We start from the raw sequence: 57,671 nt of genomic DNA, 5'->3' as shown, positions 1-57,671 counted from the left end.
CCCAGCCTCTCGGCTGGGGCGAGGTGGACGACGACGAGTCGGTCCGTACCATCCACCGGGCGCTGGAGCTGGGCGCGACCCTCTTCGACACCTCCAGCAACTACGGGGCCGGGCACAGCGAGCGGGTGCTCGGCCGGGCCCTCGCCGGCCGCCGGGACCGGGCGGTGATCGCCACCAAGTTCGGTTACCCCACGGACGAGGCGACCCGACAGGCCACCGGCGAGGACGGCAGCCCGGGGTACGCGCGGCGCAGCCTGGAGGGCTCGCTGCGCCGGCTCGGCACCGACCACGTCGACCTCTACCAGCTGCACCTGGGCGGCCTGCCGGTGCCGCAGGCGCTGGATCTGGTCGAGACGCTGGAGGAGCTGGTCGGTGAGGGGAAGATCCGGGCGTACGGGTGGAGCACCGACGACCCCGCCTCGGCGCGCGCGTTCGCCGAGGCCGGCCGGCACTGCGCGGCGATCCAGCACGACCAGTCGGTGCTGCGGGACAACGCCGCGATGCTCGCGGTCTGCGCGGAGTTCGACCTGGCCAGCCTGAACCGCGGCCCGCTGGCGATGGGGCTGCTCACCGCCAAGTACCAGGACACGCCGACCGCCCGCGGTGGGGACGACGTGCGCGGGGTGGCGCCCGAGTGGCTGGACTGGTTCAGCGACGGCGTCCCGCGCGCCGAGTGGGCCGACCGGGTGGCCCGGGTCCGGGAGGCGCTCACCGCCGACGGTCGTACGCTCGCCCAGGGCGCGCTTGGCTGGCTGCTCGCCCGCAGCCCGCTGACGCTGCCGATCCCCGGCTGCCGGACCGTCGACCAGGCCGGGGAAAACCTCGGCGCACTGGCGCACGGGCCGCTGCCGGAGGCGACGTTCGCCGAGGTGGAGCGTCTTCTCGCCGACCTGCGCAGCACCCCGGCGACCGCGTGAGCGCGGCGGGGTGACGGGTACGCCCGGCACCCGGGCCAGGGCGACATCCTGCGGGCGGCCATCGACGGCCGCACCGGGAGTGCGCGCGGACCGCCTCGGGGCCGGGCGTGTCGCGGACGGGAGACATGTCTTGTCGAATGCGGTATGCCTCAGCGTCATGATTATGACGCTGAGGCATACACCGCGGGCCGAGGCGTCTCGGCTGCGGGCGCGACATGCCCGTGCGACACCGCGCCGCGCCGACTACCGCCTGCGCACCGTGTAGCACTTCGTAGCACATGTGGGATAGAATCTCGGCGTGGCTGAGCACGCCCATCGAGAGATCACTCAACGTGAGCTGCGAAACGACTCCGGCGCCATCATGCGCGGGGTGGAGCGCGGCGAATCCTTCACGATCACTCGCAACGGCACGCCGATCGGGCGGTTGATTCCGATCCGGCGGCGCATGTTCGTACCCAGAGCCGAGGTGCTCGCGACCTTTGCCAGCGCCCCCCGGCTCGACGAGGCACGGCTGCGGGCTGACCTCGATGCCGCGATCGACCAGGACCTCCTCAGTCGTGACTGGTGAGAACTCCGTCCGGGGCTTGATCGACACCAACATCGTCATCCATCTGAGCGCCCTGGTCGCATCGGAGCTACCCGACGAGATGGTGATCAGCGCGGTCACCCTTGCGGAACTCTCGGCCGGCCCGCATCACACCGACGACCCCGGTGAGCGGGCCCGCCGGATGAGCGTGTTGCAGCATGTCGAGGCCATTTTCGAGCCGCTTGTGTTCGACGCGGAGGCAGCACGGGCTTTCGGCCTGATCTCCGCAGCCGTGCGTGCTGCCGGGCGTGGGACCCGCCGCCGAGTGGCTGACCTGATGATCGCTTCCGTCGCGCATGCCAACGCCCTTCCTCTCTACACCACCAATCCCGCCGACTTCGTCGGGCTGGACGAGCTGGTAGCTGTTCGCCCAGTCAGTCGGCCGGCCGGCTGACGTTCCGGGTTCGATCAGGTGCGCGGCGGGCGTGACGCGTGAGTGATTTCGCTCCACGCATCCGGATCGCGTCGCGTACCCGAAGATGTGAGTATGCGGATCCTCATGGCCGGCGTGTCCGGCTTCCTCGGCACCCGACTGGTCGACCGGCTCACCGCCGACGGGCACCAGGTCACCCGCCTGGTCCGCCGCCCGCCGCGCACCGCTGACGAGCGGCAGTGGAATCCGTCCGCCGCGCAGCTCGACCCGCAACTGGTCGCGGACGCCGACGCGGTGGTGAACCTGGCCGGCGCGGGGGTGGGTGACAAGCGCTGGAACGACGACTACAAGAAGCTGATCCGGACCAGCCGGGTGGACAGCACCTCCACGCTCGCCATCACGATCGCCGGCCTGCCCGCCGCGGACCGGCCGGCGGCGCTGCTGAACTCCTCCGCGGTCGGCTGGTACGGCAACACCGGGGACCGCACGGTGGAGGAGGACGCGCCGGCCGGCGAGGGGTTCCTCGCCGACGTCTGCCGCGTCTGGGAGGCGGCGACCCGGCCGGCCGAGGACGCCGGCGTACGGGTGGTGCGGTTGCGGACCGGGCTGCCACTGCACCGCGACGGCGGCCTGCTCAAGCCGCAGCTCCTGCCGTTCCGGCTGGGCGTCGGCGGCAAGCTGGGCAACGGCCGGCAGTGGGTGCCGTGGATCTCGATGCCGGACTGGCTGGACGCGACCGCGTTCCTGCTGGCCCGCGACGACGTGGCCGGCCCGGTGAACGTGGTCGGTCCGGCGCCGGTCACCAACGCCGAGTTCACCCGGGAGCTGGCCCGTCAGTTGCACCGGCCGGCGATCATGCCGATCCCGGCGCTGGCGTTGAAGGTGGCCCTCGGCGGTTTCGCGCAGGAGGCGCTCACCAGCACCCGCGTGCTGCCCGGGGTGCTGGGGAAGGCCGGCTTCACCTGGACCCACCCGGACCTGCCGGGCGCGCTGCACGCCGCCCTCGCCGGCTGAGGGCGGCGCGAGCTGCTGGTAGGTGTTAAGCGGGGCCCCCGCCTCTACCGGAGGCGTTAAGCGGGGGCCCCTCCTTGCATCGGTCAGCAGCCGATGACCCAGTAAGCGGGGCCGGTCTGCTTCAGCGACGTCGTGTAGAAGGTGTTGTAGAGGCCCATTCGCTGGCCGCTGCCGAGCGCGTAGGCGTACCCGCCGGACTGGTAGGCGCGGCCGGCGGTGACGTGCGCGTAGTTGCTGGCGGTGACGCAGACCGGCGCGGTGGTCGGCGTCGGCGAGGGTGACGCGGTCGGGGTGGGCGAGGCGGTCGCGGTCGCCGTCGGGGTCGGGCTCGGCGTGCCGCCGCCGCCCAGCCCGAAGAAGAGCGCGTCACGGTACGTCGAGCAGATGGTGTCCAGGAAGTACGCCCCGGCGGTGCCGCACTGGTCCGCCGCCGAGCCCGGGTCGACCGGGGTGCCGTGGCCCATGCCGGAGACCCGGTAGACGCGGACCTGGTCGCTGCCGTAGACCTCCAGGCTGGTGCCGCCCGGCAGCGACGAGGTGCTGGTCGGGGTCGCCGACACGCCGAGCACGTTGGTCCACTGGTCCCGCGACTCGGTCGCGTTGGCCACGTTGACCGTGTAGTCGCTGGTGCCGTGCCAGACGGCCACCCGGGGCCGCTTGCCGGCGTAGCCGGGGTACGCGTTGCGGACCAGGTCGCCCCACTGCGCCGGGGTCTTGTCCACGCCCGGGTTCATGCAGCTGTACGCGCTCGTGGTGCTGGTGGCGCAGCGGTACGGGAGACCGGCGATGATCGACCCGGCGGCGAACACGTCCGGGTAGGTGGCGAGCATGACGGCGCTCATCGCGGCGCCGGCGGAGAGCCCGCTGACGTAGACGCGGCCGGCGTCGGTGCCGTAGGTGGTCCTCGCGTAGTCGACCATCTGCTTGACCGACAGCGCCTCGCCCTGGCCCCGGGCGGTGTCACCGGTCTCGAACCAGTTGAAGCAGGAGTTGGCGTTGTTGCCGCTCGGCTGCTGCGGCACGATCAGCGCGAACTTCCACTGGTCGGCGTACTTCTGCCAGCCGGAGTTGGTGAAGTAGGTCGAGGCGTTCTGGGTGCAGCCGTGCAGCAGCACCACGGCCGGCGCGTTGCCGGGCAGGCCGTCCGGCCGGTAGGCGTACATGGCCAGGTTGCCGGGGTTGGAGCCGAAGCCGGTGACCTGGGTCAGCGAAGCGGCCTGCGCGGGCAGCGCGGCGGTCAGGACGCCGGCCGCGGCCAGCACGACCCCGGTCGCCGCCCCGGCGAGGCGGGTGATGAGGGATGAGGAGCGGGACACGAGGACCTCCCGATCATGGAATGTGAACTGGGTCACTCTCCGAGTTGCCGGAACGTTACGTCCGTGTTTCATCGACGGGAATGGCTGTCGGTCACACATTCACCGTCCGGGCGGTGTGCCCGGGTCCGGTTGGTAACGTCCGCTGCGTGCCGTCCTCCCCGGTCGCCGACCCGCCGCCCGCCACCGCCGCCCGCGACCGGCGCGCCGACCTGCTGGTGACACTCGCCGCGGTCGCGCTGGCGCTCTGGGTCACCAGCGGCATGTGGCGGGACCCGAACACCCGCACGATCACCGTCAACTCCAGCGACCAGGCGCTGTTCGAGTGGCTGCTGGCCTTCGGCGGGCACGCGCTGACCCACGGCCAGAACCCGCTCTTCACCCACCTGATCAACGTCCCGGACGGGGTGAACCTCGCGGTCAACACCTCGATCACCGTGTACGCGGCGGTCTTCGCGCCGCTGACGTACCTCATCGGGCCGCCCGCGACGTTCCTGGTGATCCTCACGCTCAACCTGGCCGCCACGGCGGTGGCCTGGTACTGGCTGCTCAGCCGGCACCTGGTCGGCAGCCGGCTGGCCGCCGGGGTGGGGGCGTTGTTCATCGCCTACTGCCCGGCGATGGTGTCGCACGCCAACGCGCACCTGAACTGGACCGCCGGCTGGCTGGTGCCGCTGCTGATCTGGGGCGTGTTCCGGCTGCGCCGACCCGGCCGCGCGGTCACCGGTGGGATCGTGCTCGGGCTGCTGGTGGCCGTCGCGTTCTCGATCGCCGCCGAGGGGCTGTTCTTCACCGCGCTGGCGCTCGCCGTGTTCCTGCTGGTCTGGGCGCTGCACCCGGCCCGGCGCGTGGAGGCCCGGGCCGCGCTGCCCCGGATGGCGGCCGGGCTGGGGGTGACCGCGCTGGTGGCCGGCGTGCTGCTGGCGTACCCGCTCTGGCTGCACTTCGCCGGGCCGCAGCGCTTCCACGGCACCGGCTTCGACCCGCTGATCCACTCCGAGGACATCGCCGCGTACCTGTCGTACCCGCGCCGGTCGCTCGCCGGCTGGGCCGGGTTCGGCACGTCGCTGGCGCCCAACCCGACCGAGGAGAACTCGTTCTTCGGCGTGCCGCTGCTGCTGCTCGCGGTCGTCTGCTTCGCGTTGCTCTGGCGACGCGCCGACCGGGCGTTCCAGGCCACGCTGCTCGCGCTCGGCGTGACCGCGGTGGTCTTCGCGGTGCTCTCCTGGGGGCCGACGGCGAAGTGGAACGGCAGGCGCACCGACCAACTGCTGCCGTTCGGGGTGCTGGACAACCTGCCGGTGGTCAACGCGGCGCTGCCGTCCCGGCTGGCGCTCGTCGTCGCGCCGGTGATCGGGCTGCTGCTGGCGTACGCGATCGACACGCTGCGCGCCCGGCCGCCCCGGCGGCGGGTGACCGGCGCGGCCTGGGTCGTCGGATTCGTCGCCGCGCTGCTGCCGCTGCTGCCCACCCCGCTGCTCACCAGCGTCCGCGAGCCGGTCCCGGCGTTCATCACCACCGGGGCCTGGCAGCGCCACGTCCCGCCCGACGGGGTGCTCACGCCGCTGCCGCTGACCGTCGACGTCTACCCGGACGGGCAACGCTGGCAGGCGTACGCGCTGGCCCACCGGCAGGGCGAGTTCCGCATCCCGGCCGGCTTCTTCCTCGGCCCGGGCGGCCCGGACGGCCGGGGCCGGATCGGCCCGGTGCCGCGCACCTTCGACACGCTGATGGACCAGGCCGGGCGGACCGGGCTGGTGCCGATCATCACCGAGGGCAGCATCGAGGAGTCCCGGGCCGACCTGCGGTACTGGGGGGTGCGGGTGGTGGTGCTGGCCGACCGGGTGCACGGCGCCAAGTACGACGTCGACGAGGAGGCGTTGCGCCGCACCGCCACCGCGCTGCTCGGCCCGCCGGAACGGGTCGAGGACGTCTGGCTGTGGCGGGTGCCCGGCGCGTGACGCGACGAGCGTCACGGGTGGGCGGCCGGGCCGGCGGGACTAGGCTGGACGGGTGAGCGTGACGACTTCCGGGTTGACCACCGTCCGTGCCGGCCGGCTCGACTACCAGGCCGCCTGGGACGAGCAGCGCCGGCTGCACGAGGCCGTGGTGGCCGGCGAGCGGGGCGACACGGTGCTGCTGCTGGAGCACCCGAGCGTCTACACCGCCGGCAAGCGCACCGAGCCGTGGGACCGCCCGATGGACGGCACCCCGGTGGTGGACGTGGACCGCGGCGGCAAGATCACCTGGCACGGTCCGGGGCAGCTCGTCGGCTATCCGATCGTCCGTCTGCCCGACCCGGTCGACGTGGTGGCGTACGTCCGGCGCACCGAGCAGCTCCTGATCGACGTCTGCGCCGAGGTCGGGCTGGCCGCAAGCCGGGTCGAGGGGCGCAGCGGCGTGTGGGTGCCGGCGGACGACCGGGGCCCGGCCCGCAAGGTGGCCGCCATCGGCATCCGGGTGGCCCGCGGCGTGACGCTGCACGGCTTCTCCATCAACTGCGACTGCGACCTGGGTTTCTTCGACCGGATCGTGCCCTGCGGCATCCGCGACGCCGGGGTCACCTCGCTCACCGCCGAGCTGGGCCGACCGGTCACGGTCGCCGACGTGCTGCCGGTGGTGGAGCGGCACCTGCCCACGCTGACCCGGGTCTGACCGGGTGCGGCTCGACCTGGTCACCCTCGTCGTCGCGGAGTACGACCCGGCGATCGCGTTCTTCACCGAGATCCTCGGTTTCGAGCTGACCGAGGACTCGCCCTCGCTGACCAACGACGGCCGGCCGAAGCGGTGGGTGGTGGTGCGCCCGCCGGGCGGCGGCACCGGGCTGTTGCTGGCCCGCGCCGACGGTACGCACCAGGCCGCGGCCGTCGGCGACCAGACGCACGGCCGGGTCGGCTTCTTCCTCCGGGTCGACGACTTCGACGCCGTGCACCGCCGGATGGTCGACGCGGGCGTCGAGTTCGTCCGGCCGGCCCGCACCGAGCCGTACGGCCGGGTCGCGGTCTTCCGTGACATCGCCGGCAACGCCTGGGACCTGCTCGGTCCCGCCTGAACGAAAAGAATCAATAGACGATCATTGATATCTAGAGTCATAAATGCGACGCTGGGCATGGAAGCGCTCCCACTCCCATTCTATGCGCCGAAGGAGGACGTAACCGTGCGTTCCCACCACCAATCCGGACGACCGCGATCAACCGTCCGCGCGCTCGTCGTGGCGCTCGCCCTGATCGCCGGCGTGCTGGCCGTGCCCGGTGCCGCCCAGGCCCACGGCACGATCGTCAGCCCGGCCACCCGCGCCTACAAGTGCTGGCAGACCTGGGGCAGCCACCACACCGACCCGGCCATGCAGCAGCAGGACCCGATGTGCTGGCAGGCGTTCCAGGCCAACGCCGACACCATGTGGAACTGGATGAGCGCGCTGCGCGACGGCCTCGGCGGGCAGTTCCAGGCCCGCACGCCCGACGGGCAGCTCTGCAGCAACGCGCTGTCCCGCAACGACAGCCTGAACCGGCCCGGGGCGTGGAAGACCACGAACATCGGCCGCAACTTCACCGTGCAGCTCTACGACCAGGCCAGCCACGGCGCCGACTACTTCAAGGTCTACGTCAGCAAGCAGGGGTTCAACCCGACCACCCAGACGCTCGGTTGGGGCAACCTCGACTACATCACGCAGACCGGCCGGTACGCGCCGTCGCAGAACATCAGCTTCAACGTCTCGACCTCCGGCTACACCGGACACCACATCCTGTTCGTCATCTGGCAGGCATCCCACCTCGACCAGGCGTACATGTGGTGCAGTGACGTCAACTTCACCTGATCGCGTACCGCACGCCGCTCCGGCCCAGGACCCCGTGTTCCTGGGCCGGAGCCGTGCCTCACGGGGTGAGGCGGTGCAGGTCGCGCGGGAAGGCGGTCACCTCCCGGACGTTCGCCGCGCCGGTGAGCCGGGCGACGAACCGCTCCAGACCGATCGCGAACCCGCCGTGCGGCGGCATGCCGTGCCGGAACGCGTCCAGATAACCGGCGTACGGCTCGACCGGCTCGCCGCGGGCCGCCAGCGCGGCCCGGTAGTCGGCGTACCGGTGCAGCCGCTGCCCGCCGGTGACCAGCTCGATCCCCCGGAACAGCAGGTCGAAGCCGTTCGAGTACGCCGGCCGGGCCGGGTCCGGGTGGGTGTAGAAGGGGCGCTTCGCCATCGGGTAGCCGGTGACGAACAAAAAGTCGCTGCCGTGCTCGGCCCGGGCCCACTCCCCCAGCGCCCGCTCGTGGGCGGGGGCCAGGTCCGGCTCGTCGGCCGGCGCCCCGGCGATCGTCAGCGCGTCGGTGAAGTGCACCGCGGGGATCTCGGCGGGCACCTGAGGCACCGCCACACCGAGCGTGTCGAGCGCGCCGCCGGCCCGGTCCGCGACGCCCGCCAGCATCCCGGCGAGGGTGTCCCGCAGCACGGCCATCACGTCCCGGTGGTCGGTCACGAAGCCCAGCTCCACGTCGAGCGAGGTGTACTGGGCCAGGTGGCGCACCGTGTCGTGCGGCTCGGCGCGGAACACCGGCCCCACCTCGTACACCCGCTCGAAGACACCCACCATGAGCTGCTTGTAGAACTGCGGCGACTGGGCCAGGTAGGCGGGCCGGCCGAACCAGTCCAGGGCGAAGACGTTCGCCCCGCTCTCGGTGGCCGAGCCGACCACCTTGGGCGTGTGCACCTCGACGAAACGCCGCCGGTCGAGCGTGGCCCGGAAGCCGGCCACCGCCGCCGCCGAGATCCGCAGCGCGGCGGACCGGGTCGGATGGCGCAACGCGGTCGACGCGTGGTCGAGCTGGGTGGGCAGGCTCGCGGTCAGCACCGGCCGGTACAGGTCGAACGGGGGCGGCACGGCGGGCGGGCCGAGCGGACGTACCGTCGGCTCGACGACCTCGACCCCGGCGGGCGCGGCGGGGTTCGCGACCACCGTGCCGACCACCTCGACGACGGTCTCCTCGGTGAGCGCTTCGACCTGCGCGCGCACGGCCGGCGCGGCGACCACCACCTGGGCGAACCCGGCGGCGTCGCGGACGATCAGAAAGGCCACCGACTTGAGCAGCCGGCGGCGGTGGACCCAGCCGGCGAGCCGGACGGTCGCGCCGACCTGGGCGGAAAGTTCGGTGGACAGGATGCGTTGCACGGCGGTTACCTCCTCGATCAATCGCAACGCGATCCCCGGGAGGTGTGGGCGAGCGGGAGCCTCGCGGTGCCACCACACCTTCGCCCCCGCCGGAGCGGGAGCCTCGTTCGTCGCCTTTTCACCGGGGCCAGCCGGGCGGGTTCTACTGGGCGCGGGTGTTAAGCGGGGGCCCCGCCTCTACCGGAGGCGTTAATAGGGGGCCCCGCCTTACACACAGCCGTTCTTCCCGCAGCTCGGGAGGGTCTTCGCGGGCCGGCGCCAGACCGCCTCGCAGCAGGTGGCGGCTCTCTGGGCTGGCGAGTCGGCCCGCTACTCGGCTCCGTCGCAGCTCTGCCGGCACGCTAGCACCGCGACCACCCCGATGTGACGGGGATTTTTTCGGCAGCCGTGTCCGGCGTCACAACGTTTCCGGCGTGACGGCCGTCGCCTGACGTTCATCGACCGTCGCCGACCAGCGTAGGCTCGGTTTTGTGACGATCGAGCATTCTGCGCCGACGACTCAGCAGCCCGCGTCCACCGCGACCGTCGCCCCCGAGGGGCGTCGCATGCTGCGGATCGAGGCGCGCAACGCCGAGACGCCGATCGAGCGCAAACCGCCGTGGATCAAGGTCAAGGCCAAGATGGGCCCGGAGTACACCGAGCTGCGCGGCCTCGTCTCCCGCGAGGGGCTGCACACGGTGTGCCAGGAGGCCGGCTGCCCCAACATCTACGAGTGCTGGGAGGACCGGGAGGCCACCTTCCTCATCGGTGGCGACCAGTGCACCCGGCGCTGCGACTTCTGCCAGATCGACACCGGCAAGCCGGCCGAGTTCGACGCCGACGAGCCGCGCCGGGTCGCCGAGTCGGTAGCCGCGATGGGTCTGCGCTACGCGACCATCACCGGCGTGGCCCGCGACGACCTGCCCGACGGCGGCGCCTGGCTCTACGCCGAGACGGTCCGGCAGATCCACGCCCTGCGGTCCGGCTGCGGCGTCGAGCTGCTGATCCCCGACTTCAACGCGGTGCCCGAGCAGCTCGCCGAGGTCTTCGGCGCGCGCCCCGAGGTGCTCGCGCACAACGTGGAGACCGTGCCGCGCATCTTCAAGCGGATCCGTCCGGCGTTCCGCTACGAGCGCTCGCTCGACGTGATCCGGCAGGCCCGGGCCGACGGCCTGGTCACCAAGAGCAACCTCATCCTCGGCATGGGCGAGGAGCGCGCCGAGGTCTCCCAGGCGCTGCGCGACCTGCACGAGGCCGGCTGCGAGCTGATCACGATCACGCAGTACCTGCGTCCCACGCCCCGGCACCACCCGGTCACCCGCTGGGTCAAGCCGGAGGAGTTCGTCGAGCTGCGCGAGGAGGCCGAGGAGATCGGCTTCGCCGGCGTGATGAGCGGCCCGCTGGTCCGCTCGTCGTACCGGGCCGGCCGCCTCTACCAGCAGGCGCTCGCCGCCCGCGAGGGGATCGCCGTCGCCGGCTGAGGCCGGCCGTCGACCGCGTCACCCGTCGCCGGCCGCCCGCCGGATGCCATGATCGCAGGCATGACCGCCGGGGTACGCCAGGAGCCACGCGAGGCCGACCCGGCGCGTACGCCCCGGCGGCTCCGACTGCCGACGCTGCTCGCCCTGCTGGTCGGCGGCGTCGGCGTCGGCTACCGGTTGGCGCTGCTGCTCGCCGACGCGCCGCCCACCAACAGCGACGAGGCGACCATGGGGCTGGCCGCCCTGCACATCGCGCGGGGCGACGCGTTCCCGGTCTGGTTCTACGGCCAGGCGTACATGGGCACGCTGGAGGCGTACCTGGCCGCGCCGCTGGTCGCGGTCGCCGGGCCGTCCGTGCTGGTGCTGCGGCTGCCCACGCTGGCGCTGTACGCCCTGTTCCTGCTGCTGTCCTGGCGGCTGACCCACCGGCTCGGCGGCGACCGTTGGTACGCCCTGCTGGTCGTCGCCGTGCTCGCGCTCGGCGCGGACCGGGTGGTGAAGAACCAGCTCATCGCCGGTGGCGGCTACCCGGAGCTGAATCCGGCCGGGGCGGCGCTGGCGCTGCTCACGGTCGGGCTGTGCGCCGGCGGGCCGGGCGCGCGACTGCCCCGCTGGGCGGCCTGGGGGCTGGTCGCCGGCGTGCTGCTCTGGGTCGACCCGCTGATCCTGCCGTACGTGGTGGCGCTCGGCGTGCTGCTGTTGGCCTGGCGACGGCGGGAACTGGCCGGCCGCGCCGGGGCGGTGCTCGCCGGCGCGCTGCTGCTGGGCGCCGCGCCGATGGTGCTGGACAGCCTGCGCCACGGTCGCAATCCGCTCACCGCGGTGCTGCGGGCCAGCGGCTCGGACGTGGCGGCGGGCTGGGCCGAGCGGCGGCACGGCGGGCTGGTCCTCGGCCCGTCGCTGGCGATGGGCTTCTGCTCCCCCGGTCACTGCGCGCCGTGGCAGCTCTGGTGGGCGGCGGTCTTCCCGATCCTGCTGCTGGTCGCCGCGTACGCCGCCTGGCGCACCCTGCGCGGCGGGGTTGCGCGCACAGGTCTTGGACACGTTCCGTTCGCGGCGAACGCCACCTGTCCACGATCCGGTGACGATCCCGCCGGTCCGTCGGATCGGCGGGTGTCGGCCGGCGTGCGGTTGGCGCTGCTCGCCGGCGCGGCGGCGGTGCTGGCGGCGTACGCGGTGAGCGACGCGGCCGGGCGGACACCGATCGAGAGCAGCCGCTACCTGTCCTGTCTCGCGGTCGCCGTTCCCGCCCTGCTCTGGCCGCTGTGGCGGACCGCCCGCCCACTCGCCCGGCCGCTCGGCGGGCTGCTGGCCGGGCCGCTCGGCGGGCGACGCCAGTTCGGCGAGGTGGCGGTGTCGGGGCGGCCGGGATACCACCACCTCCCCGGCCTGGAGTCGATCAAGATCGCGGCGGCGACGGCCACTGTCGGCCGGGCCGCGGCGGTCGCGGTGCTGGCCGGGATGCTCGGTACCGGGGCGAGCGCCACGGTGGACGTGATCCGGGCGGTGCCGGCCGTGCACGCCGAGGCCGACCGGCACCGGGCGCTCGTCGACATGCTCGGCGCGCTCGGTGTCCGGCACGTGCGGGGCGGCTACTGGACCTGCAACCGGATCGCGTTCGCCACCGGCGAGGACGTGGTCTGCGCCGTGGTCGACGACCGGCTGCGTCCCGGCTTCGACCGGTTGCCGGCGTACCGGCGGGCCGTCGCCGCGGACCCGGACGCGGGCTGGGTGGCCCCGGACGCCTCGCCACTTGCCGCACAGCTCGACCGGCGGCTCGGCACCGCACCGGGCACGCTCGACGTGGTCACCGTCGACGGCTGGCGGATCTACCTGCCCCGTCGCTGACCGGGCCGCGCGGTGGCGCGTGACCGGCCGGCACGGAACGGGTGGCCACGGATCAACCGGCCGAGCGCCGACCACTAGACTCTGCGGCATGGCAAAGCCCCAGGAGAAGGTCTCGTTCGGCCAGCGGCTGAAGCAGATCGGGATGGTGTTCAAGTTCACCGCCAAGCAGGACAAGTGGTTCGCGCCGCTGACCGCCGCGGCGGTGCTGATCCCGCTCGCGCTCACCGTGGTCGCGGTGCTCGCCTGGGGCTGGCTCTTCCTGCCCATCGGCATCCTGCTCACCCTGCTCGCCGTGCTGATCGTGCTCAACCTGCGCTCCAACAAGGCGATGATGAACGCCGCCGAGGGGCAGCCCGGCGCGGCGGCGCAGATCATGGAGAGCATGCGCGGCGACTGGCGGGTCACCCCGGCGGTCAGCTCCACCACGCAGATGGACATGGTCCACCTGGTGGTGGGTCGCCCCGGCGTGATCCTGCTGGCCGAGGGGAACGCACAGCGCGTCCGGGGCCTGCTCGGCCAGGAGAAGCGCCGGCTGGCCAAGGTGATCGGCTCGGCCCCGCTGCACGACTACGTGATCGGTCAGGGCGAGGGCGAGCTGCCGGTCCGCAAGCTGCGGATGACGCTGATGCGGCTGCCCCGGTCCCTCTCGCCGAAGGACGTCAACGCGCTCGACAAGCGGCTCAAGGCGCTGACCGCCCGGCCGCAGATGCCCAAGGGCGCGATCCCGAAGAACATGCGGCCGGCGCGCGGCGCGTTCCGACAGACCCGGGGTCGCTGACTTCCGGCGTACGCGGAGAAAGGAGCCGGCCCCGCGCGGGGTCGGCTCCTTTCTCGTGTGCGGTCAGCTTCTTCGGGTGCGGTCAGCGGCGCGGCGCGTCGGTGACGACCGCGCCGGTCAGCCGGTCGTGCAGGCCACGACGGTGCTGGTCCATGATCAGGGCCGGTACGACGAGGGACAGCAGGAGGCCCCGCAGCAGCCCGCGGACCAGCCCGATCCGACCGCCGTCGGCCCAGGCGACGCAACGCAGCCGGGTCAGGTACATGCCGGGGGTCTGGGCGAAGAGGCCGAGGAAGAAGCCGTACTCCAGGATCAGCACCGCCACCGGCGGCCACCCGTCGCGGACCGGGTCGGCGAAGGACCGGGCGACCATCAGGCAGAGCACCCAGTCGATGATCAGCGCGCCGAACCGGCGGCCGAGGCTCGGGGGCGTGAAGGCGGGATCGGTGGCGGGTGGCACCGGTGCGGCGGCGGTATCGGTCACGCGGCCAGGGTAGCGCCGTCTCGACGCCCACCGAAAAATCCGACAAGGCGCTCAAGGTCGGGCAGACCGCGCGGGCGATGACGCTCCGCTAGCGACGTAACACGGCGGAAACAGAGGAGACATGGCCGGGCAACCCCCCGGCCATAGCGTCGCCAAGAGTCAGCCACCGGAGTGGACCTGCCAGGAGGACGTGTGTTCGCCAATTCCGAGGAACTCCTGCGATACCTCAGCAACGAGGACGTGAAGTTCGTCGACGTACGTTTCTGTGACCTGCCCGGCGTGATGCAGCACTTCAACCTGCCGGTCGAGTCCTTCGACGACAGCGTCTTCACCGACGGCCTCGCGTTCGACGGCTCGTCGATCCGCGGCTTCCAGTCGATCCACGAGTCGGACATGCTCCTGCTCCCCGACGTCGCCACCGCGTTCATCGACCCGTTCCGCGCCCAGAAGACCCTCGCGCTCAACTTCTTCGTCCACGACCCGTTCACCCGCGAGGCCTACTCCCGCGACCCCCGCAACGTCGCCAAGAAGGCCGAGGCCTACCTCGCCGCCAGCGGCATCGCCGACACCGCCTACTTCGGCGCCGAAGCCGAGTTCTACATCTTCGACTCCATCCGCCACGAAACCTCCGCCCACCAGTCGTTCTACTACATCGACTCGATCGAGGGCGCCTGGAACACCGGCCGGATCGAAGAAGGCGGCAACCGCGGCTACAAGACCGCCTACAAGGGCGGCTACTTCCCCGTCCCCCCGGTCGACCACTACGCCGACCTGCGCGACTCGATCGTGCGGCGGCTCGTGGACAGCGGCTTCACCGTGGAGCGCTCGCACCACGAGGTGGGCACCGCCGGCCAGTCCGAGATCAACTACCGGTTCTCGACGCTGCTGCACGCCGCCGACCAGCTCCAGCTCTTCAAGTACATCGTGAAGAACGAGGCGTGGGCCGGCGGCAAGACCGCCACGTTCATGCCCAAGCCGCTGTTCGGTGACAACGGCTCCGGCATGCACACCCACCAGAGCCTCTGGCTCAACGGCGAGCCGCTGTTCTACGACGAGACCGGCTACGCCGGCCTGTCCGACACCGCCCGCTGGTACATCGGCGGCCTGCTGCACCACGCCCCCTCGCTGCTGGCCTTCACCAACCCGACCGTCAACTCCTACCGGCGCCTCGTGCCCGGCTTCGAGGCCCCGGTCAACCTGGTCTACTCCCAGCGCAACCGCTCCGCCTGCACCCGCATCCCGGTCACCGGCAGCAACCCCAAGGCCAAGCGCGTCGAGTTCCGCGTCCCCGACCCCTCGGCCAACGTCTACCTCGCCTTCTCCGCGATGATGATGGCCGGCCTCGACGGCATCAAGAGCAAGATCGAACCCCCGGCCCCCATCGACAAGGACCTCTACGACCTCCCCCCGGAGGAGTGGGGCGACGTCAAGCAGGTCCCCGGCTCGCTGTCGGCCGTGCTCGACTCGCTCGAGGCCGACCACGACTACCTGCTCGACGGCGGCGTGTTCACGCCGGACCTGATCTCCACCTGGGTCGACTGGAAGCGGGCCAACGAGGTCGACCCGGTGCGCCTGCGCCCGACCCCGCACGAGTTCGCGATGTACTTCGACTGCTGAGCACACTCCCGTCAGCACCGGCCGGGCCGGCTCCGCCTTCCGCGGGGCCGGCCCGGCCGTTCCGCTGCCGGGCCGGGGTCAGCGCGGCACGTGCCGGCGGCGCAGGCCGGCCCGGACACCGGCCACCACGACGGCCACCACCAGCGCCGTCATCAGCACCGCGCCGGGCGCCTTGGTGAACCGGGCCAGGTTCGTGCCGTCGGGCAGCGTGAGCACCGAGGCCACCGCGCAGGGCGCCACGAACCAGACGGTCCGGGCCGGCGACACCACCGCCACCGCGAGCAGGGCCAGCGGCCAGACCGCGTACCAGGGGTGGAAGACCGGGGCGAGCAGCACGGTGGCGGCCAACGCCAGCCCGGCCCCGAACAACGTCACCCGCTGCCGATCCGCGCCCGACCGGCGCAGCGTCGTCCACACCCCCCACCAGAGCGCCACCAGCAGCCCGGCCAGCAGCACCAGCCCGACCATCCGGGTCACCGGCACCGCGTGCGGGTCACGCCCGGCCCACTCGCCGGCGTAGTCGATCACGAACCCGACAGCGGTCGGCGGCGAGGTCCACTGCTGCGAGTCGCCGCTGCGGCCGAGCCCGTCCACCCAGCCCAACCCCAGGCCGGTGGCGAGCGAGAGGACCAGCAGCGTGCCGAGCACCGCCGCGGCCAGCCGGCCACCGTCGCGCAGCAGCGCCCGCCAGGTGTGCCGGCCGGACACCGCGGCGAGCGCCGCGAACGGCAGCGCCACCACGGCGACCGCCTTCACCGCGACCGCCAGGCCCAACAACACGCCGGCCACCAGCAGCGCGCGCGGCGTGCCCGGCCGGCGGACGAGCGCCAGCAGCCCGAGCAGGAGCAGCCCGAGCGCGAGCGCGTCGTTGTGGGCGCCGGCCACCAGGTGCACCCCGACCAGCGGGCAGGCCAGCACCAGCCAGGCCGCGCGGCGGGCCGGCACCCCGGCGGCCCGGGCCAGGCCGGGCAGGGCGACGGCGACCAGCAGCACCCCGGCCACCGCGACCAGCCGCAGCAGCACGATCGCCCCGACCAGGCCACCGCCGGCGAGCACCGCCAGCCCGGCCAGCAACACGAAGAACGGCCCGTACGGCGCGGGCGTGTCCCGCCAGATCGGCGACACCGAACCGGTCCACGGACAGCCGGCCGCCGCCACCCCCACCCGGTACGGGCTGACCCCCTGCGTCCAGGTCCAGCCCTGGCAGGCGTACGAGTAGACGTCGCGGCTGCCCAGCGGCGGCGCGGCCAGCAGCGGCAGCGACCAGAGCCCGGCCGTCAGGTACGCCCACCGGCCCGACGGGGCGCCCCAGCGCAGCGACCACCAGGCGCCGACCAGCAGCACGGTCCCCACCAGCCAGCAGGCGAGCGTCACCGGCCCGTGCGGGGCCTGCCAGAGACCGGCGAGCGTGGTACGCGGCGGCGCGTCGGGCAGCGCCCCGCCCAGCCAGCCGGCGGCGGTGAGCAGGACCGCGCCGACGAGTCCGGCGTACCGGGCGAGCGCGGCGGCCACCGGCCGCACCGGCGCGTCGGGCTCGCTCACCGGCACACTCCTCACTCCACCGGAACCGGCTGCCGCCCCTTCCGAGCCGACCGTACCAACCACACGACCAGCACTATCACGAACAGCGTCATCAGCGGCGCACCCGGCATCTTGGTGTACCGGGGTAAACCGGTCCCGTCCGCCAGCACCAGGAACGACGACACCACTGTGACGATCGAGAACCAGCGCGTGCGGCGCGCGGTGGCGGCGAGCACGGCCAGCGGCCAGAGCCAGTACCAGGGGTGGAACAGCGGGGCGAGCGCGACGGTGGCGACCAGCGCCAGCGCCGCGTACCAGAACGGCTCGCCCCGGCGCCACGCCCGGAACCAGAGCCACACCAGCAGCGCGACAAGCACCACCATGCCGATCGCGCGGGTCACCGGCAGCGCGTCGACGTGCACGCCGAACGGCGCCAGCAGGTAGCCGACGGTCTGCCCGACCGCGGTCGGCGGCGAGGTCCAGGCCACCACCAGCCCGCCCTGCTCCAGGCCGCTGATGAAGCCGAGCCCGAGACCGGCCACGAGCGTCGCGCCGGCCAGCGCGGCCAGCGCGCCGCCGACCACCCACCCGCCGTCGCGGACCAGCGTCCGGATCCGGTACGACCCGACGACCGCGGCGAGCGCCGCGAACGGCACCACCACCAGCGCGGTGACCTTGATGCCGGCGGCCAGGCCGAGCAGCAACCCGCCGGCGAGCAACGGCCCGGGGCGGCCCGGCCGGCTCGCCACCACGGCCAGCCCGGCGACGAGCAGGCCGACCATCATCGCGTCGTTGTGCGCCCCGGAGGCCAGGTGCACCGGCACCAGTGGGCTGGCCAGCGCCAGCCAGAGCGCCTGCTTCGGCGGCACCCCGCAGCGGCGGGCCAGCGCCGGCAGCGCCCAGGCGGTCAGCGCCACCCCGGCCACGGCGAGCGCCCGGAACAGCGCCACGGCCCCCCACAGCGACCCGGTGGCCTTGACCACCGCGCCGGCGATCAGCACGAACAGCGGCCCGTACGGTGCCGGCGTGTCCCGCCAGATGTACGAGATGGTGTCCAGCCACGGGCAGGGCAGCGCCGACACGCCCTGCTCGTACGGGTTGATCCCGGCCGAGAAGCTGGCACCCTGGCAGGCGTACGCGTAGACGTCCCGGCTGCCCAGCGGCGGGGCGACAAGCATCGGCAGCATCCACAGCGCGACGGTCACCAACGCCCACCTGGCCGAGGGCACTCGGTTCCGCAACGACCACCACGCCCAGGCCAGCAGCGCGGTGCCGACCAGCCACAGTCCGATGATCAGCGGCCCGTCCGGGCCCTGCCAGATGCTGACCGGGGTGGGGCGCAGTTCGCCGTCGGGCAGGGCGCCGCCGACGTACGCGGCCACGGCGAGCAGCACCGAGCCCGCCAGGCCGGTCCAGCGCGAGAGGTGGTGAGACACCCTCGTAATGCTGCCAGTACGGTGGTTCGCGATCAGGAGGTGGGCATGCGGGGCGGTCGGGTGGTGGCGGTGTCCGCCGCGTCGGCGCTCGTCCTCGCCGTGCTCCTCCTCGTCCTGCCGGCCACCGGCTCGGACCTGTCCGCCCAGGTGGCGCGCGCCGGCTTCGTCGCCGCGCACGGGCCGGCCCTGGTCGACCTGCGCTGGTACGGCGGCGTGCACCCGTGGGGCTACAGCCTCGTCTCGCCGCCGCTGATGGCGCTGCTCGGGGTACGCCCCACCGGCGCGCTCACCCTGCTCGCCTCGGCCACCGCGTTCGCGGCCCTGCTGGTCCGGCTCCGGGTGCCCCGCCCCCTGCTCGGCAGCCTGGTCGGGGTCGTCACGATCGCCGGCAACCTGGTCTCCGGCCGGGTCACCTACGCGCTCGGCGTCACGTTCGGCCTGGCCGCGCTGCTCGCCCTGACGCTGCCCGCCGAGGTGACCGGTCGGGTCAACCGGGTACGCGCCGCGACGGTCGCCGTCGCCGCGCTGCTCGCCTCCGCGGCCAGCCCGGTGGCCGGGCTGTTCGTCGGGCTCGCCGGCGTCGCGCTGCTGCTCACCCGCCGGTACGCCGACGGCCTGCTGCTCGCCGTGCCGGCGGCCGGGCCGCTCGCGGTGACCGGGCTGCTGTTCGGGGAGGGCGGCTGGATGAACATCAGCCGGGCGGACACGGTCCACGCCGTGGTGACCAGCCTGTTGGTCGCGGCGCTGGTGGCGTACCGGCCGGTGCGGGTGGGCGCGCTGCTCTCCGCGGCCGGGGTGCTGGCGGCGGCGTTGCTGCCCACCCCGGTCGGGCTGAACGCCACCCGGCTGGTGGTGATGTTCGCGCTGCCGGTGCTGGCCGCCGCCGCGACCCTGCCGCGCGTCCTGACCAGACTGCCCCGGGCCGCCGGGGCGGTCGGGTTGGCCGCGCTGCTCGCGGTGGTCTGCTGGTGGCAGCCGCCGGTGGTCACCGCCGACCTGCGCAGCGCCGGCGACCCGACGGCCGATCCGGCGTACTTCGCGCCGTTGCGGGCGGAGCTGGCCCGGCGCGGGCTCACCGGGCGGGTGGAGGTGCTGCCGACCCGCAACTACTGGGAGGCCGCCCGCCTCGGCGAGGTGCCGCTGGCCCGGGGCTGGCTGCGGCAGGCCGACATCGACCGCAACCCGCTGTTCTTCACCACCGTGCCAGGCGCTGCCGGCACCGGCGTCCCGCTGACCGCCGACAGCTACCGGGCCTGGCTGGCCGACAACGCGGTGCAGTACGTCGCCGTGCCGGACGCGGAACTGTCCTGGGTGGGGCGGCCGGAGGCGGAGCTGGTGGCCGCCGGGCAGCCGTACCTGACCGAGGTCTGGTCGGACCGGCACTGGCGGCTGTACGCGGTCGCCGACCCCACGCCGCTGGTCGGCGCGCCCGGTGAACTGCTCCGGCAGGACGGCGCCTCGGTCACGTTCCGCGCCCCCGTCGCCGGTCCGGTGCCGCTCCGGGTCCGCCACGACCGCTGGCTGTCCGTCACCGGCGGCGCCACGCTCTCCCCCGACGGCGACTGGCTCACCGTCACGGTGCCCCGCCCCGGCACCTACACGCTCACCAGCTGACCGCCCGCGGTGTTAAGCGGGGCCCCCTGCTATGCCGAATGCGTTAACCGGGGGCCCCTCCTTACAGCGGGGCTTCGAGGATGCGCTGGACGACGGTGCGCGAGTGGCGGCCGGTGCGCAGGTACTCGTCGAGGAACTCGCCCGGGTCCTCGTGGCCGAGCAGGCGCACCACGCCGGCCAGCTCCACCCCGTGCCGGGGCAGTTGGTCACCGGCCCGGCCGCGCACCAGCATCAGCGCGTCGCGGACCTGCGCGGCGAGCGTCCAGCCGGCGGCCAGCTCGGCCGCGTCGTCCGGGTCGAGCAGGCCGGCCTCGCGGGCCGCCGCGAGGGCATCGAGGGTACGGGTGCCACGCAGCGCGGGCAGCCGGCCGGCGTGCCGGAGCTGGAGCAGTTGCACGGCCCACTCGACGTCGGCGAGCCCGCCCCGGCCCAGCTTGGTGTGGGTGGCCGGGTCGGCGCCCCGGGGCAGCCGCTCGGTCTCCACCCGCGCCTTGATCCGGCGGATCTCCACCACCTGCTCACGGCTCAGCCCGTCGGCCGGGTAGCGCACCGGCTCGACCATCGCCTCGAACTCGGCGCCCAGGTCGGCGTCGCCGCAGACGAACCGCGCCCGCAGCAGCGCCTGCGCCTCCCACACCTTCGACCAGCGCGCGTAGTACTGCGCGTACGCGGCCAGGCTGCGGACCAGCGGACCCTGCCGGCCCTCCGGGCGCAGGTCGGCGTCGACGCCGAGCGGCGGGTCGGGCGCCGGCGCGGAGAGCAGCCGGCGCAGCTCCTCGGCGACCGCGTGCGCGGCGGCGCCGGCGGCCCCGGCCGCGCTCTCGTCCGCCCCGGGCGGCGGGTCGTAGACGAACAGCACGTCGGCGTCGGAGAGGTAGTTGGACTCGTACCCGCCGAGCCGGCCCATGCCGATCACGGCGAAGCGCAGACCCGGCGGCCCGGGTTGGGCGACCCGGGCGGCGCGCAGCGCGGCGGCCAGCGTCGCGTCGGTGACGTGGGAGAGCGCGGTGCCGACCGCGCTGACGTCCACCACCGTGGGACGGCGTGCCCCGCCGCCCGGCGGGCGTGGGGTGAGCGGGGCGAGCGACCCGGCCCGGCTGAGCACGTCGGCGGCGGCGATCCGGACCAGCTCGCGGCGGCGCAGCGCGCGGACCGCCCGGGTGGCCTCGACCGGGTCCTCGTGCCGGGCCGCCGCCGCCACGAAGCCCTCCACGAGCGTCTCCCGGGGACGCGGGGTCAACTCGCTGTCCTCGGCCAGCAGCCGCAGCGCCTCCGGCTCCCGGGCCAGCAGGTCGGCCGCGTACCGGGAGGAGGAGAGCACCCGGGCCAGCCGGCGCGCGACCGGGCCGGAGTCGCGCAGCAGGCGGAGATACCACGGGGTGCTGCCGAGCTTGTCGGACACCTGCCGGTAGTTGAGCAGGCCGCGGTCCGGCTCCGGGGCGTCGGCGAACTCGTCGAGCAGCACCGGCAGCAGCGTGCGTTGGATCGCGGCGGTGCGGCTGACGCCGCCGGTGAGCGCCTGGAGGTGCCGCAGCGCGCCGGCCGGGTCGGCGAAGCCGAGCACCTCCAGCCGGTGCCGGGCCGCCTGCGGGGTGAGCCGCAGCCCTTCGGCCGGCACCCGGGCCACCGACTCCAGCAACGGCCGGTAGAGCAGTTTCGCGTGCAGCCGGCGTACCTCGGTGGCGTGGGTGACCCACTCGGCGCGGAACTCCTCGACGGCGCTGCGGCCCGGGGTGGCCGCGTAGCCGAGCGCGGCGGCGAGCCAGCGCAGCGCGGCCGGCTCGGTCGGCACGGTGTGCGTACGGCGCAGGCCCTGGAGCTGGAGCCGGTGCTCGACGGCGCGCAGGAAGCGGTAGCCGCGCAGCAGCGCCTCGCCGTCGGCGCGGCCGACGTAGCCGCCGGCGACCAGGGCGCGCAGCGCCGGCAGGGTGCCCGGCACGCGCAGCGACTCGTCGCCGCGGCCGTGCACGAGCTGGAGCAGTTGGACGGCGAACTCGATGTCGCGCAGCCCGCCCGGGCCGCGCTTGATCTCGCGTTCCAGCTCCTTCGGCGGCACGTTGTCGAGGATCTTGCGGCGCATGGACCGGACGTCGGAGACCGCCTCCGGCCGCTCCGCCGCGGTCCAGACCAGCGGGGCGAGCGCCGCGATCCACTCCCGCGCCAGCGCCAGGTCACCGGCCGCCGGGCGGGCCTTGAGCAGCGCCTGGAACTCCCAGGTGCGGGCCCAGCGCTTGTAGTAGGCCAGGTGGCTGGCGAGCGTGCGGACCAGCGGACCCCGGTTGCCCTCCGGGCGCAGCGCGGCGTCGACCGGCCACGCGACCAGCCCGCAGATCCCGATCAGCCGGGTGGCGACCTGGGTGGCGGCGCTCAGGTCGTCGTCATTGGCGGCGACGAAGATGACGTCGACGTCGGAGACGTAGTTCAGCTCGTCGCCGCCGCACTTGCCCATCGCGACCACCGCGAGCCGGGGCGGGGCGGTGCCCGCGGGCAGCTCGTCGACCGCGATGTCGTAGGCGGTGGCCAGCGTGGCGTCGGCCAGGCCGGACAGCGCGGCCATGGTCTGCTCCAGGCCGCGCCCGCCGGTCAGGTCGGCCGCCGCGATCCGCAGCAGCGCCAACCGGTACGCCTGCCGCAGCAGCGGGACCGCGCCGGTGAGCGTGGTCAGCTTGGCGGCGGCGGTCAGGTCGAGCCGGCCGTCGGCGGTCGGGGCGAGCCCGTCCGGCTCGGTGGCCAGCACCGCCCACTGCCCGGGGTTGGCGACCAGGTGGTCGCCGAGCGCCGAGGACGCGCCGAGCACCGCGACCAGCCGGCGGCGTAGCCCGGGGTCGGCGGCGAGCGCGTCGCGGACGGCGACCTCGTCGCCGTGCTGCCGTTCCGCCTCGACGAGCCGGTGGAGCTGGCGCAGCGCCAGGTCCGGGTCGGCGGCCCGGGAGAGCGCGGTGAGCAGCTCGACCGCCTGGTCGTCGGTGGGTTCCTGGGTGTCCGGCCGCCACAGGCCGAGCCCGTCCGGGCCGAGCAGGTCGACGGCGCGTGGACCGGTGTCGCTCTCGGCGAAGCCGTAGCGGGCCAGGCGCCCGCGGGCCGGCCGGGTCACCTCACGCCCCGAGCAGCGGCAGGCTGCGGCGCGGGCTGTCGTCGCCGAGCTCGCCGAGCGCGAGCGCGGCGAACCGGACCGCGAACGGCTGCCAGGCCTCCTCGACGTCGGCCATCGCCCGGTCGCACGCGGCCACCACCAGCTCCGGGTCGTAGCCCAGCTCGGCGAGCGTGGCCGAGTCGCGTGACCACTCGGCGATCATCGCGGTGTCGCACTCGATGTGGAACTGCAACCCCCAGGCCCGGTCGCCGAGGCGGAACGCCTGGTGCGGGTAGCGGGTGGACGCGGCGAGCAGCGTCGCGCCGTGCGGCAGCTCGGTGATCTCGTCGGCGTGCCACTGGAGCACGTCGGGCATCAGCGGCACGAAGCGGAACAGCGGGTCGGTCTCGGCGGCGTCGCGCCGGCCGACCACGGTGGGGCCGACCTCCGGCCCGGACGGGCTGCGCTCCACCCGACCGGCGTGCGCGGTGGCGAGCAGTTGCGCGCCCAGGCAGATCGCCAGCGTGGGCAGCCGGTGGCGGACCGCCTTGCGCAGCAGCCCCTCCAGCGCCGGGAACCAGGGCGCGCCCGGGCTGGCGTCGGCCAGCGGGTAGGCCTGCTGGTCGCCGCCGAGCACCACCAGGGCGGCGTACCCGTCGAGGTCGGCGGGGAGCGGGTCGCCCGCGTGCGGGCGCAGGACGTGCAGCTCCAGACCCCCCTCGGTGAGCCACTCCCCCAGTCGGCGGAGGTCGTCGGTCGGGTCGTTCTCGATCACCAGCGCGGTCGCCACGACGTCGAGGCTAGCCGGTACGCCCGACACCGGACGGTCCGGCTCGGCCGCACTAGGCTCGCGGTCGTGCCCACCGACGACTGCCTGCGCCCACCGGTCCTGCGTCCCGGCGACGCGGTGATGCTGGTGTCGCCGTCCGGCCCGACCCGGCCCGAACGGGTGGCCCGCGGCATCGAGCTGCTCACCGGCTGGGGGCTGCGGCCGGTGCCCGCGCCGAACGCGTACGCCCGGCGGGGTTACCTGGCCGGCGACGACGCGCTGCGGGCCGCGGACCTGAACGCCGCGTTCGCCGACCCGGAGATCCGCGGCGTGCTCTGCACCCGGGGCGGGTACGGCGCGCAGCGGGTGGTGGACCTGATCGACATGGCGGCGGTACGCCGCGACCCGAAGGTGGTGGCCGGCTTCTCCGACATCACCGCGTTGCAGTTCGCGCTCTGGCGGGGCGCCCGGCTGGCCGGGGTGCACGGTCCGGGTGCCGCCTGGCGGGACGAGCGCACCCCGATCCGCTCGGCGGAGTCGCTGCACGCCGCGCTGATGACCACGGAACCGGTGGCGGTGGCGGCGGTCGAGGCGGAGGAGACGTACCCGGTGCGGGTGCCCGGGCGGGCCGAGGGCCGGCTGCTGGGCGGCAACCTGTGCCTGCTCACCGCGTCGATCGGCACGCCGGACATGCCGGACCTGACCGGTGCGATCCTGCTGGTCGAGGAGGTGCAGGAGCCGCCGTACAAGATCGACCGGATGCTGACCCACCTGCGCCGCTGCGGCGCCCTGGCCGGGCTCGCCGGCGTGGCGGTCGGCCAGTTCACCGAGTGCGCGGACGGCTGGGACACCACAGTCGTCGACGTGCTCACCGACCGGCTGGGCGACCTCGGCGTCCCGGTCCTCGGCGGCCTCCCGATCGGCCACGGTCCCGGCCAGCTCACCGTCCCGGTCGGCACCCCCGCCGTCCTGGACACCACCACAAACACCCTCACGGTCACCCCCGCCGTCCGCTGACCCCCTTCACCTGGTCAGCCCGGCGGGGTCAGGTGGGCGACCGCGCCGGTTTCCAGGGCGACCCAGACCGAGCCGTCGGGGGTGACCGTGAGGCCGTGCGGTTCGGAGTTCGGGGTGGGCAGGTCGTGGTGGGTGAACGTGCCGTCGGGCGCGACGTGACCGAGGCGGTTCGCGGCCCACTCGGTGAACCAGCAGCCGCCGGTCGGGTCGGCGACGATCGCGTGCGGGCGGGCCGCCCGGTCCGGCAGCGGGAACTCGTCGATCCGCCCGTCCGGCGTGATCCGGCCGAGCTGCCCGGCGAGGATCTCGACGAACCAGAGCGCCCCGTCGCCACCCCGGGTGATGCCGACCGGCCCGGCCGCGTCGGTGGGCAGCGGATGCACCGCCACCGACCCGTCGAGGTCGACCCGGGCGATGGCGTTCGCCTGGTTGAGCGTCAGCCAGAGCGCGTCGTCCGGCCCGACGGCCAGCATCGACGGGAAACCCTTGGCGACCGGCACCGGGAACGTGCTGACCTCCCCGTCGGCGGTGACCCGGCCGACCGTGTCGTCGCCCATGCCGGCGTACCAGAGCGCGCCGTCCGGCCCGGTGACCAGGCCGCACGGGGCACAGCCCGAGGGCAGCGCGACCGAGCCGCCCTTGCCGTCGACGGTGAGCCGGCCGAGCCGGTGGTCGCCGGAGCGGGTGTACCAGAGCGCGCCGTCCGGGCCGGTGGTGATGATGAGCGGCCGACTCTCCGGCGGGTCGTCGCGGAAGGCCCGCACCGCGCCGTCCGGGCCGAGCCGGGCGACGCCGCCGGAGCCGGCCAGCGTCAGCCAGAGCGCGCCGCCCGGCCCGACCGTGATCGCGTACGGGCCGGAGCCCGGCCCGGTGAGCGCGACCTCGCGGATGACGGACTGTGTCATGGGGTGGCCTTTCGTCGGGATTCGGCCCAGCCTTCCCATGTCGCAGCGAAGCCGCAACCGCTTTTGTCCGTATTCTCGTCCCGATTGCCAGCTCGCTGACAGGGTCGCCACGGTTTACCCCCAGCTCCGACCGTCACTGTCGGTGACGTCATCGCACCACCACCGAGAAGGAGAACCGCATGATCCGCACGACGAGGAAGCGCCTGCTGGTCGGTCTCGCCGCCGCCGGCGTGCTCACCGTCGGGATCGCCGCCCCGACGGTGGCGCTCGCCGACGACAACAGCCCGAGCGCCAGCACGAGCACCGATCAGGGCGGCGACCGCCAGCAGCGGCACGCCGACCGGCAGGCCGAGTTCGCCGAGGCGCTCGGCAAGGAGCTGGGTGTCCCGGCCGACAAGGTCACCGCGGCGCTGGAGAAGCTGCGCGAGCAGCGGCAGGCGGACCGGCCGGAGCGGCCGACGCCGCCGTCGGCGCAGGATCGCCAGGCCGCCCTGAAGGAGCGGCTCGACCAGGCCGTCGAGGACGGCAAGCTGACCCGGGAGCAGGCCGACGCGGTGCTCAAGGCCGCCGAGGCCGGCGTGTTCCCCGGCCCCGGCGGCCCCGGCATGGACCACCGCGGCTGGCACGGGTGAAAGGCGGGGCCCCCGCCTAACGCATTTCGCATAGGAGGGGGCCCCGCTTAACACCACCGATGCTCAGCGCAGGTACGGCCCGGCCGCGCCGATCCTGCCGGGCGCCGGATTGCCGGGCAGGTCGAGCACGTACACCCGCAGGTTGCCCTGGCCGTTGACCGAGGCGGTCAGCGTGCCGTCGGTGACCGTGCGCACGTCGCCGGTGACCGCGTCCACGTACCGGCCGTTCGGCACGCCCCGGAACGTGGCCGGGCCGGAGACGGTGACCAGCGCGAAGCTGTCCACCGCGCCTTGCGTGAACCGCCGCTTGTACGCCATCGCGCCGCTCACGCCCTCGGTCGAGTACTGCCCCTTCTGCAACGCCGGCACGGCCCGCCGGATCAGGTTGAGCCGCTGCACGTGCCTGACCAGCGGCTGGGCGAGCGTGGTGGCCACCGCCCCGCTGGCCGACCCGACCACCCCGAAGTCGGCGGCGGTGACGCTGCCGGCCAGGTGGTCGCCGTAGTAGGCGCGGCCGGTGGTGGCCAGCGGGCAGGTCGGCCCGCAGTCGATCCGGGCGCCCTTCTGGAACTCGATCTCCGAGCCGTAGTAGAGCGTCGGGATGCCGCGGAACGTCCACATGAGGCTCATGTTCTCCGCCCAGGCGTCGGTGCCGCCGGTGTAGCGGGTGGCGGACTTGTTCGGCCCGTAGTCGTGGCTGTCGACGTAGACGACGTTGTAGGTGGCGTCGTTGTAGCTGTCGTCGGAGTCCTTCCCGTTGCCGAACGCGTTGCCGGCGTCGGAGAAGTTCATGTGCATCCGCATGTCGATGACGTTCATGCCGGAGAACTTCGAGTGGTCCGGCGCGTGGTACGCGTTGCCGCGCAGGAACGCGTTGTCGGTGGTCGGCTGCCCGGACGGGCCGAGGAGCTGCTCGTAGTCGTACTGCTCGATCGCGGCCCGCACGTCGTCCGGGCTGTACTCCTTGCGCTCCTGCCAGGTGAAGAACTGCGCGGAGTGGTTGACCGAGCCACGGTTCCACTTGTCGTTGACGAACGCGGCGACCTCGCCGAAGACGTAGAAGTCCTTACCCTTCTCGCCGAACTTCGACACCGCGTGCTGCTGGATGGCGGGTAGGAAGCGCCGGTTCCAGGTGACCCGGGGGATGTGCACGGCGGTGTCGATCCGGAAGCCGTCCACGCCCATGTCGATGTACCTGTTGTACGCGTTGATCAGGTATTCCTGCACGGCCGCGTTCTCGGTGTTGAAGTCCGCCAGGTCCTCGTGCAGCCAGCAGCTCCGCGCGTCCTCGCCCTCCCAGTTGCCGATCCAGCACTGGTGGTACTTGTCGGCGGGGAACAGTTTGCTGGTCGGGGTGGGCCACTGACACTGGTAGAGCGAGTAGCCCTCGGCGCTGCGCCCGCCGGTCGGCGTACCCCAGTTCAGGCACTGGTTGCCAGCCGGCGCGGCGGACGACCACACGTCGCCGTTGTACGGCCTGCCCTTGGCCTTGGCGTTCTGCGCCGGGGTGAGCGCCGGGTCGTTGCCGGTCGCCTCGACCATCGGGTCGTACTCGCGGCCGGCCTGCTGCTGGTCGTAATACCACTTCCACTGGTCGTCGCGGGTGCCGTAGACGGTGGGCGTGAACAGCCCCTTGGCGCCCCACCGGGAGCTGTGGTTGTAGACCACGTCCTGGAAGATCTTGATGCCCTTGGCGTGCGCCGCGTTGATCAGGTCCTGATAGGACGCCCCGGCGCTCTCCAACCGCGGGTCGACGCGGTAGAAGTCCCAGCCGTGGTAGCCGTGGAAGTCGTAGTCGGAGCGGTTGAGCACCACCGGCGTGATCCAGATGGCCGAGAAGCCGAGCGCCTTGACGTAGTCGAGCTTGTCGACCAGCCCCTTGAAGTCGCCCCGGAACATCGGGTCGTTGTTCGCCGCGTTGCCGGAGGCCACGTGCTGGCTGCCGCCCCGGTTGTTGGCCGGGTCGCCGTCGGCGAACCGGGCGGTCATCACGAAGTAGATGCTGTCCTCGCGCGGGTCGCCGCCGAGCGGGGCGCCGCCGGCCGGCGCGCTGCCGGTGGTCGCGGACGCCGGCGCGCTCGCCGCCGACCGGTTGCCGGCCGCGTCGAGCGCCCGCACGATCCAGGTGTACGCCGTGCCGGGCCGCAGGTCGTACGCCACGTACCGGGTGGTGGTGCTGGTGGCCGTGACGGTGCCGGCGCCTCCGGTGCGGGTCAGCTCGTACCCGGTGACGGCCCGGTCGTCGGTGGCCGCCGTCCAGGTCAGAGTGACCGCCAGCCCGTCGGCGACGGCGGTCAGGCCGCCTGGCGTGGACGGCGGCGTGGTGTCCGGGACGGCCGGTGCGCACGGGTCGGCGGCGGAGGCGGTGACCCGACCGTTGTCGACGACGCTGCGCCCGGTGCCGATGCTGTAGTCCGCGCCGCCGTTGTTGTCCCAGGTGCCGGCCGTGTTGTTGAACGCGGCGGTCAGCCCGGTGGCGGTGCCGAGGTCCACGATCCGGCGGGCCCAGCCGACGCAGCGCGTCTCCATGGCGACGCCCGGCGCGGTGGTCCAGGTGCCGCCGGTGGGCCGGTAGTGCAGGTTCGCGGCGGCCCAGCCGCGCGGCGTGAGGTGGTACCAGACCTCGGCGGTGTTCCCGCCGCCGTTGCTGCTGGTCGGCGTCGGCGTCGGGGTGGCGGACGGACTCGGCGACGGGGTGGCCGTGGCGCACGGGTCGCCGGTGCCGATCCGTCCGGCGGCGACGGTCACGATGCCGGCGCCGAGGCGGTAGTTGGCGCCGTTGTTGTTGTCCCAGACGCCGCTGCCGTTGGTGAAGACGACCTGGGCTCCGGTGGCGGCGCCCAGGTCGACGACCTTACGACGCCAGCCGGCGCAGGCGGTGTCCATCGGCACGCCGGGCACCGGCGTCCAGGCCTGCCCGTCCACGCCGTAGTGGATGTTCACCGCGGCACCCCAGGCGGCCGGCGGTTGGTAGTAGACGGTGACGGTGTTGGCCGCCGCGGCGGCGGTGAACGGCAGCAGCGCGGCGAGCACGCCGACGGCGAGCGCGAGCGCTCCCCACCGGCGGCGGTTGGTCCTGCCTCTCATGGCGGCTCTCCTGACACCCCGGCCCCACTCAGCGGACGCAAGGGAATGAAGGCGTTGCAAGAAGTTGCGACGCGTGGTGCCAGGAAGTTACCAGCTTCGATCAAATGAAACCAGATGTTCATCAGCGCCGGTGCGTGCAACCTCTTGCACCGAGCGCCCGCCTCTTTCGGCCATCGTTGGGTGCAGTTGTGGTCGCCTCGACAACCACAACCGCACCCAGACCGCGCTCAGCCTCCGGTCGGCGGCGTGAAGACGCCGAGCAGGTTGCCGGACGGGTCGCGCAGCCGCGCGTGCACCAGGCCGCTCGGCGCGGTCACCGGCTTCGCCAGCACCGTGCCACCGGCCGCCTCCGCCCGCCGGCACGCCTCCGCCACGTCCGTCACCTGGGCGTAGAAGATCGCGTAGTTGTCGGCGGCGGCGTCGGTGCCCCGGATCGCGCCGCCGATTCCCGAATCGCCGCCGGCCGCCGTCTGCCGGTACGAGTTACCCGGGCCGCCCTGCTCCTCGAAGCTCCAGCCGAACAGGTCGGCGTAGAACCGCTGCGCCTCGTCCGGCCGGTCGGAGCCGATCTCGAACCAGGTCACCGGCGTGCTGGACATGCTGCCTCCTCACCGCGTCGGCCGGCCGGCCGACGTCGTCAGGAACCAGCGTCAGGGGTGCCCCCGACAGCGTCCTGTCGGTGTTTCATGGGCATCGCGGCCAACTGCCCGAACAGCATTTCCAGGCGACGAGCCCGGTCCAACACGTCAAATCGACCCCTCGCGTTCAAGCTGTCCGGCAGGTCCGGCACGACCGGCACGACGCCTCGCGCGCGAATCCGCGCCACCGCCTCGACCGTCGCCTGCTGAAGCGGCTGCGGCGAGGCGACCTGCGCGGCGATCACGTCACTGATCACCGAAGCGAGTCTGCGGTCCACCGCCGCGTCGCCCCCCAGCACCCGCTCGACACACTGCAACATCGCGGTGGCGACCCACGGATCGAGGGCAAGTGAGATCCGGCAGTTCATCAGCACGTCCGCTACCACGTCCGGGGACGCCTCGTGGTCCTGGGCCAACCGATCCAGCAGTAGACGCAGGTAGGCCGTCCGGTCCCAGTCGTCCACCAGGCCGACCACTTCACCCGCGAGCCGCACACAACGCAGGTAGACCTCCCGGCGCTGCGCCTGGCTCGCCGCCCGCAGTGGCAGCAGCCAGGCGGTCAACAGCGCCCGGGCGGCCGAGAGCGCTTCGTCATTCCCCCACGTCTCGTACGTCGTGAGCGCGGTGTGCAGCTGGTCGATGATCGGCTCGACCGCGTCCACCAGCAGCCCTTCATTCCGGTCGCAGCTCAGATACGCCGCGCGCCGCAGTCGCACCAGTGTCTCGACCGGCAGCCGGAAGCCCGGTCGCAGCCCGCCGGTCGACATCCCGCCCAACCAAAGCAGATCCGGCCCGGGCGGCACGGCGAAGCGGCTGTCCAGCCGGATCCGCACATCGCGACCAGCCCCCTCTCCGAGTCGCTCCAGTGCGAGCAGGTCGGCGAGACCGTCCCACTCGTCCGTCCCGAGCTGCGAGCGCCACAGCCCGACCTGGGCACGCCACTCGTCCACCGCGACAGTCGCCTCCGGGAACATCTGGCACCCGGTCACCTCACCACCCGCTGACAGGATGAGCAACAGCAGGTTGGCGCTGTAGGCGGCCTGCCGGGCCACCGCCCGCAGGCGCCGGGGTCGGTATTCGTCGAAACGACGCCGCCCGGTGTCGTACGCCGCATTCCGGAACAGCCGCAGAAGCACATGGGTCCACGCGTCCCGTTGCACCTCCCCCATCCCGGACAGTCGATCGTTGAGGAAGGCGAGCACCGTGACCCGGGTGCTCAGCACCGCGTACGACAGCAATGCGTGCAGGAGGTCGTCGGTCGCCGGCTCACCGCCCCAGGGCAGGCTGGCGGCGGCCTCCCGGGCCACCAGATCGTCCATCGCTTGCGCGGTGAGCCGCGCGACCAGGAACTCACCGAACGTCGCGTGCAGGAACTCGTACGTCTCACGACGCCGCTCGCCGTCGGCGGCCCGCGCCCGGTGGATGAAGAAGAACCGGCCCAGCACCACGTCCGCGGCGGGCAGCGGGACGCGGAGGCCGTCCGGTCGACCCGCCGACGCGCCGGCGAAGGGCAGCACCGCCAGATCGGCCCCCAGTTCCTCGGAGGTAACCCACTGGACCCCCCGGTTGAACATCGCGAACGCCACCACAGCGAGGCGGCGGAGTTCCTCCTCTACCGCCCGGTCCAAATCCTGGTCGGGCAGACCCGCCCGGTGCTTGGTGACCTCCCGCCGGGCGAAACGCCGCAACAGCCGCTCGTACAAGTCACCACGGTGCAGCTCCCCGGCCTGGCGCAGGTCGTGCCCCTCGGCGTCGTAGAGGGCGAGCATCAACAGCAGCAAGGGCTGTTCGGCCAACTCCCGGTGGGACAGCACCACGGCCGGGTCGAGCGGCCGCTCACCCGGCGCACCGAACGCGGCGGCGTTGACCCGGTTCCAGGTGTCCACCCAGGCGCCCACCCGTGTTTCATCGAACGGCTCCAACCGCATCGCCACCGTGCCCGGCGGCGGCTGGGCCCGGTCGGCCACGCTGGTGCGGCTGGTGACCAGCACGGCCACCGGCCGCCCCTGGTCCGCCTCGCGACGCTGGAAGGCGGCCACCCGCCGCAGGTAGTCGGTCTGGCTGACGCCGGTGGCCTGAAGCAGCTCGTCGAAGCCGTCCAGCAGCACCACCGGCAGCGCGTCTCCGGCCGAGCGGGCCAACGCCGGCCAGTCCAGGCGCTCGCCGGTGTCGTTGCGGATCGCCTGCTCGATCTGGTCCTGCAGGTCGCCTACCGCGTGCACCTCCCGAAGCACCACCCGGACCACCAGGAAATCCGCCGCCGGCAGTTGCGCGGCGACCACCCGCGTCAATACCGACTTGCCGGAGCCGGGTTGCCCGAGCACCAGCAGGGGCGCTCGCGTCCCGCTGGGCCCGGTGAGATGGACGACGAGGGCCTGCCACAGGTCGTCCCGCACCGGCTGCTCCGCCCACCACGTCTCATCGCCGGGCCGCCCGTTCTGGCTCAACCGTGCGATCCGGCACAGCGGCGGCACGTACGCCTCGCCCAGGGTCGGCACGATCAGCCCCGCCGGCACGTCACCGGAGGAGATCACCGGTTGGCGCAGCTCGGCGGCGTAGGCGGCGGCGAGCGCGGCCCGGCGTTCGTCGGGGGCACGGCCGGTGGAGATCTCGCCGAGGATCTGCCGCAGGTCCGCCAAGCCGAGCGACAGCCGCCGTACCTCCCCCCGCGTCGCCTCGTGCTCGTGCAGGCCGAGCCAGAGGGAAACCTCGGGAAAATCGACCGCGAGCCGGGTGAGCAGCTCTCGGTGCCGGTCGACGGCAACCGCCGGCAGCTCGCGCAGTGCCCGCACGGTGACGGAAGTATCAGCTACCCCGGCGGTGGCGACGAGCCCGCGCAGGAAAAGCCCGAGTCGCTCGGTCATCGACCCGTAGTAGTTGACGAGTTCCGCGCACAGAACGGGGTACGGCACGTGCGGACCGGGCAGCGGCGCGGCGAAGGCGAAAAGCGTGTCGACCACGAAGTCGCTGTACGCCGTGACTCCGGCCATAGTCACCTGCTCGGCTTTGCTGAGCCGGAGTTCCTCGACGTCGAACGGCAGTTCGATGTCAAGGAGCGCCTCGAAGAAGGCGGTCACCGCGATCACCGCGTGCGCCGCCTCCAGCCGCTGCGTCCGCCCGTACCGGGACAGCCCGGAGCGCTTCTCGGACACGCCGCGCATCAGCTCGTGGCCGAGCCGGACGAACTCGGCCTTGGCGTCGAAGATGCCCAGCAGCGCCGGCACCGGCACCGACGCGGCCAGCAGCACGCCTCCGGTCAGCTTGTCGAACCAGTCGACGACCTTGCTCTTCTCCCCGCCGAGCAGGCGTACGGCGTCGGCGTAGCTGAGCGTGTCGGGCACCGGCGTTCCTCCCCGGGGACGGCAGACCCGCCAGCGTCCCCCATCCGAACCGGAGACGCTGTCGGGTTTCAGACCAGGCTGAGCGGGCGCAGCCGGTCGACCGGGAGGTCGAGGTCGTCGAGGCGCAGCTCCCGGGTCACCGGCTCGGCCAGCGGGCGCACCGAGCGGATCCGGTCGGTGCGGAAGCAACGCAGCCCGTCGCGCAGCCGGCACCAGGCCACCAGGTACCAGTGCGTCGCGTTGCCCAGGTAGCCCAGCGGCTCCACGTCGCGCGCCGTATCCGTGCCGTCGCGGTCGGCGTACCGCAGGCGCAGCACCCGCCCGGCGGCGACCGCGTCGGCGACGGCGGCCGGGACCGGAGTGCCCGGCCCGTCGCCGACCAGGTGCACCCGGCCGGCGAGCCGGTGCGCCTCGGCCACCGCGGCGGGCGGCATCACCGCGACCAGTTTGCGCAGCGCCGCGCCGGCCGCCGGGGCGAACGGGGAGCCGCCCAGCCGGTGCAGCGCCACGGCCATCGCCACCGCCTCGGCCGGGGTCAGGTTGACCGGCGGCAGCGTGCGGGCGCGGTCGACCACGTAGCCACCGGTGCGGCCCGGCTCGGCCCAGATCGGCACCCCGGCACCCTGGAGCGCGGCGATGTCGCGCTCGACGGTGCGGGTGCTGACCTCGAAGCGGCGGGCCAGCCAGCGCGCGCTGCGCGGGCGCGGCGACACCGCGCGCAGCTCCTCGGCCAGGGCGTAGAGACGGTCGGTGCGGTTCACGTCCCGGACGCTATGCCCCGGGTCCGACAGTCGGTCAGGCGATACAGGCGCAGACGATCAGCGCGGCGCCGAAGTGGGTGGCGGCGCTGACCCGGGCCGCCGGGTGCGGCTCGTCGGCGGCGATGACGTCGCCGAGGCGGCCCGGCGTGAGCAGGTCCAGCACCAGGAAGGCCAGCGCCATCACCAGCAGGCCGACCAGCCCGAAGATGACAGTGGAGGCCAGCCCCTTGGCGAACGAGCTGTAGCTGGTCAGCACCGCCGTGAAGACGATGCCGGCGATGCCGAGCTGGTTGGCGGCGAGCAGCAGCGCGGCGTTGCCGTTGCGGCGCGTCCAGATCAGCTCGCGCAGCTTGCCCGGGGTGAGCAGGTCGACGAGCAGGAATCCGGCGGCCATCAACGCCACCCCCACCACCCCGAACACGATGCTCTGCCACGCCCCGTTGAGCAGGTCTTCCAGCACCGAACGCCTCCCCGGCTCCACCCGCCCGGGCGCGGGTGCGCGGGCGGTGCCGCAGACGATAGCGGCACCGCGCAAACTCGATCTAGAGGGAGAGGTAGCGCTGCCGCTCGTAGGGGGTGACCTCGCGGCGGTACTGCTCCCACTCGGCCCGCTTGTTGCGCAGGAAGAAGTCGAAGACGTGCTCGCCGAGCACCTCGGCGACCAGCTCGGAGCCGGCCATCACGTCGATCGCCTCGGACAGGTTCTCCGGCAGCGCCTCGTAGCCCATGGCGCGGCGTTCGGCGCTGCTCAGCGACCAGACGTCGTCCTCGGCGCCCGGGGGCAGCTCGTAGCCCTCCTCGATGCCCTTCAGGCCGGCGCCGAGCATGACCGCGAAGGCCAGGTAGGGGTTGGTCGCGGAGTCCAGCGAGCGGACCTCGACCCGGGCCGAGTTCGGCTTGCCGTACGCCGGCACGCGGACCAGCGCGGACCGGTTCAGGTGGCCCCAGCAGACGTACGCCGGGCTCTCGGTGATCCGGTCCGGCAGCGCCTGCGGGAACAGCCGCTTGTACGAGTTGACCCACTGGTTGGTGACCGCGGTGTACTCCCGGGCGTGGGTGAGCAGCCCGGCGATGAACGACTTGGCGACCTTGGACAGCTTCATCGGGTCGCCGGCGTCGTGGAACGCGTTGCGCTCGCCCTCGAACAGCGACAGGTGGGTGTGCATGCCGTTGCCCGGCTGGTCGGTGAACGGCTTCGGCATGAAGCTGGCCTGCACGCCGGTGGAGAGCGCCACCTCCTTCACCACGTGCCGGAACGTCATGATGTTGTCGGCGGTGGTGAGCGCGTCGGCGTACCGCAGGTCGATCTCCTGCTGGCCGGGGGCGACCTCGTGGTGGCTGAACTCCACCGAGATGCCGATCCGTTCCAGCGCCAGCACCGCCTGGCGGCGGAAGTCGCGCGCCACGGCGTGCGTGGTGTGCTCGAAGTAGCCGCCGGTGTCCACCGGGATCGGCACCGAGCCGTCCTGCGGGCCGTTCTCCAGCAGGAAGAACTCGATCTCGGGGTGGGTGTAGAAGGTGAAGCCCTTGTCGGCCGCCCGGGAGAGCATCCGGCGCAGCACGTGCCGCGGGTCGGCCCAGGAGGGGCTGCCGTCGGGCAGCAGGATGTCGCAGAACATCCGGGCGCTCTCGCCGCTGACCCCGCCCTCGAACGGGAACACCTGGAACGTGGTCGGGTCGGGCATGGCGACCATGTCCGACTCGAAGACCCGGGCGAACCCCTCGATGGCGGAGCCGTCGAAGCCGATGCCCTCCTCGAAGGCCGCCTCCAGCTCCGCCGGGGCCACCGAGACGCTCTTGAGCGTGCCGAGCACGTCGGTGAACCACAGCCGGACGAAACGGATGTCCCGCTCCTCCAGCGTACGGAGGACGAACTCCTGCTGACGGTCCACATCCACCCCTCGTGACACGTACGTTCTCCACCGATCGGGTCGGACCGGCTGACCGCTCAGTCTCCACCGACCCCGTTACGCCGACGTTACGCCCTTCCCCGGCCCGCCGCCCTACCGTGTCCCGGCCCGGGAGACGGTTGCGGGGGTCCGGCGCATCCGGCCGGATCCGGGCCGGACGACTGGGGCAAGATGGGGACATGCCCACCCTGCGTCTCGCCCTGTGCCAGGTCAACCCGACGGTCGGCGACCTCACCGGCAACGCCGACCGGGTCCGCGCGTGGACCCGCAAGGCCGCTGACTCCGGCGCCCAGCTCGCGCTCTTCCCCGAGCTGATGCTGACCGGCTACCCGGTCGAGGACCTGGTCTTCCGCCGGTCCTTCGTCGCCGCGTCCCGGGCCGCGCTGCACCGGCTCGCCGCCGACCTGGCCGACGACGGCCTCGGCGAGCTGCCGGTGCTGGTCGGCTACCTGGACGCGGACGGGCCGCCGCAGGTCAGCGCCGACGCCGAGCCGGGCCGGGGGGCCCGCAACGCGGCGGCGCTGCTGCACCGCGGCGAGGTGGTGGCCACCTACTTCAAGCACCACCTGCCCAACTACGGGGTGTTCGACGAGGACCGCTACTTCGTGCCCGGCGACACGCTGACCGTGGTGCGGGTGGGCGGTGTCGACGTGGCGCTGACCATCTGCGAGGACCTGTGGCAGGCCGGCGGGCCGTTCGCGGTGGCCCGGCAGGCCGGCGTCGGGCTGGTGCTCAGCATCAACGGCTCGCCGTACGAGCTGAACAAGGACGACGCGCGGCTGCCGCTGGTGCGTCGGCGCGCCGCCGAGGCGGGCGCGGCCATCGCGTACGTGAACATGGTCGGCGGCCAGGACGAGCTGGTCTACGACGGCGACTCGTTGATCGTGGCCGCCGACGGCACGCTGCTGGCCCGGGCGCCGCAGTTCGTCGAGCACCTGCTGGTGCACGACGTGGAGCTGCCGGCGCCGCCGGCGGCGAGCGGCGGCGCCACCGACCTGGCCGACGGGATGCGGCTGGTCCGGCACGAGGTGCCGGCGGTCCCGGCCGCGCCGACCGGGCCGGCGGCGACCGGCGGGATCATCGAGCCGGTCGCCGACGAGGCGGAGGTGTGGCAGGCGCTGGTGCTGGGCCTGCGCGACTACGCCGACAAGAACCGGTTCCCCTCGGTGGTGCTCGGGCTCTCCGGCGGCATCGACTCGGCGGTGGCCGCGGCGCTGGCGGTGGACGCGCTCGGCCCGCGCCGGGTGGTCGGTGTCTCGATGCCCAGCCAGCACTCCTCGGAGCACTCCCGCACCGATGCCGAGGAGCTGGCCAAGCGCACCGGCCTGGACTACCGCATCGAGCCGATCCAGCCGATGGTCGACACGTTCCTGGCCAACATGTCGTTGTCCGGCGTGGCGGTGGAGAACCTCCAGGCCCGGGTCCGCGGCGTGATCCTGATGGCGCTGTCGAACCAGGAGGGCCACCTGGTGCTGACCACCGGCAACAAGAGCGAGCTGGCGGTGGGCTACTCGACGCTCTACGGCGACTCGGTCGGCGGCTACAACCCGGTCAAGGACGTGTGGAAGACGCTGGTCTGGCGGCTGGCGAAGTGGCGCAACGCGGACGCGGAACGGCGCGGCGAGACGCCGCCGATCCCGGAGAACTCGATCGGCAAGCCGCCGTCGGCCGAGTTGAGCCCCGGCCAGCTCGACAGCGACACGCTGCCCGACTACGACGTGCTCGACCCGATCCTGATCGGGTACGTCGACGGCGACCTGGGCCGGGACGGCCTGGTCGAGTCCGGTCACGACCCGGCGGTGGTCGACAAGGTGCTGCGGATGGTGGATACCGCCGAGTACAAGCGGCGGCAGTCCGCGCCCGGCACCAAGATTTCCATGAAGGCGTTCGGGCGGGACCGGCGGCTGCCGATCACCAACCGCTGGCGCGAGGACGGCTGAGCGCGCCCGCGTCGGGAGTGAATTCCTCCACTCCGGCCTGCCCCCGACCGGCCGCCCGGTGCGACGATCGCGGGGAACCCGGGGACCGCGTGCGCGGCCTCGAGGAAGGAGATTGTCATGGTGGAGTCCACCCCGACCGAGGTGACCGCCCTCTACGGCGGGCCGGCCACCCGGCGGATCCGCACCCGCGACCTGATCGCCGCCAAGGAGCGCGGCGAGCGGTGGGCCATGCTCACCTCGTACGACCAGTACACCGCCTCGATCTTCGACCGGGCGGGGATTCCGGTGCTGCTGGTCGGCGACTCGGCCGCGAACAACGTGTTCGGCTACGAGACCACGCTGCCGGTGACCGCCGAGGAGCTGCTACCGCTGGTCCGTGCCGTGGTACGCGCCACGACGCACTCGCTGGTCGTCGGCGACCTGCCGTTCGGCTCGTACGAGGAGGGGCCGGCGCAGGCGCTGCGGACCGCGGTGCGGTTCATGAAGGAGGGCGGCTGCCACGCGGTGAAGCTGGAGGGCGGCCGGCGCTGCGCGGCGCAGATCGAGGCGATCGTCGGCGCCGGCATCCCGGTGATGGCGCACATCGGGTTCACCCCGCAGAGCGAGCACACGCTGGGCGGGTACCGGGTGCAGGGCCGGGGCGACACGGCCGAGGAGGTGTTCGCGGACGCGCGGGCGGTGGCCGAGGCGGGCGCGTTCGCGGTGGTGCTGGAGATGGTGCCCGGCGAGGTGGCCAAGCGGGTCACCGGTGAGCTGTCCATCCCCACGGTCGGCATCGGGGCCGGCCCGGACACCGACGGTCAGGTGCTGGTCTGGCAGGACATGGCCGGGTTGCGCACCGGCCGCGCGCCGCGGTTCGTCAAGCGCTACGCCGACCTGGCCGGCGCGTTGACCGACGCCACCCGCCGGTTCGCCGACGAGGTTCGCGGCGGCGAGTTCCCCGCCCCCGAGCACACCTTCTGAGAGAGGTAAGGCGGGGGCCCCGCTTAACGCATTCGGTAGAGGCGGGGGCCCCGCTTAACACCCGACTGTTAAGCGGGGCCCCCGCCTAACCGCGAGGCGACGCCGGTCAGAGATCCGTAACCCGGATGCCGGCGTGTGCCTTGTAGCGCTTGTTGATCGCGATCAGGTTCGCGGTGAACGCCTCGATCTGGTGGGCGTTGCGCAGGCGGCCGGCGTAGATGCCGCGCATGCCGGGGATCCGGGTGGCCAGCGCGGCGACCACGCCGATCAGGTCCCGGTCCTCGGTGCAGATCAGCACGTCGAGGTCGATCCGGTCGACCTCCGGGTCGGCCAGCAGCGGCGCGCTGACGTGGTTGAACGCGGCGCAGACCCGGGAGTCGGGCAGCAGCGCGGCGGCCTGCTGCACGGCGCTGCCCTCGGCCACGGTGAGCGCGTACGGGCCCTGCTTGTCGAAGCCGAGCGGGTTGACGCAGTCCACCACGATCTTGCCGGCCAGCGGCTCGGCGAGCGCGGTGAGGGTGGCGGCGTGCCCGTCCCACGGCACCGCGACGATCACCACGTCGCTGCGCCGGGCGACCTCGTCGTTGCCGGCGCCGGTGACCGTGGCGTCGGCCGGCACGCCGGGCAGCGCGGCGATCTCGGCCGCGGCCTCGGCGGCCCGCTCGGCCGTGCGGGAGCCGATCAGCACGGTCTGGCCGGCCCGCGCGAACCGGTAGGCGAGCCCTCGGCCCTGGTCACCGGTGCCCCCGATGATGCCGACGGTGAGCCCGGAGATGTCGGGCAGCGTGGTCGCGTCGTAAGCCATGCGGCCATCCTCGCAAAGAGCGGCGGCGCACCGCGCGCCGAGACGCTGTGACAATGCCCGCGCGCGTGAGGACGACAACGGCCGGGCGGACGCGCGGGCGGAGACCGGAGCCGTACCCCGACCCCGGTCAGGCGCGTTCGAAGGCGACCTTCCGCTCGGCTGGGTCGGCGACGGTCAGCCGGACCCGGACGCGCTCGCCCAGCGGCAGTTCCCCGATGCAGCGGGCCCGTACCGGCGGCTCGTCCAGCGCGACCGTGCCGCCCGGCGGGCGGCCGGGCCGGCCGTTGCCCGCCGGTCGCGGCTCGTCCACGTCCAGCACCGCCGCCTCGAACGTCTCCCCCACCCGGGGCGCCAGCAGCACCGCCTCGGCCAGCTCGATCGCGCCGCGGGTGGCCGCGCCGGCCGTCCGGTCGGTCGCCGCCATCACCTCCGGCAGCTTCGGCAGCGCCGCGCGGACGTGCGCGGGCACCTCCCGGCCGTCGTGCAGGGCCAGGCAGACCTCGGTGGCGTACCGGTCGGCGAGCCGGCGCAGCGGCGCCGTGACGTGCGCGTACGCGGCGGCCACCCCGCCGTGCTCCGGCTGCTCGGGCACCGCGCCGTCGAAGGCGGTGTACGCGGCCCCGCGCATCAGCTCGGCGGCCTGGTCGACGAACGCGGCGGCCCGGGGCTGCGACGCGTCCAGCCCGGCGAGCACCCGACCGACCGACGTGCCGTCCGGCCAGGGCACGCCGAGCGGGCCGGCGGCCAGCCGCAGCCGGTCGACCGCCTCCGACCGGGGGCGGGGCATGGTCCGTAGCAGCCCGATCCGGCCGGCGAGCATGATGTCGGCGGCGGCCATGCCGGTCAGCAGCGAGATCTGGGCGTTGTGCTCCTCCATCGGGCCGGGGCCGCGCAGCACCAGCCGCCATCCGTCGCCGTCGGGCTCGACGTCCTGCTCGGGCAGCGGCAGGTTGATCGCGCCGCGGCGCAGCCCGCGCTCGGTGAGCAGCGCGCCGATCTCGGGCAGCAGCGCGATCGGCTCGGGCAGCCGGCCGGCGTCGGCGTCGCGCTGCACGCCGCCGTAGTCGAGTTTGGCGCGGCTGCGGACCCGGGCCCGTTCGAGCGTTACCGCGACGGTGCCGCCGTCGGCGTCGAGGTCGATGGTCCAGAGCACGGCGGCCCGGTCGACGTCGGGCAGCAGGCTGGCCGCGCCCTCGCTGAGCGTGTGCGGGTGCAACGGCACGTTGCCGTCCGGCAGGTAGACGGTCTGGCCGCGACGCCAGGTCTCCGCCTCCAGTTCACCGCCGGGGCGGACGTGGGTGAGGACGTCGGCTATCGCGTACCGGACGCGGTAGCCGCCGCCGGCGCGGCGGGCGAGGTGCATGGCCTGGTCGAGGTCGCGCGAGGTCGCCGGGTCGACGGTGACGAACGGGACGTCGGTCCGGTCGGCGACGGCCGGCAGCGGCGCGGTGGCCGCGTCGTCGGCCTCGCGCTGCGCCGCGGGCGGGAAGCTCTCGGGCAGTCCCAGCTCGCGGCGCAGCGCGCCGAAGTCGATGCGGGGCGCCAGTACGCGTCGGATGACCACGCGGTCAATCCTGACAGCGCCCCGCCCGTTCCGCTCACCGAGCCGGCGGGTCGGCGGACGGCCCCTCCCCGCCGGCGGCGGCAGCCGTCAGGCGGAGGCCCGGCGGGCCGGCGCCTTCCGGGCCGTGGTCGTGCGCGCGGTGGTGGTCTTGCGCGCCGGCGCCTTCTTGGCAGCCGTGGTCTTCTTCGCGGCGGTGGTGGTCTTGCGCGCGGTGGTGGTCTTGCGCGCGGGCGCCTTCTTGGCCGCCGTCTTCCGGGCCGTCGGCCGGGTGGAGGCGGTGGTCTTCTTCGCCGCCGTCTTCTTCGCGGCCGTGGTCCTGCTGGCGGTGGTCTTCTTGGCCGCCGTGGTGACCTTGCGGGCCCCGGTCGTCTTCTTCGCGGCCGTGGTCTTCTTCGCCGCCGTGGTCTTCTTCGCCGCCGTGGTCTTCTTCGCCGCCGCGGTGGTGGTCTTCCTGGCCGGCGCCTTCGTCGCGGCGGTGGTCCGCTTCGCGGCGGTGGTCCGCTTCGCCGCCGCCGTCGTGGTCTTCTTCGCGGGGGCCTTCTTCGCCGCCGTCTTCTTCGCGGTGGCCTTCCTGGCGGGCGCGCTCTTGGCGGTGGTCCTGGTGGCCGGCGCCTTGCGCGCCGCCGACACGACCTTCTTGGCCGCCGCCTTCTTCGCGACCGCCTTCCTGGCCGGGGTCCGTCCGGCGCCGGCGCCCGAGGCGTTCGGCGACGCCTTGGTGACCGTCGTCGTCCTGCCCGCGGTGGTCCTCTTCGCGGTCGTCCGTTTCGCGGCCGGGCGGGTGGTGGCCTGCTGTGCTACGGCCATCTCGGTTCCCTTTCCTGGGGACGTGCTCTCGCCCTCGCGGAGCACGGATCACCTCGACGCGGTCCGTCCCGCGCCGTCTAGCGGCCCTCCCCGGCCCAACGGGCATCCTCGGCGTCCCACGCGTCGTTCCGCTCCCGCACCTGTTGCAGGGCGTTCTCCGCGTCGGCGGCTGAGGCGTACGGTCCGAGAACGTGCTTCGCGGGGCACACGTCGGCATCGGTCTCGACCCGGTGGTGTCGCGTGCACCAGTAGTAGTGCCCACCACTTCCGTCGTCGCTCATGCGATCACTGTGCACCGGGAACCGCCCGGCCGCCACCGGAACGCCACAAATAGTCGTCGCCTTCTCCACATTAGACCCGGTCGGGGCCGGTCCGAGGGGGAACGGCGGAAGACCCCCGCCGGATCCCGCCGGGCGTCAGACGGGTGCCGCGACGGGCTGCGGACCGGGTGCCGGAGCCCGGGGCGGCCGGGCCGCGGCGACCGCGTACGCCACCGCGTATGGCGTGCAGGCCAGGTAGAACATGGGCTCGACCACCACCCGGTCGGTGATGAGGAACCGTTCCCACGCCGTCGGGCGGGGCAGCCCGAACGACGAGTCGGTCCAGCAGGTGAACAGCCAGAGCGGCGCGGACACCCGGTCCACCGCGTCCGGCGGCAGGTCGGCGACGGCGGGTGCGGTCGCCGGGATCGCGGCGACCACCGTGAGGGCGACCGCCGCGTCGGCCGCGACCAGCGCGCCCAGGACCCCGACCAGCCAGGCCGTCCGGGTCCGTCCCCGCCGGGCCAGCGCCCCGGCGGCCCAGACCGCCGGCACCAGCAGCGCCAACCAGAGCAGCACGCCGGGCACCGTCGCGGCCACACCGCGCTCGCCCCGGCCGGCGGACAGGCCGAGCACCACCGCCGCCGTCGCGGCGATCGGCAGCACCACGCCGAGCGCCGTGGGCAGCGCCGGCACGCGTACGGTCCGCCGCGCGCACCGGACGACGGCGACCGCGAGCAGCACGCCCAGCAGCGCGGTGCCGCCGGCCCAGACCGGGAGCTGTACCGCGGTGGCCCGGCTCAGTCGGAACGCCAGCCACTCGTCGGTCAGGTTCATCGTGGTCGCGGCGAGCACGAGCGCGGCGAGGCCGGCCGGCGGCGCGAGCAGCAACACCCCGGCGGTACGCCACAGGCGCCCACGCGGCACGACCCGGTCGACGGGCGACGTGACCGCCCGGCTGGCCGCCAGGCTGGCGGCGAAGCGGAGCATCGCCCACCGCCGCCCCGACCGGGCCAGCTCGTGCAGCTCGGCGGCCCACTCCCGGCCCAACTCGGCGCGGGATGCCGCCGGCCAGCGGCGTACCGCCGTGCGCAGCAGGAGCGCGGCCAGCCGACGAGTCACCACGCCGGGGCTCCGGCCGGACCGACGTCGCCCGCGCGTGGCCGTTGCCCGGGTGCCGGCACGCGCAGTTCGGCCAGGGCCAGCCGGGCCGCGCGGATCCCGTCGCCGGTGAGGCGGTAGTAGCGGCGGGCGGGCCGGCCGGCCGCGACCGGGTCGACGTCCTCCCAGTCGGCGGCGAGCCAGCCGGCCGCCCGGAGGCGGTGCAGCACCGGGTAGAGCGTGCCGCTGGGCAGGCCGGTGAGGCGCATCAGGTCGAGGCCGTAGCGCGGCTCGTCGGGTGCGGTGAGCAACGCCGAGAGCACCTTCACCACGGGAATGGTCAGTCGCACCACCGTACTGTATCGCCTCACTACATAGGGTGGTGACGGCCCGCGCTCGACGGTGCTTAGCAGGTGGGTCCACGATCGACCATCGGCCGGCGAGTCCCATATACGGGACCAGCGGCCGGCCGGGGCGGACCGGACAGGTGGATCACCGGCCGCTCGGGTGCAGCCCGGACCTCCTTGTGGAAACCTTCGACGAAGCATATTCACGGGAGGCGCCGGCTGTCAGCCCGCACGACACCCCGAGCGGAGACCGGCCCACCCGGCCAACACCCTGGGGAGAACACCGTGGGCAACCTCGACGTCGCGTTGAAGAACGCGATGAGCATCGACGGCGCGATCGGAGCCGCGCTCGTCGACTACACCAGCGGCATGACACTCGGCGTGGCCGGCGGCACCGGTGAGATCGACCTGACGGTCGCCGCCGCCGGCAACACCGACGTGGTCCGCGCCAAGCTGCGCACCATCGAGATGTTGAAGCTCGACGACGAGATCGAGGACATCCTCATCACGCTCGGCAGCCAGTACCACCTCATCCGGCCGCTGAGCAACCGCACCGGCAAGGGCCTGTTCCTGTACCTCATGGTGAGCAAGAGCCGGGCCAACCTGGCGATGGCCCGGCACCAGCTGCGCGCGATCGAGGAGAGCCTGGAACTGTGAGCCGGGTGGACGATCTCCCCCGCCGTACGCCGGCCGCGGCCGGCACGCTGCCACCGGCGCGGAGGTTGCCGCCGTCGCTGGCGGGCAACCCGACGCTGCCGTACCCGGCCATCGGCCGGGAACTGTCCGCGCTGCGGCTGCAGATCCCCGGCGTGCACGGCTGCGTCCTCGGCGGCGTCGACGGCCTGCTGATCACGCACAACCTGCAGAACGAGGCCAACCCGGACGACCTGGCGGCGCTCGCGGCGACCATGTTCGGGCTGGGCCGGCAGGTCGGCTTCCGGCTGGGCCAGGGCGACTTCCAGCAGTCCACCGTGCGCAACGAGAACGGCTACCTCAGCGTGTACGCGGTCAGCCGGCAGGCGTTGCTCGCCGTGGTCGGCACGGACAGCATCAACGTGGCGCGTCTGCACCTGCACGCCCCGGACACCGCGGCCCGGCTCGCCGACCTGCTCGACGGCGTCACCCCGGCCACGCCCTGACCGACCGACCCGACCGACCCGGTCGCGCCCGCCCCGAGGCCCGGCGCGACCGGGTCGTCGTGTCACCCGTGGCGGCCGTCCCGCGGTTCTACCGGGCCGCCTCCACGAGCCGCTCGACGAGCAGCGCCACTCCGACGAGCACCATGGCCGTGCCGGCGACGTACGTGGTGATCCGGGCGACACGGGGCCGCACCCCGAGGATGCGATCGGCGGCGTAACCGAGCGGCAGGTAGAAGAGCGCGACGATGAGCACGAAGACGCCGCCGAGGGCGGCGAGCTGCGCCGGCGGCGGCCATCCGCCGGCGCTCCGGGTGAACTGCGGCAGGACTGACAGGAAGATCAGCAGGCCCTTGGGGTTCAGGGCGCTCACCCCGACCCCCCGGACGAAGTAGCGGGCCGGGGAGGACGCGGTCACGGCGTACGCGTCGACGTCACCGACCCGCCCGGTACCGCGCAGGGTCCGGACGCCGAGGTGGATCAGGTAACCGGCCCCGGCCACGGTGAGCCCGGTCAGGGCGAGGGGCAGGCCCGCGACGAGCGGACCGACGCCGGCCGCGACCAAAAGCGTGATGAGCGCGTAGCCGGCCATGAGGCCACCCACGGCGGGCGCCACGACGCGGTCGTGCGTGCCGGCCGCGAGCACGAACGCCCAGTCGGGACCGGGGACGACGACGAGGGTGAACGCGACGGCGGCGAACGCGAGCACGGCAGCGGGTTCCACGGTGCCTCCCTCCTGCGAGGAAACCTATCGACCAATCGGCAGAAGGTGTTTCCGTCTTTTGCGGCCCTGATCGCGGCTTGTGGAAGAATATCGACGATGGACGCGTCTGATCGGAAGATCCTTGCCGAGCTGCAGCAGGACGGGCGGTTGAGCCTGACCGACCTGGCGGCCCGGATCGGGCTGACGGTGTCTCCGACGCACCGGCGGGTGCGTGACCTGGAAGCGGCCGGGGCGATCGTGGGCTACCGGGCGGTGGTGGACCCGAAGAAGCTGGGGCTGGGCTTCGAGGCGCTGGTGTTCGTCACCATGAAGCAGGAGGACCGGGCCACGTTGCTCGCCTTCGAGGAGGGCGTGGCATCCGTCCCGAACGTCCTGCTGGCCCAGCGCCTGTTCGGGGACCCGGACTACCTGCTCCGGGTGCGGACGGCCGACCTGGACGCGTACGCGCGACTGGAGGACGACGTGTTGTCGGCGCTCCCCGGCGTGCAGCGGCTGAACTCCACGCTCGTGATGAAGAGCTTCGTGCTCGACCGCCCCTACCCCACCGACCTCGGATAGCGCGCGGGCAGTCAGCCGCCGAAGCGCGCGGTCCAGGCGGTCACGTCCGCGACCGTGGTGTTGCCGCCACAGACCACCAGGCCCAGCCGGGCGTCCGCGCCCACCCGGTCGCGGACCCGGCGGGCCGCCGGCAGCAGACATCCGGCGGCCGGCTCGGCCCAGACCTTCGCGTGCTCGGCCAGCTCCACCGTGCCGCGCACCGCCTCCGCGTCGGAGACCACCAGCACGTCGGTGACCAGCGCCGTGACGTGGTCGTAGGTGAGCTGTGAGACGGTCGGCGCGCTGAGCGTGGTGACGATCGACGACAGCGGCACCTCGACCGGCCCGCCCGTGGCGAGGGCCTGCGACATGGCCTGCGCGCCTTCGGTCTCCACGCCCCAGACGCGTACCCCCGGCCGGCGGGCCCGCAGCGCCGCGGCCACCCCGGAGATCAGCGCCCCGCCGCCGACGCTGACCAGCACGTCGGTCAGCTCACCGGCGTCGTCGGCGAACTCCAGCCCGACGGTGCCCTGCCCGGCGAGCACCACCGGGTCGTCGAACGGGTGCAGCAGCGTACGACCGTCCTCCCGCAACCGGGACATGAGCGCGAACGCGGCGGCCATGTCGTCGGTCAGGCGGACGTCCGCGCCGGCCGCGCGGGAGACCTCGACGGCCCGCGCCGGCGCGGTCCGCGGCATCACCACGGTCGCGGCCACGCCCAGCGTCCCGGCCATCACCGCGACCGCGATGCCGTGGTTGCCGCCACTGACCGCCACCACACCGGCCGCCCGCTCGGCGTCGTCCAGCGCGAGCAGCTTCGCCGCCGCGCCCCGGGCCTTGAACGACCCGGTACGTTGCAGCAGCTCCAGCTTGGCGGTGACCGGCACGCCGATCAGCTCGGACAGGCCGGGGCTGGGCACGGTGGGCGTGTGGACCACGTGACCGGCGATCCGGTCCGCGGCGGCCTCGATGTCCGCGAGCGCGATCATCACCGCAGCGTGCCACAACCCCTCGATCCAGGACCGGCGAGGGACCGTCGGCCCGACCGGGGCGGCCTCCCCGTACCGGCCGGTCAGTCGGTCGCCTAGGCTGCGCGCATGTCGTTGCCGGTGGCCGGTGGTGCCGTGGCGCGGTACCGGGCGGTCGCGCTCGCCGTCCACCCGGCGGAACGGTGGGCACGATGACCGGACCCGGGTCCGCGCTGCCGTGGGGAATGCTGCACACGGTCGGCGTGGTGAGCACGACGCCCAGCATGACCCGGGCCGCCGAGCTGCTGCGGGTCTCGCAGCCGGCGCTCAGTCGACGGGTGAACGCCGCCGAACAACTCGCCGGCACCGACCTGTTCGCCCGCACCGGCAGCGGGGTGCAGGCCACCGCCGCCGGTCGGACGCTGGCCGACGCCGCGCGACGCATGGCTGGCCCGCTGCGCGCCGCCACCGCTCCCCCGGTCGCCGGCCCGCCCGAGTGCGCCTTCGCCACCTACGTGACCTCGCTCGGCGAACTGGTGCGGTGGTTCTCGCAACGCTGGCCGGCGAGCCGATGGCACGGCGCCGAACTCCGGCCGGAACTCGCGATGGCCGACCTGGCGCGGGGCGCCCTCGACATCTTCCTCGGCGTGCACACGCTGCACCACGCGCCGGTCGCCGCGTCGGTACGGCGGCACGTGGCCGTCCGCGATCCGCTGCGCCTGGCGATGAGCACCCGGCATCCGCTCGCCGCGAACCCGGTGCTGACGCTCGCCGAACTCCGGCACGAACCCTGGCTGACCAGCAACGATCCGGCGGTCGAGCAACTCCTGGTCGAGGCGTGCCGGGGCCACGGCTTCCACCCGCGGATCGCGTACCGGACGGACCGCACCCGCAGCATCCGGGACCTGGTGGCGGGCGGGCACGCGGTGACGCTCTGCGTGCCGGTCGCCCGCACCGACGACGAGGTGGTGGTCCGCCCGGTGCTCGGTCTGCCCAGCCTGGACCTGGTGGTGGCCTGGAATCCGGAGCGGCTAGCCGCCGCACTCGCCGACCGGTTCTGCGGCGTCCTCATCGGCTGGTATCTCTCCCGCGCATGGTCCGTGCCGGAGTTCCGGTCCTGGTTGGACGCGCACCACGCCGAGGTGATCGGCGCCGTGACGATCGGCGTCGACGAGGCCGGCGACCCCGACCCGGCTCGCGACGTCATCGACTGGAACGACCTCCAGGCCGCCTTCGAGGTGCTGCGCACCGGCTCCGCCCCGCAGGCCGCCTCCCGGCTCGGCTGCTCGCCGAGCACCGTCCAGCGACGCCTCCGCCGGCTGGAGCGCCAGGTGGGCGACGCGCTGCTGGAGCGGTCCGCCGAGGGCCGGCCGGAGCCGACCGTACGGGGCTTCCTGCTGCTGCACCACCTCTACCGGGCGCAGGCGGCGCGATGCGGAACTGACCGCCGCGGCACCGTCGATCTCCAACAACACATAGCCGCAGGTTGAATTGTCTTAGCATTGACGGAACGGCTTTTCCGGAGCAGAAAAACCGGATCGTCGTTTCGCGCGATTCACCTCTGGTTGCTAACGTCCGATCTCGTCGAGCGTTATTCGTCAATACGACGGAGAGCAATTGCTGACGCTCCGAAGCGGCCCACGAACTGGAGGTAAGACGTATGCGGAAACGCGTTCCCCGCCGGATGGGAGCAATGCTGCGGCACGGACTCGCCGCCTTGGCCGTGCTCGGCCTGACCGTCGTCGGCACCGTCGCCGGCAACACCGAACCCGCCCGCGCCGACTCGACTGTCGTCTGCGCCAACGCCGGGGTGCCGGCCGGCTACGTCGTCACCGGCGTGGGGATCAACCAGTGCGCCGGCTACCACCGGCTGGCCATCACCAACGACCTCTACGAGGGCATCCCCGTCTGCAGCCTGTGGGGAATCCCCGGGGGCTGGTACGCCACCGGCGGCTCCGCCAATGACGCCACCTGCGGATACAGCAACCGTTTCCAGATCAGGACCGGCCTCTACGACGGCATCTCCGTCTGCGCGGCGACCGGCATTCCCGGCGGCTGGATCGCCACCGGCGCCCGATCCAACGACCCGAACTGCGCGAACCTCAACCGCTACCAGATCACCTCCAGCCTGTACGACGGCATCTCCATGTGCGCGGCGTCGGACGTCCCCGGCGGCTGGGTGGTCACCCAGGTGCTGGCCAACGACCCGAACTGCGCATACCTCAACCGGTACGTCATCCGACGACTCTGATCGCGGTTCGGCCTTCGGCGTCATCCCATTCCGCACAGCTCGCCTCCCGCACCCCCGAAAGGAAGCAGACAATGGACAGAAGGCGCTCCAGAACGTGGGCGACGACGACCCGGAACGGCGTGATGGCCTTGGCCGTCACGGTAGCCGGAGCGGGCGCGTCCCTGGCGATCGGCAGCCCCGCCCAGGCCGCGACGACCTCCATCTGCGCGGTCGGCTCGATTCCCGCCGGATGGGTCGCGACGATGGGCCGCGCCAACGACCCGAGCTGCGGCTACCTGAACCGTTGGCAGATCACGAACGAGATCTACCCCGGCATGAGCATGTGCGCGGCGAGCAACGTGCCGGACGGCTGGTACGTGTCCCAGGTCCTGGCAAACTATCCCGACTGCGCCTACCTGAACAGGTTCATGATCTACCCGTACTGACCGGTGCGACAGGGACGGGCCCGGCCGGACGGCCGGGCCCGTCCCCGGGTGGGCAGCTGATGGCGGGTGGCTCCTCCGGCGTCCTATGCGCCGCGCCACCGGCCGGTCCGGGACCCGCGGCTGGCAGCGGGCCACGCCTCGACGCCCCGGCAAGCCAGGCGCGCTCGGCCGCCTGCCACCCGCTCGGGACGGTCGGCTAGGCGGCGGGGCCAGGAGCGGCCGGATGGCTGTCAGTCGTCGAACTCGAACCCGCTCGCCTCGGCGTCCGCCATCAGCCGACGCATGCGGTCACCGTCGGACGCGACCAGCTTCATCAGGGCTTCCAACTCTTGCAGTGCGAGTCGATCGGTGCCGTAAGCGCAGAACATGCCGCCCTCCGGGTCGTAGGCGAACCGGCCTCGGAGCGTCGGAGCCTCGGTGCTGACGAGAACCTCCGCGACGCCTTCCCAGAAGTACCCGTTGGGCTCGTGACCGAGTTCCTCGACCAAGGCGTCAACCGGCGTGGTCCCCGCATCGAGCAGCAGCGAAAACCGCCCTGGAGTCGTCTCGATCAGCCTGAGCAAGGTCATCTTCGAAGCCTGGCACCGGCCGGTGGCCGGCGCAAGATCCGAACTCGTTGTCACGCCTCAGTTCCGGTTCTCCGGCCACAGCGCGGCCGAGGCACGGCACCGGGGACACCGAGCCGACGGTCACCTCATATCGCGCAGTACGGACCGGGTCAGTGCGGTCAGCCCGGCGTCCCAGCGCTCGTCGGACCAGTCGCCCAGATGCTCTACGAGGTCGCTGCGGACGGCCGCCAGCAGGGCGTGGGCCAGGTAGTCCGCCGCCTCCGGGCCCCGCGCCTCGGAGACGAGACCGGCCAGCAGGGTGTGCCACTCCTCGTACGACTCGGCACGGTAGGGGCTGCCGTTGCCCGCGTTCTCCAGAGCCAGCGTCAGCACCCGATTGTCCCGCTTGAACCGCACCAGTTCGCGGAGCAGGTGCAGGACCCGTTCCGCCGGTGGGCCGTCCGGCCGATCCGCCGCGAGTGTCGTCCGGAGGCGGTCGCCGCGGATGCCGTGCAGGGCGCGGACGAGGCCCTCCCGGTCGCCGAAGTGCCGGAACAGCGTGCCCTTGCCCACTCCGGCGGCGGCGGCCACGTCGTCCATGGAGATCCGCTCAGGGTCGGTCGCGGCCGCGAACAGCCGATCCGCCGCAGCCAGCACCGCCTCCCGGTTGCGTACCGCGTCGGCTCGCACATGCCCTCCCCCACAAACGGACCGACGGTCCGCTAAGCTCTAAACGGACCGACCGTCCGCTTATCGTAATCCGTGGCGGACGGTCACCGACATAGAAGGGACGCCTGTGCCGAGAACCACCGTCCAACTGTTCCACCACGCCATCGATCTCCTGCTCACCAAGGACATGGCGGGCTTCATCGAGCTGTTCGCCAGCGACGGCGTGATGGAGTTCCCGTTCGCGCCGGCCGGACAGCCCAACCGGCTGGCCGGCCGGGCTGAACTGCACGACTACCTCATCGACTATCCGAACATCCTGGACATTCGGGAGTTCACCGACGTCACCGTGCACGAGACCGTAGACCCGGCGGTGGTCGTCACCGAGTTCACCGCCGCAGGCGTCGTCGTGGCCACCGGCAGGCCGTACCAGCTGCGATACATCGCCGTCCTGACCGGCCGCGACGGACACCTCGTGCACTACCGCGACTACTGGAATCCGCAGGCCGCGCAGGAACTGCTCAACGGCGGGCTGGTGCAATCATGATCCTCGTCATCGGGGGCACCGGAACGACCGGCCGCCTCGTCACCGAGAGACTCACCGCCACCGCCCACCCGGTTCGCGCCGCCAGCCGCCGGGCATCCGCCGGAGACGTTCGTTTCGACTGGTACGACCCCAGCACCCACGCCGCCGCGCTGGACGGCGCGACGGGCCTGTACCTGATCCCACCCGTCGGCGACGCCAACCCGGCACCCGTCATGCTGCCCTTCCTGGACCTGGCCCGAAAGGCCGGCGTACGGCGGGCCGTCCTGCTCAGCTCCTCGGCGATCGAGGCCGACGACCCCGGGGTGGGCGAGGTGCAGGCCCGGCTCGGCAGACTGTTTCCCCAGTGGGCGGTGCTGCGACCGTCCTGGTTCATGGAGAACTTCGTGGGCGACCACCCGCACGCGGTGAGCGTCCGGGAGCGTGGCGAGATCGTCAGCGCCACCGGCGACGCCCGGGTCGCGTTCGTCGATCCGGGCGACATCGCCGAGGTGGCCGTCCGCGCGCTCACCGACCCGACGTCGCACGACACCGAGCACATCGTCACCGGGCCCGAACGGTTGAGTTACGCCGACATCGCCACGATCCTCACCGACATCGGCGGACGCCCGGTCCGGCACCGTGCCGTCGACGAGGACGCGCTCGCGGCGTACCACGAGTTGCACGGTCTCCCGCCCGACTTCGCCCGCTTCCTCGCGGGCCTGGACACGGCGGTCGCGACCGGCGCGGAGGATCGGACCACCACCACCGTCGCGGACGTGACAGGACGCCGGCCCCGCTCCTTCCGGGACTTCTGCCGCGAGCGGCTACTCGGCGGACTCCCGACCGAAGCCGCATGACGGGCGACAATGTGCCGGACGGCCAGGTCAGCGTAGAACTGGCAGCGGTCGGACCCTGGCAGTGGCCCGGCCGCCCAGGTTGGGCCTTCCGCCTGCCGGGCGGTCCAAACCGATTACCCTTCCGACACCCTCTCACGGCGTCGCCAGGGCGTCAGGGTCTACCAGCCCTTCTCCGACTGGCGCCTTGTTGACTGGTTCCACAGGCGGGCCTCAGCCGACAAGTACGTCATCATTTCTTCCTTCGCGGCACCGTACTGGGCCCGGCTGTAGGGGTGCAGTTCGGCCGCACGCCTCTTTGCCGCCTCGTAGCGACGGCCAGCGTCGGGGGTGGCCGCGAGGTAGGCGCGAAGGACTCGGTTCGCCTCCGGCACCAGCGACGTGACGCCGAAGACATGCAGGTGGTGGCTCCGAACGCCGGCGGTGTCCTTCGCGAAAAACAAGTGGTCATGCTCCTCAGGAAAAGCCATCGGACGATAGACGTACCCAAGCTTTTCAAGCGACCGGAGGTCAGTGACGACCGCATCGGCCTCGGGCACAACCGCCATGATGTCGATGATGGGCTTGGCCGCCAATCCAGGAATGCTGGTGGACCCGAAGTGCTCGACGCTCAGCGCCGTAGGCAGCGCCTCGGACAACAGCCGTTGTTCGACCCTGAATCGCTCCGACCAGGCCGGATCGTAGGCCACCACCTCGACTACAGCCTGAGGGCCCTCCACGTCGGCCACCATAGCGGCTCGGTACAGCCGTCCGTCCAGTCGCGCCGCCGGCTGATGCCCAGACCGTCCGGTTCCAGGTCGTGAATCAATCTGTGGACGAGGGTGCTTGGAAAAGTTCATTCTTCTATTGGACCGTTTTGGGGTCGGACGTTTCAACCCCGTCCCAGGACGTTTCGCAAAAGGCGAAGACGTCTTGCGGCAGTCCGAACAGGCGGATGAACCGTGCATGCAAAATCGGTTGACTTGTTGGGCCGCCACCCGAACTCTCTGGGCTCGCGCTCGCCGCAATGGCCGCGGGATCAGACGAGGAAGTGCCACACGAAGTCGGGGTGCGGAGCTGATAGAGCGTTACAGCACCGCACCCCGATGAAAAACCACGGCAACGGAGGGTAGATGAGTAATCAACGATTGCCCACGGCACCAGGATCTCGAAGCTCGAGGACTTGGAGCGACACAGCCGAGCGTCAACTCTGCGGACGATATCGATGCGTGCTTCACATACCCTTCATTGGTCGAGACATCGAAAACGCTCTTGCGTTCACCCATATGCTCGTTGAAGTGCTCGCCTTCGCACCCGAAATCGATCCGGGCGAGACGACCCTCACCTACGAGGACGGGCAGTGTGAGCATCTAAGACTGTTCTGCGACCGCCGATTGCAGGCAAACCGCAGATGCGGCTTGACACACAACCATGCCGGCAAGTGCCAATCTGAGCCAACTCGATTGCCTATTCCCGACCACGACAATCGCGGACGGTCGGGAATAGACAACCATTCAAGCACCAGTCGACCGAACTAAGTATCGAGATGCTTTACAAAGAGGCCAATCAGGATCCGACCATGTGGAAGTGATCCGGGGGTGGTGAAGTGGATCCTATCGGTATTCCAGAGCCGCTTTGCATGCCACTCGCATAGATATATCTGGCCGTCATGCTCAACCGATCTTTGAGCGATCGCCTTCTTATTCTTGTGCGTCTGACTACTCTCCGGCGACACGTCCACGCCACATGAGGCCATATCACTCTGAACTAGATGACGCACTCCCTTGCGGGACTCAAACGACTGAACCATGCGGTTATTGAGGACCGCAAGAACTTCCACAACCCAATCATACACCTCATCATAGGTGCCATGAAATCTACGAAAGTCAAGCTCCGAGTGAAAGACAAGCTGCGGAAAAGCCCGATCGGCAATCGCGAAGAAGCCCTCAGATGCAACCCTCTCTCGCCGAAGAACTAACTGCCAAAAATCAACGAGATCTGAAGGCTCCACCAAAATGAAGACTTCGGCAGATGCATCCCCGGCAACAACCGACAACAGGCCCCGCCTTCCAGCCGTCGAGCACGCCAGGCATGCCATAAAGCAATCACCTGATCGCATCACCAAATAACCTAGCGACCAACTATCTACACACTCGCCTGCCACCACGCAACTAGTGACAACGTCGTCAATCTCCTGATCCCAATCGACACACCGATCCAACAGGTCGCTACAACGACGCAGAGTGTCAATATCAATACCTGTCGCTCGTTCGTACAGGAGCGCATACAACGGCACCCCCGTTCTACACTCGAAGTCCAGGCAAAGCGAGAACTTACTTACCGGGACGCCCGCTTGCAGCAACTGAGACAAAGCATCATTGAAATCATCGATAGCCTCCTCAGCTAGAGAATCGTCGACGCTATCAAATGCGAAACTAGACTCATCTACCACGATCCTCAGTGGCTCGTCTAGCCTCCCGCTTTGCATGCGCAAGCCTCCCCAGGTCTTGGTCTAGTTGATCGAAAAAGCCAGGAGGCCAGATCGACATACCACCCCCGGCAGTCACATTAATGAGAACAGGCGACGACCGGACACCATCGAAGTAGTGAACTACAACTTCCGTTGGATCTACGGTACGGTCATCAACCGCAGCGCGCCGTATACCGTTCAGCACATGATCACTATGCGTCTCAACGATGACTTGTGTACCAGCACCAGCCACCCGGCCCAAAAACCTTCCGAGTTTAGACTGCCCGGCTGGGTGGAGATGAGCTTCAGGATTCTCGACTATCAAAACGCCTTGCCCAACAGATAGGCCGGCAACGACGATGGGCAGCGCATAGGAGACACCGAATCCGATATTCCCGGGTCTGAGTGGCTGCGATTCCATGTCGGGAGCTTGAAAACGGATGACACTGGTCGTCATACCTAGAGGCCATCGGGCCTCAATCCGGACAGGGCGCACAATGTCAGACACCCACGCCTCGACCTGCGCTCTCAATGTCTGAACGTTGGGAGACGCTGGATGGCGCAGCGTATCCGCAACAGCATCACGTTCCCTAAGCGTGATAGCCTGCGCCACATACTCGCCCCGGATTCCGACTCCGATGTTAGAAACTTCGGCCGAGGTCACCGATAGCTGGTCACGCGGCCCTAATCGTTCGGCATTTAGATAGCTAAAGGACATACCTGGCGAGCTAAGCAGAGCCGGGAGCGGCTCCGGCCTCCGCATAATCGGAAGATGCAGTGCTCTCTCTTCGAGAGCTACAGCGAATTCGTACTCTCGCCAGGAATCCTCCATGAAGAGTGACACCTGAATAACTTGATCCTCCGCAGATATGTGAAGCGCATCATCAGCTTCGCCGATCTCAAGCCCATAGGGTCCGTTAAGTTGGACGACTGAAGCCCGCTCATCTTCGCTAGCTTGACGGACCAATAGAAGAGCTTGAATCAGGGTACTTTTTCCCGCACCATTAGTGCCGGTTAGGACCGTCATCTTCCGAAGGGGCAGATCGACTCTGCCAAATCGCTTGAAGTTTTGTATCCTTATACGTTCAATCATTGGCTATCCTTGACAACTTCGACGGCCTTCTGGAATCGATACCGAACCTTCCGGGCATCACCAGTCGACGTAGTTATAGCGGTCATGTAGTCCGAGTCTTCGGACATGAGCTCTCGCGCCGCGTCAATGATGCGAGCACGGAGTTTCGGAGCCTTGCGAATGTCCAAATCAGCCAGCGCAACGGACCAAGATTCGAACAGGGCCCGGTTGAATGGGCTAAGGTTATCCCTACCCAAGGGCCATTTGCGAAATGCATGTTCTCCAAAGATGTCATAGCTATTCATCATCGCCCGCTTGAAATCTCGCCTTAGTCTTTCGAGTACTGCATCCGAAACAGCCTTGGGATCGTCCAGCCTTCGAGTCGCTTCATCCAAAAAGGGCTCCATAGCTCGATAACGCTGCTCTTCATAAATCTCAACCCCAAGTAGACGAAACGCACAAAACCTTAGAACCATTTCCCGATCCGTCATGCGCACTCGAGATCTGAGAGCTTCACCCACCACCGCCTCAAATTCGGGCATTGTTGCACATTCCATCAAGAATTCACGACTACGATTTCGACTCATGCAGTGACGAATCTCCTGCGCATTTAGTGGCGAGCCGCCCGTGTTGAGCCGTTTGAAGATGTTGTACTTTACGTCCGTCGGCGTTGATGGATCAATTACGTGAACAACGAGCTGGCTGCTGAATATTCGCCTCTTCCAGGCTTGCGGCAAGTCGCTGAACCTTTGCCCCACCGCAGACTCAAGGTATTCCAGATTATGAAGCGCAAATTCCTCACGGCGAACGAATGAGTGGATGGTTGATAGCCGCTGCAGCCCGTCAACCGCCCGATACATGCCATCTTCGTCTTCCGCGAAGTAGAAAGCAGGTAAAGGAATCTGCAGGATAATCGATTCAATAAGTCGAGATTTTTGGGAGGACTTCCAAACGAGATTCCGCTGAAAATCCGGAGCTAATTCCAAGTCGCCTTCGTCGATCTGATCCAGAACCTGGCGGATGGAAAAAGTTTTTGTGGAAACCCTAATTGCGTTAGGATCCCAGGGCCTGGCGATCTGTTCCTCTTCGTCCGGCTCTTCTTCCTCCAGCTCGACTCCTAGCGGCTGGCTGTCGAAGTACTCCTCGCGCGGCTCTCGGGCGACCTCGCTCAACTCGCTTCGCTCCTCGTGCTGATTGTCTACCTAGTCTCCGTTGATCACCTGAATCAGATCATACGGATCCGGATCCGGCACAGCCCAGCTCCGCGCCAAGGGTAAATTCCGTCAGTGTGATCCGTCAGTGTGATCCGACAGCTGATGTGCGACGCAGCTCCGCCAGGTGATGTGCGACGGGTGGTCTAGGAAACGTGGGTAGCGATCCGCGGTCGCTGGCCCTTGATGCTACGGACTGGCTGGGTGGTCGTGCGTCGGATGACCTTGGTGTCGCCGTCGGGTAGGTCGATGGCCAGGGTC

General features: G+C 71.8%; 53 protein-coding genes (1 of these 53 running past the window's edge). 25 read left to right on the top strand and 28 right to left on the bottom strand.

All coding sequences use genetic code 11. The features are described from left to right. The 4 genes from C8054_RS26930 to C8054_RS26915 form a co-directional block, all read left to right on the top strand. A protein-coding gene (locus C8054_RS26930) for an aldo/keto reductase (RefSeq protein ID WP_107161630.1) crosses the window boundary here: on the top strand, positions 1-917 show its 3' portion. 94 nt of this gene lie to the left of the window's left edge; only the last 917 of its 1,011 coding nucleotides appear in the window; its start codon lies off the left edge, out of view; it ends in the stop codon at positions 915-917. Positions 918-1,215: 298 nt separating this feature from the next. After that, positions 1,216-1,485: a type II toxin-antitoxin system Phd/YefM family antitoxin gene (locus tag C8054_RS26925; RefSeq protein ID WP_107161628.1), complete on the top strand. Its 270-nt coding sequence runs from the start codon at positions 1,216-1,218 to the stop codon at positions 1,483-1,485. 16 nt (positions 1,486-1,501) lie between these two features. Continuing rightward, the gene (locus C8054_RS26920) at positions 1,502-1,897 is read left to right on the top strand and encodes a type II toxin-antitoxin system VapC family toxin (RefSeq protein ID WP_233220197.1); all 396 of its coding nucleotides are present in this window, start codon (positions 1,502-1,504) and stop codon (positions 1,895-1,897) included. Positions 1,898-1,990: 93 nt separating this feature from the next. Continuing rightward, on the top strand, positions 1,991-2,890 hold the full coding sequence (locus C8054_RS26915; protein WP_107161623.1) for a TIGR01777 family oxidoreductase: 900 nt from the start codon (positions 1,991-1,993) through the stop codon (positions 2,888-2,890). A gap of 83 nt (positions 2,891-2,973) precedes the next feature. Here C8054_RS26915 and C8054_RS26910 read toward each other — a convergent pair whose 3' ends face one another. Then, positions 2,974-4,206 carry a PHB depolymerase family esterase gene (locus C8054_RS26910; RefSeq protein ID WP_107161621.1) on the bottom strand — a complete coding sequence of 411 codons (1,233 nt, stop codon included), beginning with the start codon at positions 4,204-4,206 and terminating at the stop codon, positions 2,974-2,976. A 146-nt stretch (positions 4,207-4,352) separates the two neighbouring features. On the opposite strand from C8054_RS26910, the gene C8054_RS26905 reads away from it, so the two are divergent. From C8054_RS26905 to C8054_RS26890, 4 genes are all read left to right on the top strand, one after another. Beyond that, positions 4,353-6,164 (top strand): DUF2079 domain-containing protein, encoded by a 1,812-nt coding sequence (locus tag C8054_RS26905; RefSeq protein ID WP_107161619.1) that lies wholly within the window; start codon positions 4,353-4,355, stop codon positions 6,162-6,164. Positions 6,165-6,216: 52 nt separating this feature from the next. Further along, the gene (gene lipB / locus C8054_RS26900) at positions 6,217-6,858 is read left to right on the top strand and encodes a lipoyl(octanoyl) transferase LipB (protein ID WP_107161617.1); all 642 of its coding nucleotides are present in this window, start codon (positions 6,217-6,219) and stop codon (positions 6,856-6,858) included. 4 nt (positions 6,859-6,862) lie between these two features. Beyond that, entirely contained in the window at positions 6,863-7,255 is a 393-nt protein-coding gene (locus C8054_RS26895; RefSeq protein WP_107161615.1) for a VOC family protein, read from the top strand. A gap of 159 nt (positions 7,256-7,414) precedes the next feature. Then, complete coding sequence (locus C8054_RS26890) at positions 7,415-8,020, top strand: lytic polysaccharide monooxygenase (protein WP_233220196.1); 606 nt, start codon at positions 7,415-7,417, stop codon at positions 8,018-8,020. A gap of 58 nt (positions 8,021-8,078) precedes the next feature. On the opposite strand, the gene aspS is transcribed toward C8054_RS26890, so the two are convergent. Next, the gene (aspS, locus tag C8054_RS26885; protein ID WP_107161611.1) at positions 8,079-9,365 is read right to left on the bottom strand and encodes an aspartate--tRNA(Asn) ligase; all 1,287 of its coding nucleotides are present in this window, start codon (positions 9,363-9,365) and stop codon (positions 8,079-8,081) included. A 470-nt stretch (positions 9,366-9,835) separates the two neighbouring features. Here aspS and lipA point away from each other — a divergent pair, with 470 nt between their 5' ends. The 3 genes from lipA to C8054_RS26870 all read left to right on the top strand — a co-directional run bounded on the left by lipA (position 9,836) and on the right by C8054_RS26870 (position 13,451). Further along, complete coding sequence (lipA, locus tag C8054_RS26880) at positions 9,836-10,825, top strand: lipoyl synthase (protein ID WP_107161609.1); 990 nt, start codon at positions 9,836-9,838, stop codon at positions 10,823-10,825. A 60-nt stretch (positions 10,826-10,885) separates the two neighbouring features. Further along, entirely contained in the window at positions 10,886-12,673 is a 1,788-nt protein-coding gene (locus C8054_RS26875; RefSeq protein WP_107161607.1) for a DUF423 domain-containing protein, read from the top strand. A gap of 88 nt (positions 12,674-12,761) precedes the next feature. After that, the gene (locus tag C8054_RS26870) at positions 12,762-13,451 is read left to right on the top strand and encodes a DUF4191 domain-containing protein (RefSeq protein WP_107161604.1); all 690 of its coding nucleotides are present in this window, start codon (positions 12,762-12,764) and stop codon (positions 13,449-13,451) included. Positions 13,452-13,533: 82 nt separating this feature from the next. On the opposite strand, the gene C8054_RS26865 is transcribed toward C8054_RS26870, so the two are convergent. Continuing rightward, positions 13,534-13,911 (bottom strand): RDD family protein, encoded by a 378-nt coding sequence (locus tag C8054_RS26865; RefSeq protein ID WP_233220198.1) that lies wholly within the window; start codon positions 13,909-13,911, stop codon positions 13,534-13,536. 216 nt (positions 13,912-14,127) lie between these two features. Between C8054_RS26865 and glnA (C8054_RS26860) the strand changes: the two genes are divergently transcribed. Continuing rightward, a complete protein-coding gene (glnA, locus tag C8054_RS26860) occupies positions 14,128-15,552 on the top strand; it encodes a type I glutamate--ammonia ligase (RefSeq protein ID WP_107161602.1) in 1,425 nt (474 codons plus the stop codon). A gap of 78 nt (positions 15,553-15,630) precedes the next feature. On the opposite strand, the gene mptB (C8054_RS26855) is transcribed toward glnA (C8054_RS26860), so the two are convergent. Further along, the gene (gene mptB, locus C8054_RS26855) at positions 15,631-17,094 is read right to left on the bottom strand and encodes a polyprenol phosphomannose-dependent alpha 1,6 mannosyltransferase MptB (protein ID WP_107161600.1); all 1,464 of its coding nucleotides are present in this window, start codon (positions 17,092-17,094) and stop codon (positions 15,631-15,633) included. Positions 17,095-17,105: 11 nt separating this feature from the next. Beyond that, positions 17,106-18,509, bottom strand: a complete 1,404-nt coding sequence (gene mptB / locus C8054_RS26850; protein ID WP_199199934.1) for a polyprenol phosphomannose-dependent alpha 1,6 mannosyltransferase MptB — start codon at positions 18,507-18,509, stop codon at positions 17,106-17,108. Between the two features lie 45 nt (positions 18,510-18,554). Between mptB (C8054_RS26850) and C8054_RS26845 the strand changes: the two genes are divergently transcribed. Next, positions 18,555-20,123 carry a hypothetical protein gene (locus tag C8054_RS26845; RefSeq protein ID WP_107161598.1) on the top strand — a complete coding sequence of 523 codons (1,569 nt, stop codon included), beginning with the start codon at positions 18,555-18,557 and terminating at the stop codon, positions 20,121-20,123. A 61-nt stretch (positions 20,124-20,184) separates the two neighbouring features. On the opposite strand, the gene C8054_RS26840 is transcribed toward C8054_RS26845, so the two are convergent. Together C8054_RS26840 and C8054_RS26835 are read right to left on the bottom strand one after the other, a co-directional pair. After that, positions 20,185-23,217 (bottom strand): bifunctional [glutamine synthetase] adenylyltransferase/[glutamine synthetase]-adenylyl-L-tyrosine phosphorylase, encoded by a 3,033-nt coding sequence (locus C8054_RS26840; protein WP_107161596.1) that lies wholly within the window; start codon positions 23,215-23,217, stop codon positions 20,185-20,187. A 1-nt stretch (position 23,218) separates the two neighbouring features. Then, positions 23,219-23,986 carry a type 1 glutamine amidotransferase gene (locus C8054_RS26835; RefSeq protein ID WP_107161594.1) on the bottom strand — a complete coding sequence of 256 codons (768 nt, stop codon included), beginning with the start codon at positions 23,984-23,986 and terminating at the stop codon, positions 23,219-23,221. A 66-nt stretch (positions 23,987-24,052) separates the two neighbouring features. Between C8054_RS26835 and C8054_RS26830 the strand changes: the two genes are divergently transcribed. Next, on the top strand, positions 24,053-24,982 hold the full coding sequence (locus tag C8054_RS26830) for an LD-carboxypeptidase (RefSeq protein ID WP_107161592.1): 930 nt from the start codon (positions 24,053-24,055) through the stop codon (positions 24,980-24,982). Between the two features lie 14 nt (positions 24,983-24,996). On the opposite strand, the gene C8054_RS26825 is transcribed toward C8054_RS26830, so the two are convergent. Further along, complete coding sequence (locus tag C8054_RS26825; protein ID WP_107161590.1) at positions 24,997-25,887, bottom strand: virginiamycin B lyase; 891 nt, start codon at positions 25,885-25,887, stop codon at positions 24,997-24,999. 179 nt (positions 25,888-26,066) lie between these two features. Here C8054_RS26825 and C8054_RS26820 point away from each other — a divergent pair, with 179 nt between their 5' ends. Then, positions 26,067-26,519 carry a hypothetical protein gene (locus C8054_RS26820; protein WP_107161588.1) on the top strand — a complete coding sequence of 151 codons (453 nt, stop codon included), beginning with the start codon at positions 26,067-26,069 and terminating at the stop codon, positions 26,517-26,519. 63 nt (positions 26,520-26,582) lie between these two features. Here the strand turns inward: C8054_RS26820 and C8054_RS26815 are convergent, their stop codons facing one another. From C8054_RS26815 to glnA (C8054_RS26790), 6 genes are all read right to left on the bottom strand, one after another. Further along, positions 26,583-29,606, bottom strand: coding sequence for a carbohydrate binding domain-containing protein (locus tag C8054_RS26815; RefSeq protein WP_107161586.1), 3,024 nt, complete (start codon positions 29,604-29,606; stop codon positions 26,583-26,585). 227 nt (positions 29,607-29,833) lie between these two features. Beyond that, positions 29,834-30,205 carry a VOC family protein gene (locus tag C8054_RS26810; protein WP_107161584.1) on the bottom strand — a complete coding sequence of 124 codons (372 nt, stop codon included), beginning with the start codon at positions 30,203-30,205 and terminating at the stop codon, positions 29,834-29,836. A gap of 38 nt (positions 30,206-30,243) precedes the next feature. After that, positions 30,244-33,585 (bottom strand): NACHT domain-containing NTPase, encoded by a 3,342-nt coding sequence (locus tag C8054_RS32145; protein ID WP_158273899.1) that lies wholly within the window; start codon positions 33,583-33,585, stop codon positions 30,244-30,246. Between the two features lie 68 nt (positions 33,586-33,653). Then, the gene (locus tag C8054_RS26800; protein ID WP_107161582.1) at positions 33,654-34,346 is read right to left on the bottom strand and encodes a YafY family protein; all 693 of its coding nucleotides are present in this window, start codon (positions 34,344-34,346) and stop codon (positions 33,654-33,656) included. A 34-nt stretch (positions 34,347-34,380) separates the two neighbouring features. Beyond that, positions 34,381-34,806: a DUF350 domain-containing protein gene (locus C8054_RS26795; RefSeq protein ID WP_107161579.1), complete on the bottom strand. Its 426-nt coding sequence runs from the start codon at positions 34,804-34,806 to the stop codon at positions 34,381-34,383. An 82-nt stretch (positions 34,807-34,888) separates the two neighbouring features. After that, on the bottom strand, positions 34,889-36,238 hold the full coding sequence (gene glnA / locus C8054_RS26790; protein ID WP_107161577.1) for a type I glutamate--ammonia ligase: 1,350 nt from the start codon (positions 36,236-36,238) through the stop codon (positions 34,889-34,891). Between the two features lie 197 nt (positions 36,239-36,435). On the opposite strand from glnA (C8054_RS26790), the gene C8054_RS26785 reads away from it, so the two are divergent. Both C8054_RS26785 and panB read left to right on the top strand, forming a co-directional pair. Beyond that, complete coding sequence (locus tag C8054_RS26785; RefSeq protein WP_107161575.1) at positions 36,436-38,196, top strand: NAD+ synthase; 1,761 nt, start codon at positions 36,436-36,438, stop codon at positions 38,194-38,196. Between the two features lie 117 nt (positions 38,197-38,313). Then, on the top strand, positions 38,314-39,159 hold the full coding sequence (gene panB, locus C8054_RS26780) for a 3-methyl-2-oxobutanoate hydroxymethyltransferase (RefSeq protein ID WP_107161573.1): 846 nt from the start codon (positions 38,314-38,316) through the stop codon (positions 39,157-39,159). Between the two features lie 106 nt (positions 39,160-39,265). On the opposite strand, the gene npdG is transcribed toward panB, so the two are convergent. From npdG to C8054_RS26750, 6 genes are all read right to left on the bottom strand, one after another. Then, positions 39,266-39,964, bottom strand: a complete 699-nt coding sequence (gene npdG, locus C8054_RS26775; protein WP_107161570.1) for an NADPH-dependent F420 reductase — start codon at positions 39,962-39,964, stop codon at positions 39,266-39,268. Between the two features lie 127 nt (positions 39,965-40,091). Then, positions 40,092-41,528, bottom strand: coding sequence for an RNB domain-containing ribonuclease (locus tag C8054_RS26770; RefSeq protein ID WP_107161568.1), 1,437 nt, complete (start codon positions 41,526-41,528; stop codon positions 40,092-40,094). Positions 41,529-41,615: 87 nt separating this feature from the next. Continuing rightward, positions 41,616-42,335, bottom strand: coding sequence for a histone (locus C8054_RS26765; RefSeq protein ID WP_233220195.1), 720 nt, complete (start codon positions 42,333-42,335; stop codon positions 41,616-41,618). A 77-nt stretch (positions 42,336-42,412) separates the two neighbouring features. After that, positions 42,413-42,616, bottom strand: a complete 204-nt coding sequence (locus C8054_RS26760) for a hypothetical protein (RefSeq protein ID WP_107161651.1) — start codon at positions 42,614-42,616, stop codon at positions 42,413-42,415. Between the two features lie 135 nt (positions 42,617-42,751). After that, positions 42,752-43,720, bottom strand: coding sequence for a hypothetical protein (locus C8054_RS26755; protein WP_233220194.1), 969 nt, complete (start codon positions 43,718-43,720; stop codon positions 42,752-42,754). Continuing rightward, a complete protein-coding gene (locus tag C8054_RS26750; protein ID WP_107161647.1) occupies positions 43,714-44,046 on the bottom strand; it encodes a PadR family transcriptional regulator in 333 nt (110 codons plus the stop codon). The genes C8054_RS26755 and C8054_RS26750 overlap by 7 nt, the downstream gene beginning before the upstream one ends. 282 nt (positions 44,047-44,328) lie before the next feature. Between C8054_RS26750 and C8054_RS26745 the strand changes: the two genes are divergently transcribed. After that, entirely contained in the window at positions 44,329-44,700 is a 372-nt protein-coding gene (locus C8054_RS26745) for a hypothetical protein (RefSeq protein WP_107161564.1), read from the top strand. A gap of 5 nt (positions 44,701-44,705) precedes the next feature. Beyond that, positions 44,706-45,182 carry a roadblock/LC7 domain-containing protein gene (locus tag C8054_RS26740; protein ID WP_233220193.1) on the top strand — a complete coding sequence of 159 codons (477 nt, stop codon included), beginning with the start codon at positions 44,706-44,708 and terminating at the stop codon, positions 45,180-45,182. Positions 45,183-45,270: 88 nt separating this feature from the next. On the opposite strand, the gene C8054_RS26735 is transcribed toward C8054_RS26740, so the two are convergent. After that, positions 45,271-45,903, bottom strand: a complete 633-nt coding sequence (locus C8054_RS26735; protein WP_107161560.1) for a LysE family translocator — start codon at positions 45,901-45,903, stop codon at positions 45,271-45,273. A 96-nt stretch (positions 45,904-45,999) separates the two neighbouring features. Here C8054_RS26735 and C8054_RS26730 point away from each other — a divergent pair, with 96 nt between their 5' ends. Beyond that, positions 46,000-46,461, top strand: coding sequence for an Lrp/AsnC family transcriptional regulator (locus C8054_RS26730; protein WP_107161558.1), 462 nt, complete (start codon positions 46,000-46,002; stop codon positions 46,459-46,461). 11 nt (positions 46,462-46,472) lie between these two features. Here C8054_RS26730 and C8054_RS26725 read toward each other — a convergent pair whose 3' ends face one another. After that, entirely contained in the window at positions 46,473-47,429 is a 957-nt protein-coding gene (locus tag C8054_RS26725; RefSeq protein ID WP_107161644.1) for a threonine/serine dehydratase, read from the bottom strand. A gap of 191 nt (positions 47,430-47,620) precedes the next feature. Between C8054_RS26725 and C8054_RS26720 the strand changes: the two genes are divergently transcribed. The 3 genes from C8054_RS26720 to C8054_RS26710 all read left to right on the top strand — a co-directional run bounded on the left by C8054_RS26720 (position 47,621) and on the right by C8054_RS26710 (position 50,084). Next, on the top strand, positions 47,621-48,898 hold the full coding sequence (locus C8054_RS26720) for a LysR family transcriptional regulator (protein ID WP_107161556.1): 1,278 nt from the start codon (positions 47,621-47,623) through the stop codon (positions 48,896-48,898). 203 nt (positions 48,899-49,101) lie between these two features. After that, complete coding sequence (locus C8054_RS26715) at positions 49,102-49,659, top strand: hypothetical protein (protein ID WP_107161553.1); 558 nt, start codon at positions 49,102-49,104, stop codon at positions 49,657-49,659. Between the two features lie 128 nt (positions 49,660-49,787). Next, the gene (locus C8054_RS26710; RefSeq protein ID WP_146179989.1) at positions 49,788-50,084 is read left to right on the top strand and encodes a hypothetical protein; all 297 of its coding nucleotides are present in this window, start codon (positions 49,788-49,790) and stop codon (positions 50,082-50,084) included. Between the two features lie 230 nt (positions 50,085-50,314). On the opposite strand, the gene C8054_RS26705 is transcribed toward C8054_RS26710, so the two are convergent. After that, the gene (locus C8054_RS26705; RefSeq protein WP_107161642.1) at positions 50,315-50,653 is read right to left on the bottom strand and encodes an immunity 51 family protein; all 339 of its coding nucleotides are present in this window, start codon (positions 50,651-50,653) and stop codon (positions 50,315-50,317) included. A gap of 120 nt (positions 50,654-50,773) precedes the next feature. Then, a complete protein-coding gene (locus C8054_RS26700) occupies positions 50,774-51,322 on the bottom strand; it encodes a TetR/AcrR family transcriptional regulator (RefSeq protein WP_107161549.1) in 549 nt (182 codons plus the stop codon). A gap of 106 nt (positions 51,323-51,428) precedes the next feature. Between C8054_RS26700 and C8054_RS26695 the strand changes: the two genes are divergently transcribed. Together C8054_RS26695 and C8054_RS26690 are read left to right on the top strand one after the other, a co-directional pair. Beyond that, positions 51,429-51,845 carry a nuclear transport factor 2 family protein gene (locus C8054_RS26695; protein WP_107161547.1) on the top strand — a complete coding sequence of 139 codons (417 nt, stop codon included), beginning with the start codon at positions 51,429-51,431 and terminating at the stop codon, positions 51,843-51,845. Then, on the top strand, positions 51,842-52,681 hold the full coding sequence (locus C8054_RS26690; RefSeq protein WP_107161545.1) for an NAD(P)H-binding protein: 840 nt from the start codon (positions 51,842-51,844) through the stop codon (positions 52,679-52,681). The genes C8054_RS26695 and C8054_RS26690 overlap by 4 nt, the downstream gene beginning before the upstream one ends. A gap of 158 nt (positions 52,682-52,839) precedes the next feature. On the opposite strand, the gene C8054_RS26685 is transcribed toward C8054_RS26690, so the two are convergent. The 4 genes from C8054_RS26685 to C8054_RS26675 all read right to left on the bottom strand — a co-directional run bounded on the left by C8054_RS26685 (position 52,840) and on the right by C8054_RS26675 (position 57,371). After that, a complete protein-coding gene (locus C8054_RS26685) occupies positions 52,840-53,409 on the bottom strand; it encodes a GrpB family protein (RefSeq protein ID WP_158273898.1) in 570 nt (189 codons plus the stop codon). A 782-nt stretch (positions 53,410-54,191) separates the two neighbouring features. After that, on the bottom strand, positions 54,192-55,109 hold the full coding sequence (locus C8054_RS31840) for a hypothetical protein (RefSeq protein WP_146179987.1): 918 nt from the start codon (positions 55,107-55,109) through the stop codon (positions 54,192-54,194). Continuing rightward, entirely contained in the window at positions 55,099-56,220 is a 1,122-nt protein-coding gene (locus tag C8054_RS33385) for a DUF3696 domain-containing protein (protein ID WP_107161540.1), read from the bottom strand. The genes C8054_RS31840 and C8054_RS33385 overlap by 11 nt, the downstream gene beginning before the upstream one ends. Next, positions 56,217-57,371: a DUF262 domain-containing protein gene (locus tag C8054_RS26675; protein ID WP_107161538.1), complete on the bottom strand. Its 1,155-nt coding sequence runs from the start codon at positions 57,369-57,371 to the stop codon at positions 56,217-56,219. The genes C8054_RS33385 and C8054_RS26675 overlap by 4 nt, the downstream gene beginning before the upstream one ends. Positions 57,372-57,671: the final 300 nt, after the last annotated feature.

This window comes from Micromonospora sp. RP3T (genome assembly GCF_003027925.1).
Lineage (GTDB): Bacteria > Actinomycetota > Actinomycetes > Mycobacteriales > Micromonosporaceae > Micromonospora.
This window is presented reverse-complemented; position numbering and strand designations above follow the sequence as displayed.

Coding starts and splice junctions, on each gene's coding strand:
- C8054_RS26915 (WP_107161623.1), top strand. CDS start 1,991: ATGCGGATCCTCATGGCCGGCGTGTCCGGCTTCCTCGGCACCCGACTG.
- C8054_RS26875 (WP_107161607.1), top strand. CDS start 10,886: ATGACCGCCGGGGTACGCCAGGAGCCACGCGAGGCCGACCCGGCGCGT.
- C8054_RS26870 (WP_107161604.1), top strand. CDS start 12,762: ATGGCAAAGCCCCAGGAGAAGGTCTCGTTCGGCCAGCGGCTGAAGCAG.
- C8054_RS26845 (WP_107161598.1), top strand. CDS start 18,555: ATGCGGGGCGGTCGGGTGGTGGCGGTGTCCGCCGCGTCGGCGCTCGTC.
- C8054_RS26825 (WP_107161590.1), bottom strand. CDS start 25,887: ATGACACAGTCCGTCATCCGCGAGGTCGCGCTCACCGGGCCGGGCTCC.
- C8054_RS26820 (WP_107161588.1), top strand. CDS start 26,067: ATGATCCGCACGACGAGGAAGCGCCTGCTGGTCGGTCTCGCCGCCGCC.
- C8054_RS26815 (WP_107161586.1), bottom strand. CDS start 29,606: ATGAGAGGCAGGACCAACCGCCGCCGGTGGGGAGCGCTCGCGCTCGCC.
- C8054_RS26810 (WP_107161584.1), bottom strand. CDS start 30,205: ATGTCCAGCACGCCGGTGACCTGGTTCGAGATCGGCTCCGACCGGCCG.
- C8054_RS26785 (WP_107161575.1), top strand. CDS start 36,436: ATGCCCACCCTGCGTCTCGCCCTGTGCCAGGTCAACCCGACGGTCGGC.
- panB (WP_107161573.1), top strand. CDS start 38,314: ATGGTGGAGTCCACCCCGACCGAGGTGACCGCCCTCTACGGCGGGCCG.
- npdG (WP_107161570.1), bottom strand. CDS start 39,964: ATGGCTTACGACGCGACCACGCTGCCCGACATCTCCGGGCTCACCGTC.
- C8054_RS26765 (WP_233220195.1), bottom strand. CDS start 42,335: ATGGCCGTAGCACAGCAGGCCACCACCCGCCCGGCCGCGAAACGGACG.
- C8054_RS26760 (WP_107161651.1), bottom strand. CDS start 42,616: ATGAGCGACGACGGAAGTGGTGGGCACTACTACTGGTGCACGCGACAC.
- C8054_RS26730 (WP_107161558.1), top strand. CDS start 46,000: ATGGACGCGTCTGATCGGAAGATCCTTGCCGAGCTGCAGCAGGACGGG.
- C8054_RS26725 (WP_107161644.1), bottom strand. CDS start 47,429: ATGATCGCGCTCGCGGACATCGAGGCCGCCGCGGACCGGATCGCCGGT.
- C8054_RS26720 (WP_107161556.1), top strand. CDS start 47,621: ATGACCGGACCCGGGTCCGCGCTGCCGTGGGGAATGCTGCACACGGTC.
- C8054_RS26715 (WP_107161553.1), top strand. CDS start 49,102: ATGCTGCGGCACGGACTCGCCGCCTTGGCCGTGCTCGGCCTGACCGTC.
- C8054_RS26705 (WP_107161642.1), bottom strand. CDS start 50,653: ATGACCTTGCTCAGGCTGATCGAGACGACTCCAGGGCGGTTTTCGCTG.
- C8054_RS26690 (WP_107161545.1), top strand. CDS start 51,842: ATGATCCTCGTCATCGGGGGCACCGGAACGACCGGCCGCCTCGTCACC.
- C8054_RS26685 (WP_158273898.1), bottom strand. CDS start 53,409: ATGGTGGCCGACGTGGAGGGCCCTCAGGCTGTAGTCGAGGTGGTGGCC.
- C8054_RS33385 (WP_107161540.1), bottom strand. CDS start 56,220: ATGATTGAACGTATAAGGATACAAAACTTCAAGCGATTTGGCAGAGTC.